The organism is Amphritea pacifica (assembly GCF_016924145.1).
In the GTDB taxonomy this organism is placed as follows: domain Bacteria; phylum Pseudomonadota; class Gammaproteobacteria; order Pseudomonadales; family Balneatricaceae; genus Amphritea; species Amphritea pacifica.
Window position 1 is genome coordinate 57672 of record NZ_JAFFZO010000015.1, and the last position, 56568, is coordinate 114239.

Sequence of the window (56568 nt, forward strand, 5' to 3'; positions counted from 1 at the left end):
ACGATGCTGGAACCCATGGCGAAGGTGCCGATTGAGACACAGCCACCGAACCAGGCCAGCAGATAGGATATGCGCCCCATAATCCGGGTTTTTTGAGGGGCAAGGGACTCTTCACCTGCGGCTTTGGTATCGACCGGGTCATCAATAAGTTCAGACGGAGACAATACTTGTTCATTTTGCATTTCAGGACCCTCCCGGGAGTATAGCTCCCGATTAACTTTTTATTCTTCTTTTAAAGAAAACTGATTTGCCATGACCGTTCACATTGCGTTTAGGTCAATCCCTATCAGTTCGTTCTGATATAGCGGTTGAATCTATTTGTATTTGGATCTGTATAACCGATGTGTGCATCAACAAAGAGCCTTCAATATGTTCTCTGTGACAAGTGTTCAAACTGGCCGGTAAACGCTTTCGGGCGCGGGTAGTCCAGATCGCCATGTTTACTGGTACCCAGTTGCAGACTCACCAAAGACTCCGCCAGTTTGACTGCGGCCGTAACGCCTTCAACGATCGGCAGACCAACCGCTTTCTGGATCTGCTGTCGCAGATCTGCCATGCCTCCACAGCCAAGTACAATGGCGCCGATATTATCTTCCGCTTTCGCGCGCAGGCACTCCTCAATAATCCGGTCCAGTGCCTGGTTTTTGCTCTCTTCAAGGTCGAGCACTGGAATTTCGGCAGCACGAATACGGCGACAGTGATGGGAAAAGCCATAACTTTGCAACAGATGTTCAGCAATGATGCCGGTGCGACCCAGTGTGGTAACGATGGAGAAACGGGTGCTAATCAGGGTGGCCATATGAAAGGCCGCTTCAGCTATACCGATGACCGGGGCGTGGGTTAGCTCACGTGCAGCCAGCAGACCGGGATCGCCAAAGCAGGCGATAATGTAGGCATCGGTATTTTCGCGTTCACCGGCAAGCACTTCCTCCGCAACGCCTACGGCACTAATAGCCTCGTCGAAGTGACTCTCGATAGAGACCGGTCCACTCCGGGGATTGGTTGCCACGATTGTGGTTCCGGGAGCGGCGATACGAGTAGCGGCTTCACCTATCTTTTCAGTCATGCTCACGGTGGTGTTTGGGTTAATCAGGTGAATCTGCATGGTTGTTATCCTGCATGTTCATGGTCATTTTTATTTTGATTTCTACGTTAATACTGAGTTTTGTTATCTGTTTTGTCTCATTTAGTTACTCACATGTCAATTATTTGTTAACAATTTATCTTCATATTGTTTTTCGCATTATGGTGTTATCTTTTGATGTTATCCCTGTCAGATTGACTCTTAATCGATAGATAACTCTGGTCTTATAGCTATTCATAGTCTTAATCTGAGTGGTCAAACGGCGGATTTTTCACTTTATGGAATATTTATTGGAACTTATTACTCATTGTTTTAAATAGATAATTAATGGATTTGTATGCGGTAGATTGTTTATCGATACAAAAATAATAGACATTGTTAACAATTAAAAGTAATTATATAAACAATTGTATTTTTCTGTGTTTCTTATTCTGCTTCTCACAGTCGGCGTCTAACTGCTGGTGTAATAACAATTAAAATTGAAGAGGATCATGTTATGAGCAATGTGTATGACAGAGACCTGGTGGGTTATGGCAAAGCAGCGCCTGACCCAAAGTGGCCACATAAGGCCCGGATTGCTGTTTCTTTTGTGTTGAACTATGAAGAGGGAGGAGAGCGCTGTGTGCTGCACGGTGATAGTGAATCAGAAGCTTTTCTATCGGAAATGATAGGCGCACAACCCCTGGCTGGGGTGCGTCATATGAGCATGGAATCTATCTATGAATATGGCAGTCGTGCAGGTGTCTGGCGTTTGTTAAAGCTGTTTAAAAAGCATGATATTCCGCTGACTATTTTTGCTGTGGCTATGGCCGCAGAACGCCATCCCGAGGTGATCAGGGCAATGGTGAAAGATGGACATGAGATATGCAGTCACGGTTACCGCTGGATCGACTATCAATATATGGATGAAGAGGAGGAACGGGAACATATTCAGAAGGCGATTGGGATTCTGACAGAGATAACCGGAGAACGTCCGCTGGGCTGGTATACCGGCCGGACAAGCCCTAATACCCGCCGGTTGGTGGCTGAAGAGGGGGGCTTCTTGTATGAGTCTGATACCTATGATGATGATTTGCCCTATTGGAATATGTTGTCAGGGCGCCCTCAACTGACGATCCCTTATACCCTGGACACCAACGATATGCGTTTCGCCAGTAATCAGGGATTCAACTGTGGCGATCAGTTTTTTACCTACCTGAAAGATGCCTTCGACACCCTCTATGAGGAAGGCGCGGATAGCCCCAAAATGCTTTCAATCGGTTTACATTGCCGCCTGGTGGGGCGTCCGGCCAGAATTGCCGCTCTGTCGCGTTTTCTTGAATATGTGCAACAGCATCGTGATGTATGGCTCTGTCGTCGTATTGATATTGCCCGACACTGGCACCAGCACCACCCATACCCGCAAGCGGAAAGCTGATTTTAGAGGTTGCGCTTAGTCTGCCTCAGATTACCCGAATAAATAGTACCAGGAGACAATATGAATACCGCTATTGAACAAAATAGTTTTGATCCCGTGAAATGGACTAACCTTGCTGATGCCCGTCTGGGAGCTAAAGCGATCGCAGTGACTGACGATTGGTTTGCCGACGTCAATCGAATGCTGCAACCCGAAGAACCCGTCTGGAAAGAGGGCGTGTTTGATGATAACGGTAAATGGATGGATGGCTGGGAGTCCCGTCGTAAGCGTTTTGAAGGCTATGATCATGCGATCATTCGCCTTGGCGTACCCGGAATTATTAAAGGTGTGGATATTGATACCCGTTATTTCACCGGCAACTACCCACCATCCGCTTCCATCGAAGCATGCTATTGCGTTGATGGAGACCCGACCGATGCCACGGTATGGGAGGAGATTCTGCCTTCGGTCTCACTGCAGGGAGATAGTCACCATTTGCATGCTATCGCGGATAATCGTCCCTGGTCCCATCTGCGTTTCAATATCTATCCCGATGGCGGTGTTGCCCGTTTACGCATATATGGTGTTCCTTACCGGGACTGGTCTTTGCATCCATCGCAGGAGTCAGTTGATCTGGCAGCGGCGGTCAACGGCGGGCGGGCGATAGCCTGTAGCGATGAGCATTTCGGTCGGATGGGAAACATCCTCAACCCCGGCCGCGGTATTAATATGGGGGATGGCTGGGAAACCGCCCGTCGTCGTACACCCGGAAATGACTGGGTTATTGTTGCCCTTGGCCATCCGGGCGTCATCCAGAAGGTGATTGTCGATACCCTGCATTTTAAAGGTAACTATCCCGATAGTTGTTCAATCCAGGGGGCGTATGTAAAGGGCGGAACGGATGAGCAGATAGAAACCCAGAGCCTGTTCTGGCAGGAACTCTTACCCTCACAAAAGCTTGAGATGCACAGTGAGCATGGGTTTGCAGCCGAACTAAACGATATCGGGATGATTACCCATGTTCGTATCAATATTTTCCCCGATGGCGGCATTAGCCGACTACGTCTGTTTGGCCTGATTGAACAGGCTGTCGGGACGAAGGTGTAACCGATGTTATCTGTTCTGAAGGTCGAACCCTTAACCAAGGCCGCGTTTAAACCGTTTGGCGATGTTATTGAAACCGAGGGAAGTCGGCACTTTCTGATCAATAATGGTTCGACAGAGCGCTTTCATCGCCTGGCTGATGTTGATGTATCAGCCGCACAGGGGGAGCCGATTATCAGTATCTTCAGGGCTCAGCCATTACCGATGCCGTTCACGGTGAAAATGATGGAGCGGCATCCTCTGGGGAGTCAGGCATTTATTTCCAGAGGGGAAGAGCCGTTTCTGGTTCTGGTGGCCCCGCCTGGGGATAGCGTGAACGGTGATCAACTGAGGTTATTTCTGACAAATGGCCGACAGGGCGTTAACTATAGTCGGGGAGTCTGGCATCATCCCGTGCTTGCGTTAAAGCCCGATCAGGAATTTATCATCATTGACCGGGCAGGCGAGGGCAATAACTGTGATGAAATCTATTTCGATAGCGGGCATCAGACGGTAGTGGAGATCTGAAAGCCGGAAAGAGCAGGGACGCTTGTCCGGGGGCTTTCCGTTCTGACTCATATTGTGCATGCTGCCTATCGTTGGCCATTGCTGATTCTTTGATAGACATTTACAGCGCTTCAAACAAAGCCCGGAAGTCTATCGGATAAGCATTCACAACGGCTGATATAAGACGTAGCCTCCTGTTCAAATAGCTAATGTCGACAGAAGTCGATTAAACTTATTGCGAAAGCCTGTATCTGACAGCAACTTGATAACCAGTTTCTGGTCAGAAGTCTCCAGGTGGCTTTTTAGAAAAAATATCCCGGGTTCATCTGCCGCTTCGAGATTGAATTCGGACAAGTCACGGAGGCCGCGATACGCTACACGGTCACCGATTCGTCCGGCAAGGTAAAGTAACACGGTATCTTTCAGTTCATCCTCTTTCAAAACCCGTGGTAACTGCGCGGGTGTCTTGACCAGCGGCAGCATGGAATTGGCAATGGCCCGTTCAATGTCTTCCGGTAATCCCCAGCTCCGGGCTAATGTGGAGCCAACGATAGCGGCGTTCAAACCGCTACCCTGTTGCTGCGCTTTAATTCTGTCAAGCACTGTCATGCCTTCTGCATACCAGGCGTGTGCGTTTTTCTCACCGAGGATAAAGCCCAGGTCACCGAGGTTGAAAAACAGGGCTTTGGTTGCCAGTACCGAAGGGCGGGGATGACCCGCATTTTGTCCCAATAAATTGGCAAACGCGCTCGCAACAGCGGTAGATAACCAGGCCCGCTGCAAAGCAGTTCTCTGTGCTTCAGAGCAGTCTTTGGTTTGATCAGCCGTTGCGGCCTGGGAGACCAGACCCTTAACAAAACTGACCCCCAGATAATTAACCGCGTGCTGAACGCTTGAAATCGGAGAGGTTAATGAGAATGCTGCAGAGTTCACTGTTCGCAGCACCTCTGCTGTCAGTCCGGGATCAGCGGCAAGGGTGGCAACCAGCTCCTGTGGTGTATCCAGGCCACCGGCTAACTTTGCCTGAACGGGATTTGGATCTGGCAGTCTTTCACACAGTTGTTGTGCCCGGGCCGCTTGTTGCTCATCGATATATGATGCGACAAACAGATTGAATTCGGTCAGCGACCTGTAGATCTCCTGCGATAATTCCGATGTAGCCTCAACAACCGGCTCATCCAAAAGCTGCCCGAAAGGCCTGGAGGGTTTGCTTGTCGATTCGCTGGACCGACTCGTTGCTTCAGGCCTCTTGTCAGCGGTTTTCTTTTTTCTACCAAATAGTCCAAATAGCACGACAGTTGACTCCAGCAGTTGAGGTATATCCTTTCATCAAACGCGGCTTAAGCGTTTGCGCATAATATTGTGATCAGAGCAGATCATATGGGCGGGCTTTTGAATCAACAGACAGGCTGGTTTCTATACAGTTTGGGGACTTATCCCCATTTAGCACTCTTTGCAGTCCCGCACATTACAGCATCTGCCTGACTCTGTAAGTCTCTGCCATCTGCAATAATATGTAAATCTTTTTGACAGGCCACAGTTACCATAGTGACAGATATACAAAGTCTGTTTCTCCAAAACGCAGGTGGGGTAACCCATGTTAAGTTTATTGAAGAATAGTTATATCTGCTTTTACCCGAATGTGGGAGAAGCTGGAAGTCTGTCTGGCGGGTTTACTGCGGCCGTTCCGGCCTTGCCCTGCGGGTCATCGTGAAGAGCGACGATGATGTGTCGCGCAAAGAGCGCGCTCGGTTCGAACCCGCTCGCGGCTTCTCAATACCCACCACACCGAAGCTGATACCACAAAAAAGGCCACCCCGGAGGGTAGCCTGTTTTGTGGTATTTGGTGGAGGTGGCGGGTTTCGAACCCGCGTCCGCCAATCCTCTGCCTCTAGATCTACATGTTTAGACACTTCTATTCAATTAACCCAGCACGGCCCGAAGGTCAGGGCGTTTAGGGCGAGCCTCTTTAGGTTTTAACCGTTCAGCTTGAGACAAAGCTTCCGGGCGATTCTATCTCGAATGACACTGCAAAATCCTTTAGTTATAGACACCTATAGGAGCAGCGCAAGCAGACTTATGCTGCTAGAGCGTAGTTATCGTCGTTTGCAACTATAACTGTGTAGTAATTGATTTACGTGATTCACTACACTCACGACATGCACCAAAGGGTTCGCAATCAGCGTCGAAGCCAAGTCACCCCCATAGTATTTCCGACTACATAACGCCCGAATAGTTCGTTTAACCAAACTGTCAGAGTATTATGTCAGACGGGCCGGCATTATAGCCGGTTTACAGCAAGAATATAGCTTTATCTTGAGAACAGTTCTACTTCGCTGCCAGAACACGCTGTTTCTGACGGTTCCAGTCGCGCTCTTTTTCTGCATCCCGTTTGTCATGCTGTTTCTTACCCTTGGCCAGGGCTATTTCGCATTTTACCCGGTCGTTCTTCCAGTAAAGGGCGAGGGCGACGCAGGTGAATCCTTTAGCCTGAACAGCACCGATCAGCCGATCGATTTCGCGTCGGTGCAACAGTAGCTTGCGCTGTCGGGTAGGGTCCGCAATAACATGGGTGGATGCGGTTTTCAGTGGTGTAAAATGGGCACCAACAAGCCACGCTTCGCCGTTATGCAGTACTACATAGGAGTCTACAAGCTGGCCGCGACCTTCGCGGAGGCTTTTTACTTCCCATCCGGTGAGAGACAGTCCGGCCTCGAACTTAGTATCAATCGAATACTCGTGTCGGGCTTTCTTGTTCTGGCAGATGGTATTGCCACTGGGTTTTGCTTTCTTCTTTGCCATGGGGCGGGATTATATAGAGCGTTACAGTGCAATGAAAGAGAATTGAGCGGTAAGGATGATCCGGCGATCGTCAGCAGCGAACTTTAGACTAAAACGGGTTTTTTGTCCGGTGTATGGCCGGTGTCATTGAATTGAGTGGCCAAAATATGGACAATGCCGGGCTATTTTATTATTTGAAATATCAGTCTACTTTAAGAGATTTGCATGAAAGATCGCCAAAATATCCATGGATCATGGGCCAGTCGCTGGGTCTTTATTATGGCCGCGACGGGGTCAGCTGTTGGCCTGGGTAATATCTGGAAGTTCCCCTATATCGCTGGTCAGAATGGCGGCGGTGCTTTTGTTCTGGTTTATCTGTTGTTTATTCTGGCGGTGGGTGTGCCGATTATGATGGCGGAAGTGCTGGTGGGACGGCGCGGACGCCAGAGTCCGATTAACTCAATGCGCGAGGTGGCGCTCGAGGCGGGCCATTCGCCTAACTGGTCGATGGTTGGCTGGGTTGGCGCGCTGGCTGGTTTTCTGATTTTCTCCTTTTATTCGGTCGTTGCCGGTTGGGTGCTGGCCTATGTTGCTGCGATGGGTAATGGTGAGTTTCTCGATATCGGCAGTGAGCAGGCGGGCAAGGCCTTCAGTCACTTACTGGCTGATCCGCAGGCGTTACTGATCTGGCATTCGGTGTTTGTGGTGCTGGTGATGGTGGTGTTGATGGGGGGCGTTAATAAAGGCCTGGAACGGGCCACTAAGATTATGATGCCGGCGCTGTTTGTCTTACTGCTGTTGTTGCTGGGGTATTCGATGACCTCCGGTTCGTTCGGCGAAGGCGTTGAATTCCTGTTCCATTTTGACCCTTCTGAACTGTCCTGGGATGCCGTGCTGGTGGCGTTGGGGCACTCATTCTTTACCCTGTCCCTGGGGATGGGGTCGATTATGGCCTATGGCTCCTATATGCCCAAGAGCGCTTCCATTGGTGGTACCGTGCTGACGATTGCTGCGTTGGATACCATTGTCGCGCTGGTGGCGGGTATGGCGATCTTTCCGATCGTCTTTGCCAACTCGCTGGATCCGGGGGCGGGTCCGGGTCTGATGTTTATTACCCTGCCGGTGGCATTTGGTCATATGCCGGGTGGACAGATTTTCGGCTTTTTGTTCTTTGTATTGGTGGCGCTGGCCGCCTGGACCTCGGCGATTTCGCTGATGGAGCCGGGGGTGGCCTGGATGGTGGAGAAGTTTGGTCTGAAACGGGGGCCGGTCTGCATCATTCTGGGGTTGCTGGTGTGGTTGCTGGGAATCGCGGCGTTGAGTTCGTTTAATTTTGGTAGTGATATCGCGCTGTTTGGTATGAATATCTTTGATTTTCTCGATTTCGTTACCGCGAATATCTTCCTGCCGCTGGGAGGGCTGTTTGTGGCGGTCTTTACTGGCTGGATTCTGCACCAGCGGATCACCCGGGATGAACTGGCGGTTGTGACTCCGGCTTACTATCTGGCCTGGTCGGTTACGATCCGTTATATTGCACCGATCGCGGTTACTGCGATCTTTATTTTCAATCTGATCGAAAAACTGGGCTGATGGCATGACACAGGTAGACCGGAGCGCGTTAGTGCTTCATACAGCAGAGCAGATGTTTGATCTGGTCAATGATGTGGAGAGTTACCCGCAGTTTCTGCCCTGGTGTTCCGGGACTACACTGATTGAGTCGACTGACGAAGTGATGCAGGCCAGTCTGAAGGTCGCCAAGGCGGGGCTGAGGTATAGTTTTACCACCCGTAATGAGTTGCAGCGGCCGGAGATAATCAGGATAGAGCTGGTTGAGGGGCCGTTCTCCAGTCTGTCCGGACTCTGGACCTTTAAACCGCTGAGTGAAGAGGCCTGTAAGGTGAGTCTGAGTCTGCAGTTTGATTTTTCTGGCAAACTCACCAGCATGGCAATGAGCAAGGTGTTTAATCAGATGGCAGCAACGATGGTTGACGCTTTTGTGAATCGCGCTGATCAGGTTTATGGTTAACGGTTTAAGGTTGAAAAATAATGGGCACGATGAAAGTTGAAGTGGCGTATGCCCTTGCGAATGAACAGAAGATTATCCCGCTGCAGGTGGCAGAGGATTGTTCTGCGTATGAGGCGGTGGTTCAGTCCCGCATTGCAGATTTTTTTCCGCAGATCGATATTGAGCATGACCCTATGGGGATTTTTGGTAAAGCGATTACTGATCCTAAACTGCATATCCTTAAGCCGGGTCAGCGTGTGGAGATCTACCGTCCGCTGATTGCTGATCCCAAAGAGATTCGTGCCCGCCGGGCGGCTAAGGCAAAAGCGGAGCGCGAAGCGCAGAGCTGACGATCAGAGATTCAGCCTGAGTGGTGGCGGTGTAACCGCTCAGGGAGTATGAAACACCGGAGAGCATCCGGTGTTTCACTGTGCTTGATCTGGATGGTAGTTATTGCTGATTGCCACCGGGACGGAAGTCACCCGCGAATCCTGAGAGATTGCCATTGGCATCGAACAGAACCGTGAGGCGTTGTTGCGTGATTGCGCCAGTTTCACCGGATTGGTTGCGGTAGATATAATCCCAGCGGTTATTGTTGAAGCTGTCGGTGATCAGGGGCGTGCCCAGAACATATCGGACCTGATTCTGTGTCATTCCAGGGCGGAGGGTATCGACCATCTCCTGGGTGACCACATTGCCCTGTGGTATGTCGATCTTGTAAACGCCGGGGAATTCGGAGCATCCGGCCAGTAAAATAGCGGCGATAACGCTAATAAGAATTTTTTGCATTAGTAAATGACTTCCACTTTCGCGTATAAAATCAGATAATTGAGATCGCAAGTCTAACATTCGTTGAGATAAACATCATAGAGAAAGATTATGGCACTTGAAAATCAAGAATTACGTAAAGCTGGCCTGAAGGTTACCCTGCCTCGGGTGAAAATTTATCAGATTCTTGAGAAAGCAGGCGAAGGTGATCATTTCAGTGCAGAAGATATCTACAAGCTTCTGCTGGAACACAATGAAGATGTTGGTCTGGCAACCGTTTATCGTGTACTGACTCAGTTTGAGGCAGCGGGGCTGGTTTCACGGCATCATTTTGAAGGTGGCCATTCGGTATTTGAGCTGACTCAGGATGAACAGCACGATCATATTGTCTGTGTGAAGTGCGGTAAAGTGCGTGAGTTCAGTGATCCTGCGCTGAAAAAACGTCAGGATCAGATCGCCAAGGAGCTGGGTTTTAAAATCACTGACCGGACGCTCTATCTCTACGGTGAGTGTGCCGATGGTTGCAAGAACACGAAATAGTTATATCAGGGGCATTATCGGAGTTAAAAAAAACCGGCGTAGCCGGTTTTTTACGTTTCTAACCTCTGCTGTGTTCGGGTGTCAGCTTTTAATGGCATCCAGTCCCAGCATCTCCCGGGCATGATCCAGGGAGGTTTCGGTGACATCGATACCGCCCAGCATGCGTGCTACTTCGCCAACACGCTGATTCATATTCAGGCGATCGATGCGGGTGAGGGTCTTATCTTTTACCGTCTGCTTGCTGACAAACAGGTGCTGATGTCCCTGGGATGCTACCTGAGGCTGGTGGGTGACCACCAGAATCTGATTGTTTTCACCGAGCTGGCGCAGTAACCGGCCAACTACCTCAGCGATAGCACCACCGATACCGACATCGACCTCATCGAAGATCAGGGTTGGGGTGCTGGAGGTCTGCGCGGTAATCACCTGAATCGCCAGAGATATCCGCGACAGTTCGCCGCCGGAGGCGACTTTGTTCAGTGGGCGGGGCGGCTGGCCGGCGTTGGTGGTGATCAGAAACTCAACCTCTTCCAGACCATGGGCATTCAGTTGGTCTTTGTTATAGGGAGTGATGGAAACGCTGAGTTCAGCGGCGGTCATCCCCAGACTGTGAAGTTGTTTGTTGACCTCGTTCCTGAGTGACAGGGCAGCTTTTTTGCGCGCCTTGCTGAGACTCTCTGCGCTGTCGATAAATGCCTGGCGGGCGTTCTCTGTTTCCTGATGCAGCTGTTCCAGTGCCTGATCCGACATGTTCAGACCCTCCAGCTCCTGCTGGATGCCGAGATAGAATTGTGGCAACTGCTCGGCGGGTATACGGTGTTTACGCGCCATATCAAAAATGCTGCTGAGTCGCTCTTCAACGTCAGCCTGGCGTTTCGGGTTCAGTTCAACCCGGTCCATATAGTGGCTCATCTCCTGACAAGCCTCTTCGATCTGAATCTGAGCGCTGTTAAGCATCTCGATGGTCTGGCTGACCGAGGGTGAAGTGCCCTTGATCTTGCCCAGCAGATGCTGGCACTGGTTGAGCAGGCTTAAACAGTTAACCTCTTCAGCCTCGCTGGTGAGCTGTAGGATCTGTTGTCCGGACTGCAGGATCTCACCGGCATTGGCCAGGGTGCTTTGCTCCTCGACCAGTTTTTCATATTCCCCTTCACTGATTCCCAGTTGTTCCAGCTCTTCCGCCTGATAGCTGAGTAGCTGCAGGCGGGCGGTCTGTTCTTCACTCTGAGCTGACAGCTGCCGCAAACGGTTGTTCAGGCTTTGCCAGTTGCGGAACAGCTGACGGGTTTTGCCTGCCAGCTCGCCCTTGCCGGAATAGGCATCCAGCAGGTAACGGTGATGATCTTTTTTCAATAACCGCTGATGTTCATGCTGACCATGAATCTCGATCAGGTATTCACCCAGTTCGCGGACTTTGTTGATCGGGCAGGGGCTGCCGTTGATATAGCTTCTTGAGCGCCCTTCGGTGGTGATCACCCGGCGCAGAATGCACTCATCGTCATCCAGGTCCTGGTGTCTCAGCCATTTCTGTGCGGTGGGGATATTGGAGATATCGAAGCTGGCAATAATTTCTGCCCGTTCAGCGCCCTTGCGAACGGAGCCCATATCGGCACGATCACCCAGTGTGAGCCCGAGAGCGTCGAGCATAATTGATTTGCCCGCCCCGGTTTCGCCACTGACAACGGTCATGCCGTTTTCCAGCTCCAGGTCCAGTTCTTCGACAATAGCGTAGTTGCGGATGTTCAGTTGAGTCAGCATAACCATTAGTCTGTGTATTTATACAGTGGTTAATGTATAAGCCAATAATGGCTTCTGTGCAATCAATAACTACTCAGTCTGGTTAAAAAAATCTAAAAATACCCACTTGAATCCTGTTGTCATAGCCCCATATAAAAGCTCAACAGAAAACTCACATATCAGATGGTTGGAGAAAGTGATGGCAGGCGAAGATAAGTCTCAGGTTGAAGAGCAGCAGCCGGAAGCAGTAACTGAAGCGGTTGAAGAGACTGTGGGTGCTGATGCAAACGTTGACCAGGTCGCTGAAAACGTTGCCGCTGAAGATGTCGATGTGGAAGCGTTGCAACAGGATCTGGCACAGGCCAGAGATCAGGTTGCGGCCCTGAAAGATCAGGAATTGCGAACCCGTGCAGAGATGCAGAATATTCGCCGTCGGGCGGAGATGGATGTAGAGAAAGCGCATAAGTTTGCGCTGGAGAAGTTTGCCAATGAGCTGCTGCCGGTCGTCGATAGCCTGGAGCGCGCGATTGAAGCGTCCAGCAGCGATGATGAAGCAGTGGTTGCATTGCGTGAAGGGGTTGAGATGACCCTGAATATGTTCGTTACAGGCCTGGGTAAGTTTAAGGTTGAGCAGCATAACCCTGAGGGAGAGCCGTTCAATCCGGAGCTGCACCAGGCGATGTCGATGGTACCTAATCCGGATGTTGCTGCGAACCACGTTATGGCAGTTATGCAGAAGGGTTATAGCCTCAATGGACGTCTGATTCGTCCGGCGATGGTCATTGTTTCTAAAGGTGCAGAATAAGTCAGGACTTGAAACTGATAAATCCGCACCAATATAGCTAGCAAGTTAAAAGAATTTCGCCCGTCAGAACGGGCACAGAATTACTGGAGTGATAAAAATGGGTAGAATTATTGGTATTGACCTGGGCACAACTAACTCATGTGTTGCTATTCTGGATGGCGACAAGCCCCGGGTTATTGAGAACGCTGAGGGTGATCGTACCACCCCCTCCATCATTGCTTACGCAGAAGATGGTGAGATTCTGGTAGGTCAGCCGGCGAAGCGTCAGGCCGTCACCAACCCGAACAATACCCTGTTTGCCATTAAGCGTCTGATCGGCCGTCGTTTTAAAGACGAGGTGGTTCAGAAAGATATCAAGATGGTGCCTTACAAAATTATCGAAGCTGATAACGGCGATGCCTGGGTTCAGGTTAACGATAAGAAGATGGCGGCCCCACAGGTTTCTGCAGAAATTCTGAAGAAGATGAAGAAAACTGCCGAGGACTATCTGGGTGAAGCGGTCACTGATGCGGTAATTACCGTGCCTGCTTACTTCAACGACTCCCAGCGTCAGGCAACCAAAGATGCCGGTAAAATTGCCGGTCTGAATGTTAAACGTATCATCAACGAGCCAACGGCTGCGGCACTGGCTTATGGTATGGATAAGTCCAAGGGCGATAAAACCATTGCTGTTTACGACCTGGGTGGTGGTACTTTCGATATCTCTATCATTGAAATTGCAGAAGTTGATGGCGAACATCAGTTTGAAGTACTGGCGACTAACGGTGATACCTTCCTGGGTGGTGAGGATTTTGACTCCCGTCTGATTGAGTATCTGGCCGCTGAGTTCAAGAAAGAGTCCGGTATTGATCTGCACAGTGATCCACTGGCGTTGCAGCGTCTGAAAGAGGGGGCTGAGAAGGCAAAAGTTGAGCTGTCTTCTGCTCAGTCTACCGATGTTAACCTGCCCTACATCACTGCTGATGCTAGCGGTCCTAAGCACCTGAATGTAAAAATCAGCCGTGCCAAGATGGAGTCACTGGTTGAAGCGCTGGTTGATCGTTCAATGGAGCCTTGCCGCATCGCACTGAAAGATGCTGATCTGTCCGCTTCTGATATCGACGAAGTCATCCTGGTGGGTGGTCAGACCCGTATGCCACTGGTGCAGCGTAAAGTCACCGAGTTCTTTGGCAAAGAAGCACGTAAAGACGTTAACCCGGATGAAGCGGTTGCGATCGGTGCATCTATCCAGGCTGCGGTACTGTCCGGTGATGTGAAAGACGTTCTGCTGCTGGATGTTACCCCGCTGAGCCTGGGTATCGAGACAATGGGTGGGGTTGCCACTCCGGTTATTGAGAAGAACACCACAATCCCGACTAAGAAGTCTCAGGTGTTCTCAACGGCCGATGACAACCAGACTGCAGTAACCATTCACGTCGTTCAGGGTGAGCGTAAACAAGCGTCTGGCAACAAATCACTGGGTCGTTTTGACCTGGCCGATATCCCGCCAGCACCGCGCGGTATGCCTCAGATCGAAGTCACCTTCGATATTGATGCCAACGGTATCCTGAACGTATCTGCAAAAGATAAGGCGACGGGTAAAGAGCAGTCTATTATCATCAAAGCCTCTTCTGGTCTGAGTGATGAAGAAGTTGAACAGATGATTCAGGACGCGGAAGCCAATGCTGAAGCGGATAAGAAGTTTGAAGAGATGAGTCAGGCCCGTAACCAGGGTGACGCAATGATTCACTCCGCTAAGAAAACTCTTGAAGATGCCGGTGATAAGGCGACTGAAGAGGAAAAAACAGCGATCAACAGCGCTATCGAAGAGCTGGAAGGCGTGCTGAAAGGTGATGACAAAGAAGTGATCGAAACCAAGACAGCTGCGCTGACCGAAGCAGTTTCTGCTGTGGCTCAGAAGATGTATGCTGAAGCGGCTCAGCAGGCTGAAGGTCAGGGCGGAGAGCAGGCCCAGGCTGAACCGGCTGACGATGCTGTTGATGCTGAGTTTGAAGAAGTTAAAGACGACGAGAAAAAGTAAGTCGCCTTAGTGAATCATGCTTGAAATGACAGCGCGGGCCGGTCCCGCGTTGTCCTGTTTTTATTCTCAGCTGATTTAAGTATTAGTTAACCGGATTGCGATACAGATTATGTCGAAGAAAGATTTTTACGATGTGTTAGGCGTTTCCAGAGACGCTTCTGACCGGGATATTAAAAAGGCGTTTCGTCGGATGGCGATGAAATACCACCCGGACCGTAATCCAGACGACAAAGCGGCCGAAGACGCCTTTAAAGAGGTGAATGAGGCTTACGAAGTTTTGTCGGATAGTCAAAAGAAAGCGGCGTATGACCAGTATGGACATGCGGGTGTCGATCAGAACGGCATGGGTGGCCATGGCGGATTTGGCGGCGGCGCTGGAGGCTTTGGTGATATCTTTGGTGACGTGTTTGGCGATATTTTTGGCCAGCAGGGGCACGGAGGCGGTCGTCGCAGCCATGTTCAACGCGGTGCTGATCTGCGTTACACCATGGATCTCAGTCTGGAAGAGGCGGTAAGAGGGTGCGAAAAAACCATCTCTGTACCGACACTGGTACCCTGTGAGGTGTGTGATGGTAGTGGCGCTAAACCAGGCACCAGCGCAAAAACCTGTGGTACCTGTGGTGGTATTGGTCAGGTGCGGATGCAGCAGGGATTCTTCTCGGTACAGCAAACCTGCCCAACCTGTCATGGTGAGGGGCAGGTTGTCTCCGACCCTTGTACCAGCTGTCATGGCCAGGGACGTAAGCAGCAAACCAAAAAACTGTCTGTCAAAATCCCTGCGGGGGTTGATACCGGTGACCGTATTCGTCTGTCGGGTGAAGGTGAAGCGGGCAGTCATGGTGGTCCATCCGGTGATCTGTTTGTTCAGGTTAATGTCCGGGATCATGCGATCTTTGAACGGGATGGCAAACATCTCTATTGTGAAGTTCCGATCAGCTTTATCGATGCGGCACTGGGGGGCGAGCTTGAAGTCCCGACACTGGAGTCCCGTGTTAAACTGAAGATTCCCGCTGAAACTCAGACCGGCAAACTGTTCCGTCTGCGAGGCAAAGGGATTAAACCGGTCCGTGGCGGAGCCGTGGGCGATCTGCTGGTACGGGTAATCGTTGAAACACCAGTGAATCTGAGCGGTAAGCAGAAAGAGCTGTTGCGTGAATTTGAAGCTGCGATGGATGACCGGCAGAAACATCACGGGCCGAAGAAACATGGTTTCTTTGACAGCGTGAAGAAATTTTTCGAGGATATGACCTGATATTCTCAGGGGGCTGCCCGGCAGCCCCTGCGACTTTTTGGAGTCTTACATGAGTGATTTTCCCACTCAACCGAAAGAACTGTGGCAACTGATTCAACAGGAAGCCCGGGAGGAGATGGCCAGAGAGCCGTTTCTGGCAAGTTTCTTTCACAGCACCATTATTCGTCACCACAGCCTGTGCGAAGCGGTGAGTTATCTGTTGGCTAATAAACTCTCAGATGAAGTCATGGCCGCTATCACGATGCGCGAGCTGATCGAAGAGGCGCTCGGGGGAGACCCTGCTATTCTGGAATGTATCTGTCAGGACATCAGCGCAGTACGCACGCGCGATCCGGCGGTTGCCAGTTTCACCACTGTCCTTCTCTACCTGAAGGGCTTTCATGCCCTGCAGGCATACCGTATTGCACACTGGATGTGGCAGCAGGGGCGTCATTCGATGGCGCTGTACCTGCAGAGCCGTGTCAGTGAAGTGTTTCAGGTGGATATCCATCCTGCGGCACAGATCGGTTGTGGTGTGATGTTTGATCACGCGACCGGTATTGTGGTTGGCGAAACCTGCGTGATTGAAAATGACGTCTCTATTCTCCAGTCCGTGACGCTCGGTGGTACAGGAAAGCAGACCGGTGATCGCCATCCTAAGATTCGTGAAGGGGTGATGATTGCCGCCGGCGCGAAGATCTTCGGTAATATCGAAGTGGGTGCCGGGGCGAAAGTCGGTGGTGGTTCAGTGGTGCTGGAAGATGTTCCGCCCCATACGACCGTGGTTGGTGTGCCGGCAAAGATTGTGGGTCGCCCTGAGTGCGAAAAGCCCGCGTTTGATATGGATCAGAGCGTTAGTCAGCAGAAAGAGTAATGAATTAAATGACCGGCTGACGTAGATCAGCCAGTCGTCTGACCAGGTATTCAGAATGATAAGAGTTGCAGTAACCGGCGCCGCCGGGCGTATGGGAAAAACGAATATTGAAGCGATTCAGGCTGCTGAGGATGTTACCCTCGGTGCCGCCATTGTCGAACCAACCAGCAGTCTTATCGGTGCTGATGCCGGTGAGGTTGCCGGCGTTGGCAAACTGGGAGTAAAGCTTGTCGGCGCACTTGATGAGGTCATCGATGACTTCGATGTGCTGATTGATTTTACCGCCCCTCAGGCAACCCTGGCCAATCTTGCGCTGTGTGCGGTCAAAGGCAAAGCGATGGTGATCGGCACCACAGGACTGAGTGAAGCGGAACGCGCTGAGCTGAAGAGCTTTGGTGAGGTGATGCCTCTGGTGTTCGCTTCTAATATGAGTGTGGGTGTCAACCTCTGCTTTAAGCTCCTGGCTGAGGCCGCGAAAGCGCTGGGAGATGATTATGATGTTGAGATTATTGAAGCGCATCATCATCATAAGGTCGACTCCCCATCAGGTACTGCGCTGAGTATGGGAGAGGTGGTTGCCGATGCATTAGGCCGGGATCTGCGTCAGTGTGCGGTGTATGGTCGTGAAGGCCAGGTGGGTGCCCGTACTAAGGATGAGATCGGTTTTGTCACCATTCGTGCCGGTGATGTGGTTGGCGATCACACCGTGCTGTTTGCGACCGAAGGTGAGCGGATTGAGATCACCCACAAGGCGAGTTCCCGGATGACCTTTGCCAAAGGCGCTGTGCGGGCTGCTGGCTGGCTGGCGGGTAAAGCGAACGGTTTATACGATATGCAGGATGTGCTCAGCCTGCGTGACTGATACCGGTTTGCGGCCGGAAAATACCGTCAGATGAATCAGCTGTGGCAGCCGGTTCAGATGGCGGTTTTTTTATTTTTAATGAATGATTAACTAAATATCCCATAATGGGGCAGACCCTGCCCCACAGAGTAGTATTTTTAATCTATATTTGATGGGATGACAGCGAACGGCTTATGGAGTGACCAGATGTCTGCCAAAAAATTTGCGACCCTGAAAGAGATGGGATTTGAAGATCCCCATGAAATTGAGAAATATACCACCCGTACAGAGAATGATATCGATGTACTGAAGGTCTATCTGCATCGTCATCATGGCGAATGGATGACCAAGAGTAAGAAGTTTAAGTTTAAGCGGCGCCATACCAATGTTTCGGTCGAGGGGGGGCTGGTGCCCTATCGTGCCAGTACCGAGCCTTCGCCCTATTATCTGAAAGCGGTTGCTGAGCTTGAGCAACTGGTGGTGGAAGAGAAATCGGTAAAAGATAAGAAGCAGCATCTGCTGGAGGAACTGGAACACCTGGAGAAGGTGGTGACCCGGAAAGTGGAAGATCTGCGCCGGCAGATTGAAGAGCTGTAAACGGCAATTGATATAACGATAAACGGCTGGTGAGCAATCACTGGCCGTTTTTTTTATCCGTGGGAGTGATGGAGAGATGTATAAACTGGCGTTCTTTGTACCGCAAGACAACCTGGAAGAGGTTAAGCAGGCACTGTTTGCGGTGGGGGCAGGCAGGATCGGCGACTATGACTGTTGCTGTTGGCAGGTAAAGGGGCTCGGTCAGTTCCGCCCGCTGGCGGGAAGTAACCCGCATATCGGCCGTCAGAATTTGCTGCAGCAGGTGGAGGAGTGGAAGGTTGAGCTGGTGTGTGAAGATCAGCTTATCCAGGCCGCAGTGAGTGCCCTGAAGCAGGCCCATCCCTATGAGGAAGTCGCTTACGATGTCTGGCAACTGAGTGATTTATAATTTTGTTTATAACTCTGAGTGTTATAAACATAATCTGTTGATAAGGGTGTTAATTAAGTATGGGTAACCGCTTAGCTTTATAAGTAACATATTGTTATTTATGATATAAATTGTTTTGTGTTAATTCTGAGCAGGTTATTAACTGAGCAGCAGAGAGCAGGAAAAATAAGTCACAAAAACTGTGGATATCATTGTGGATTAAGTATGGGTATCACTGGGGTAAGCGACGCAGACCCCGTGGCTGTGGGGATCTGCGCTATTGGTGTAATAACGCTCAGTGACTGATGCGGTTCATAAAGCCGGTAATGCCCGTCAGAACAATCTCTGATGCCATGGCTGCGAGAATCAGGCCGGTAATCTTGCTGAGAATATTCAGCCCTGTTTTGCCCAGCAAGCGCTCCACCCGGGTTGCGGCATGCAATAATATCAACAGACAGATCAGCGCCATAAACATGCCACTGAGTCCCAGGATAACCTCTATACCGTGCAGCTCTGAACCATATACCAGAATCGCACCGATGGTGGCGGGACCTATAATGGTGGGGATCGCCAGCGGTACAACCGAGGCATCCTCTCTGGGACCTCCAGGCACCTGAGCGTTGGTGCGTATGCCATCCTTAACCAGACTGATGGCGGACAGAAACAGCAGTATCCCGGCACCAATGCGGAAAGAGTCGATCGTGATGCCCAACAGCTCAAACAGTGGTGAACCGAAGAAAAACAGAATCAGTGACGCCAGGGCCGCCGCCAGGACCGCTTTATTGGCAGTGCTGCGTCGCTCTGCCGGGGTGTCACTACGGGTCAGAGAGAGGAACATAGACACCACAAAGAAGGGTGCGAAAAGGACGAAAAATTTAATCCAGGTGGTGATTAATAAAGTCATAGGTGGTTCTCATGATCCGCGCAGGATAAGCGCAGTTAAATAAAAAACGGCCTTATGGGCCGTTATTCATAGCTGTTGCCGTGGGGTGAAAACACGGCAGGACAGGGAAGTGGTTATTTTAACACCAGCCAGAGGGCATGCAGAATACCTGGAAGGTAAAAAAACAGACAGAGCACAATATTGATAACCAGTTGCAGGCCTGCTCCGGTTTTCATAAATACTGCGATGGGGGGCAGTAATATAGCAAGAATAATAAGAATCAGTTTGTTATCCATCCTAAGCTCCTTTGTCTTAATGATTAAGACTTATCGACATATTGTCCGGGCGGTGTTTTCAGATCGACGTGATGCAGGGGAAACTCCCCTGTTCTGCGGTCTTCAAAATAAAATCGCAAAGCGTTTCTGATGGTCTGAAATGCCAGCTCATCCCAGGGCACGTTGTCTTCAGTAAACAGCTTTACATCGGTCGTCTCATCTCCAGCAGAGAAATTCAGGTCGTCCAGTTGCGCCAGATAGATCAGTTGTACCTGGCTGACCGGTACGATAGAGGTCAGGGTGTAGAGTTGTAAATCGCTGACCCGGGCGTTGGCTTCTTCAAGGGTTTCTCTGGCGGCAGCCTGGCGGGTTGATTCTCCGTTCTCCATAAAACCGGCGGGTAGTGTCCAGTAACCGACCCGGGGCTCTATGGCACGTTTACACAACAGCACCTTATCCTCATATACCGGCAGACACCCAGCGATGATTTTGGGGTTCAGATAGTGAATTTCGCCACACTCATTGCAGATATGCCGGGGACGATTATCGCCTGCGGGTATTTCGAATCGAACGGTCGATCCGCACAGATTGCAGTAGTTCATAGCGTGTCCTTCGGTACTCTTACTGGTCCGTAAATCGATTAAGTGGAGTGGGCTTAACTGGTTAGCACTTACTTTAATCTAATAGTTGCCGTTGGCTCAAATATTCAATTCATTATCGGTTAATTATTTTCTGCAATTGTCTGACGGTGAGTAAGGGCCCCTGCTGAATTTGTCTATGCGTCGAATTGTCTCATGCGTCATTAGGTCACATCCCCGGCGGCCAAACTCTGGTTAAGATCAGGGGGTTAATATCAGCGGGTTTATTTCACCGGGAAAAGCAGGATGCGAGCACTCATCGTTTTTGTGTTATGGATGCCAGCCTTTATGGTTCAGGCAGATCTCTATTGGCAGCCCGTGCCAGGCAAGGGCGGCGCTCATGGCGGCGCAGCAAAGATGTTTAAACTGGCTGAGCAGACCCCGGATGCGAAACGCACGGTAGCGCTGCTGCACTCCGACCTGCAACGCAATCCGCTGGAGGTTGAGAAGGGCATTTATCGGGTAAAGGGTAGCGGCAAAAACAACTACCATGCATTGGTAGCCCGGGAAGAGGGAAGCGACTATCGGCATCTGGCGGTGCGTTATCTTTACTTCAACGGAAAGCCTGTGGACGGTTCCCCCTCGGATCTGCTGGCCGAATCACTGGGGGAGCTGGAGATTGTTCCAGATCCTCTGCCCCGTGAACACTGGCGATATACCAGTGATAAACCCTACCGTTTTATGGTGCAGTTTAAGGGACAGCCTCTGCCTGAACAGCCGGTACTGGTGATGACTGAAACAGGCAGTACAGAGATTCTGCACAGCGACAGCGATGGCGTGCTGAAGCTTGTTATCCCTGATGATTTTGCCACGGTTGTTCCGGGCGCCCGGAAAAATCCGCCAGGCGAGCTGCGAATATTCAGTGAGGTTGACCGCGAAGGGATCAACTATCAGAGCTCTCTGAGTATGAGTTATTACGTTAACCCTACCCATTGGAAAAGTGCCAGCCTGGGAGCGATGGCCGCCCTTGGCGGGTTGCTGTTCGGACTATGGCTGAACCGTCGTTTGCCGATTCATAGCCGGAGGAAGAAAAGATGATTGCAAATCTGACCCTGGTGCGCCGGTCTGTTCAGTTACTGATGTTTGTGTTTCTGGTGTATGGCTCGGTGGTGATCGGTTTCTATGCCGCCGATAAAATTTCCGGGGCGCTGCCCGCCCTGAGTTGTGCTTACGATTCGATGAATGCCGACTACTGTGCGCTGATTCCATTACAGCATCAACTGCACCACCGCCTGGGAGCCGCGGCAGATGCAGGGAACTGGTTTATGTTTCTGATGCCTTTCCTGACCACCGTAGGTACTTTCCTGCTGTTGTTTGTTTTCCTCAATAAAGCCTTTTGTGGCTGGGTTTGTCCGCTGGGCTTTTTTCAGGAAGTGATGCAGCTGATCGGTCAGAAGCTTGGGGTGCGTCGGGTAGATAGCCTGACTCATGGAGCCGTGGATAAGATCCGGCCGGTGAAATGGCTGATGCTGGGAGGCTTGGTATTGGTTCTGCCGGCACTGACCAGTCTGGGATTTCTCAGTGATGAGTGGGGCGATCCGTTTTGTCAGATCTGCCCCAGCCGGATTATGACCACCCTGCTGACCGGCTCAAATGAGCAGCTGTTTGTCGATACCTCCAGTCCCAGCTATATGGCCCTTTCCATCACCGGCGATTTTCTCTTTGGTTTGATGGTGGCGCTGGCGTTGACGATGCGACAACCGTTCTGCCGTATCTGTCCAATGCTGGCGCTGCACGCCGTCTTCAGAAAAGTGGGGTTAGCCCGTCTGGTGAAGCAGGGCAGCTCCCGTTGCGAAAAATGTGGTCTGTGCGCTGAGGCATGCCCGATGGATATCCGCGAACTGCAGAGTGAATTTAATGCGGTTGCCAGGCCAAAGGATATTACTCTGGCTGATTGTACCCTGTGTGGCCGCTGCGTTGAGTTTTGTCCCGATAAGGATGTATTGCAGTTACGCTATCTTAATGTGCCAGTGTTCAGTTCCAGCCCGGCGTATTTTAAACGGCGCAAGAAAGCTCAGACACAGTGGGACAGCGTTAAGCTGATCGGCTTTAGCAACGTGGAAAAAGAGAAAGTATGAGTGTTGAACTACTGGGATTGGAACTGACTGCAGCGGTATTGACCGCCTTTCTGATCGGTCTCAGTTTTGGTAGCGGCCCCTGTAATATCAGCTGTCTGCCCTATCTGGGGCCGGTACTGCTGGGCCCGGCGGCGCAACAACCGTTTCATGCAGTTTTGCTGCCGTTTATGAGCGGCAGGCTCGCCGGGTATCTGCTGTTGGGAACTCTCGCAGCGGCTAGTGGCAGTGTGCTGCAACACTATCTGAAACATCCGTTACTGCCCTGGGTCATCGCCGGGGTGACTTTCTGGCTGGCATTGCGGATGTTGTTTCAGAGTCGTAAACCCGTCTGTTCGGTTGCTGTGCCGCAGAGTGACGGGCGACAAACGAGTGATCAGCGCTCCTCCGCTGTCAGGCTGATCGCCACGGATGCTGTGGCGACGGAAAAGAATCGTTTGCAGCTGGCCTTACTGGGGTTCTCGCTGGCGTTGAACCCCTGTGTGCCGCTGTTGGGGTTGCTGGCTGCTGCAGCACAGAGTGCAGACCCTTTGTGGGGGGCTTCGGTGGCGCTGAGTTTTGGTTTGGGGGCTATCGTTATTCCCACTCTGCTGGTGCGCTACGGTTTTGCTTTGCTGGGGCAGGAGTTGCAGCGGCAACTGGCAACGTGGCAGCAGGCCCTGACCCGCACCGGCGCTGTTATGTTGATATTAGTCGCGGTGAATACCGCTTTAAGGGGCGTTTAACTATGCTGTGGATTGAAAAGGGTGGTCCGGTTATCTGGATTCTGATCGCGTATTCTGTGCTTGGGTTGACGATTATTGCCAGTCGCTATCTGCAACTTCTGTGTACCCGTCGAAGTGATCTGACTGTTTCGCCGCAAAGATGGCATGTGGGTGCAGAGAAAAGAATTGTTGATCAGTTACGCTCTGTGTTGCGGTTACAGGGTCATAGCCCTGAGTTGCGTGCCACCGCGGCCCATCTGATTCAGGCCGAGATGAAGCCTTTTGAGTCGGGGCTGAAAACCGTTGCGGTCTTGGCCAATACGGCCCCTCTGCTGGGGCTGCTGGGGACGATAACCGGGATGATCAAGGCGTTCCAGGTGATTGAGGATGCCGGTGGTAAAGTGGATGCGATGGCGCTGGCAGGGGGGATCTGGGAAGCGATGCTCACCACCGGTGTGGGGTTGTCCGTGGCGATACCGCTGTTGATTTTGCTGCACTTTCTGGAGTCTGCTTTAGGCCGTTATCACTGGCATCTGCATCAGGCGGCGGTGCTGGTGCTGAATCGCTCTGAGAGCGTTGATATTGCAGGCGATGAGGAGCTGGAAGAGTGGGAGAGCGTTGCGGATGTCCTATAAATCCCCTGCCCATAGTCTGATTACGCTCAACCTGACACCACTGATCGATATTGTATTTTTGCTGCTGGTGTTCTTTATGCTGACCGCTCATTTTGTGGATGAAAAACAGATAGAACTGACGCTCCCGGAAGCGTCCAGTGCTGAGGAGGTTAAAGACGCGGAGCCGGTGGTGGTGATGATCGATGCAGCGGGCACTTTCTATATCAATTCAGAAGTGGTTCATGGGCAACTGCTGGAGCAGCGTCTGCAACGGCTGTTCAGTGATAACCCTGACCGTCTGCTGCGGGTTAAAGCGGATAGTCAGGTCTCTTTTAACCGGGTGGTGAAGCTGCTGGATGCCGCCCGGTTGCTACACATTAATAACCTTGAAATCGCTACCCGGGAAGAATGAGTCTGAAACCTGAGCCTCCTCGCCGTGCTGGCGGTTTTCTGTTAGCGGGTTTGATACTGTCCGGTGGGGTGCACGGTGTTATCTGGCAGCAATTACAACAGCCGGAGTTGAGTGTTGCTGCGGCCCTGCCCATCAGTTATCAGCCGGTAACGTTAGCCGCTGCGGTGCCCCAGCCAGCAGCCTCTGAACCTCAGCCTCAGGAAACAGTCCCGCCTGTAGAGCCCAGGCCAGAACCTAAGCCCAAGCCCAAGCCCAAGCCGAAGCCGAAGCCGAAGCCAGAACCGAAGCCAGAACCGAAGCCAGAACCAAAGCCAGAACCGAAGCCAGAACCGAAGCCAGAACCGAAGCCAGAACCTGCCCCCCGGTCTGAGCCACATAAAGAGCAGCCCGCGGTGCCCATAAATAACCCGGTTAGCAGCATGCAACCGGTCTCTCCGGTGATCAGTGCTGAGCAGCAACATCAGCGTTTTCTGGCCTTGCTGGTACAGCGTATCGACCAGCATAAGCGTTACCCCAGGCGGGCACAGTCCCGGGGTATTGAGGGGCGGGTGAGTTTCAAACTATCACTGGATAGCCATGGGGCACTGGAGAATTTTGAATGGCTGGAGGGTAACCGGCTGTTTTATAAGGCAACACTGGATGCGATTAAACGATCACTGCCGCTGCCCCTGTCGGAGGGGCAGGGGGCATTCAGTTATCGATTGGCACTGGACTATAAGCTGCTGTAGTTGGGGTGTAGTTGAGGATAACCGAAGAAAGGGGCAGGTTAGCCGGACTCCTGATTGCTCTCATTGATCTTTTTCATACGGTAAGCCAGTCGCGAGCGGGTTAGCCCCAAGAGTCGTGCGGCCGCTGACAAATTGCCGTCTGCCTGAGCGACCGCCTCGCTGACTAACCGGGCTTCCAGTTTATCGAGTGACGGGCCGACAGCGTTAGCCGGGGCGAAACGGCGAAACTGTTCCAGCGCCGACTCTTGGCTTTCCGGACTTAATTCGCCCTCGCTACTGATAGTGAAGAGCAACGCCCGGGTGGTTTCCTCATCCCGGAACAGGTGGGACAGGTCGATGAGTGAATGATCCTCGGCGGCGATCACCCCTCGTTCAACCAGGTTCTGCAGCTCACGAATATTGCCGGGAAAGCGGTAGTTAAGCAGTGCCCGCATCGCTTTCAGGGTAAAGCCACGTATGCTCCGCCCATGTAGCAGGTTGTAGTGTTCAAGAAAGTGGGACAGCAACAGCGGAATATCGTCACGTCGTTCCCGCAAGGGGGGGAGCAGTATAGGGAAGACATTCAGGCGGAAAAACAGATCCTCGCGGAACTCCCCTTTGGTGACCGCATCCCTCAGTTCGACGTTGGTGGCGGCGACCACCCGGACATCGACGCTGATCAGACTGGTGCCACCGACCCGTTCCAACACTCCCTCCTGTAGCACCCGAAGCAGTTTGCCCTGGGAGCTGGGGCTGAGTGTGCCGATCTCATCGAGAAACAGGGTGCCGCCGTGGGCGCGCTCGAAACGCCCTGGGCGGGATGTTGTCGCTCCGGTAAAAGCCCCCCGGTCGACACCGAACAGTTCTGACTCGATCAGGGTGTCGGGAATAGCCGCGCAGTTTATAGCGATAAAAGGTTCATCTTTACGGCTGCCGATCTCATGCAGCATACGGGCAAACAGCTCTTTACCCACCCCCGATTCACCGGTAAACAATACCGTGGCCCGGGTGCTGGCGACCCGTTTGAGCATATGACAGGCGGCGATAAAGGCGGATGAAATGCCGATTAACTGTCGATCACCCAGAGCCGGCAGGTCAGTACCTGGCACCGGCAGCGGTGCCGCCGCCGGAAGATTACCTGCGCTTAAACCGGCATTATTCTGACTGACAAAATCTTCAGCACTCAGATAACGCAGATCCTCTTCGACATCGCCCCACAGCTCTACAGTCCTGCCGATCACCCGGCAGGTGGCATGGCCCATTGAGCGGCACTCGACCTCGCGGAATACGGTCAGTCGTCCCAGCAGGGTGGTGACGTAACCCATGGCATAACCCAGTTGCATCCAGCACGCCGGTTCGGTACCGATACCATAGGCGGCGATATGTTCATCATCCTCACTGGAGTGGTGCCAGAGAAACTCGCCATCATAGGTTCCCTGGTGGGGATCGAACTCAAAATGGATGGTTTCCACCTGCACCACCCCCTCCAGAGAGTGCAGTTGCGTGCCAGCAAAGAAGATCGCTTCCGGATCGGCATCGGGCCAGCGTTCGCGCACCAGTTGCGCATCCCGGACACCGGAGCTGTAGCCTGAACGGGTCAGCAGTCCCCGTGCCCGCTCAATCCCCAGTCGTTCAATCAGTTCACGGCGCAGACTGCCCAGCGATGAGTTGTGCATCAGCACCATCCGCTGGCCATCCAGCCAGATACGTCCGTCTTTGGGGGAGAAGTGCAGATATTCAGACAGCTGGCCAAAATTCAGGCCTGAATCTTCAGTGAGATTATCGCTGTCACCTGCGGGCAGCTCGTGAGTTTGTGGCAAACCGTTCGGATCAGGGATGGGCATCGGCTTTACTCATGCTTATTGTAATTTTTAACAAAAATATTAAGTCGTTTTTCTGTGGTTAACAATCTTATCAATTGTTGAGTGGGCAAATAATTTTTGTGCGCTGCAATTAGCTAAAAAAAATTGTTCTGTGAAAACCTTCTCTTTTTAACTGTTCAGTCGATGTTGCGCTGCAATAAACAGTGTTGTGGTGACATCTGGCACAGCGGTTGCTCTATCAGATTAACAATAAAAAAAGTCCATCCCATCTGTATTGGGGCGGACAACACGCTGGAGGTTCTATTGTGTCAATTGTAGAAGGTGATGCAGGTCTGTTGGATTCATCCCTCTGGGAGGGGCGGATATTCGATGGTAGCTGGAAGGTCGCACAGGGAGGCAGTATCGTCGTCACTGAACCGGCCACCGGGGAAGCACTGACCCGTACCGGTCTGGGCGATGCTTCAGATATCGCCATTGCGGCGCGAAATGCTGCTGAAGCTCAGGCTGAGTGGGTGAAAATGTCCTGTCGTGAACGGGCAGATATCTTTTTTCGTGCGGCTGAGGCTCTGCAACAGGATTTCAGTGCCGCAAAAGACTGGATTGCCCGGGAAACCGGCGGCATCTTTGCCAAGGGCGAGCATGAGGTGCGCGAGGCGGTGGTGATTCTGCGCCGTTCTGCAGCGATGCTGCTTGATCCGGATCATGGCCTGGTGCTGCCTTCGGCGTCGGGCACCCTATCTTATGCCAAGCGCCAACCCTTAGGGGTTATCGGTGTAATCTCTCCGTTTAATTTCCCGCTGATACTGTCTATTCGGGCCGTCGCCCCGGCGTTGGCAGCGGGAAATGCTGTGGTGCTCAAGCCTGACCCGCGTACGCCGGTCAGTGGCGGTTTTATCATTGCCCGGGCGCTTGAACAGGGAGGGCTGCCAAAAGGCCTTCTGCACGTGATTCCTGGGGGGGCGGATGCCGGTGAAGCGCTGTGTACCGATCCCCATGTGCGCATGATCGCCTTTACCGGATCCACTCAGGTCGGCCGCAGAATCGGTGAGCTGGCCGGTCGCCATCTGAAAAAAGTGATGCTGGAGCTGGGGGGGAAAAGCCCGCTGATCATCACCGAGGATGTCGATCTTGATCTGGCAGCCAGCAATGCAGCCTGGGGCGCCTGGTTCCATCAGGGGCAGATCTGCATGGCATCGGGACGCATCATTGTTCATGAAGCGATTGCAGCGCAACTGACAGAACGGCTGGTGGCTAAAGCCGCTCACCTGCCTTTTGGCAATCCAACCGATGGTAACGTGGCCATGGGACCGATTATCAACCGTGCTCAGCTGGAGCGGGTTGACGCCATCGTCAAAGAGAGCGTGGCTGCCGGAGCGATCCTGGAAGCGGGTGGCGAGTCCGAAGGCCCCTATTATCAGCCGACCGTTCTGTCGGGCGTTAAACCGGGGATGCGCGCCTATAGCGAGGAGTTCTTCGGGCCGGTTGCCAGCATCATTACCTATCGCGACGATGAGGAAGCGATCCGTATCGCCAATGATACTGAGTATGGTCTGGCCGCCGCGGTGATCTGTCGCTCAGTCGGTCGGGCGACAGCGATCGGCGAGCGTCTGCACGCCGGCATGGTGCATATCAATGATCAGACCGTGAATGATGAGTGCATCAATCCCTTTGGTGGTCGCGGCGCTTCCGGCAATGGTGGCAGCATCGGCGGACCGGCTGACTGGGATGAGTTCTGCCAGTGGCAATGGGTCACCGTGAAAGATACCCCGCCGGCCTATCCGTTCTGAGGTGTTCTGATCGATTAACCAGTATTTTTTGCAGCGCTGCCGACGATCAGTCTGCTCAGCCGCATAACAACGTTTAATTCAAAGCGAAGGAATAAAATATGAATAACAACTCCCGCTTAAAATCCTTGTCCCTGACAAAAACGTCATTAAAGCCCCTGACGGTTGCCGTATCACTGGCAACGGTTCTATGCGTTCCAGAGGCGCTGGCGTATAAAATTGATACCGGTAATCCCGATATCAGACTGCGCTGGGATAACACCTTTAAGTACAGTGCGGCATTCAGGGTGGAAGACAAGTCAGACACCCTGCTGGCCGATGTTAACTACGATGATGGTGACCGCAACTTCGATAAAGGGCTGATATCCAACAGACTCGACTGGCTGACTGAACTGGATGCCCGTTATAAAGACTATGGCGTAAGGGTGAGTGGTGCCGCCTGGTATGACTCGGTGTATAACCAGAGCAACGATAACGACTCGCCGTTTACCAATAATTCCACCAGCGCCAAAAACAACAAATTCACCGACGAAACCCGCGATGTGCATGGACGTAAGGCGGAGCTCCTGGATGCGTTTGTCTACGGTAACTTTGACCTGGGTGATATGCGCAGCAGCCTGCGTCTGGGACGCCACTCACTGGTATACGGTGAAACGCTGTTCTTTGGTGCCAACGGAATCGCCGATGCTCAGGGACCGACCGATCTGATCAAACTGTTAAGCGTACCGAGCACTCAGTTTAAAGAGGTGTTGCGGCCGGTTAACCAGCTGTCGGGCACCTTACAGATCAGCCCGGAATTGTCGCTGGGCGGTTATTACCAGTTTGCCTGGGAGGAGACCCGGTTGCCGGGTGTTGGCAGCTATCTGTCCAATATCGACTGGGCCGGTCCCGGCACTGAGTCGCTGATCGCTGGCCCCGGGGTTGTCTGGAATCATATCTCCGACGTAGAACCGGATGATTCCGGTCAGGGGGGGCTGAAACTGCGTATCGCCCCGGAAGAGAGTGATTTTGAGTATGGTCTTTACTATGCCCGCTATCACGCCAAGACGCCGTCGGGCTTCTATTTTGACCCGGTCGGCGGGACTATCCGCACTGTCTATGGTCAGGATATCGATACCTTTGGCGCCAGTGCGACTACCTCTATCGGGCAGCTGAATATCGCGGCGGAAGCATCGATGCGCTATAACGCCCCGCTCAACAGTGATCCGCAGATCTCCGTCGGCCAGACCGCCGATAACGATAACAACATTCTTTATGCGGTGGGTAAGACCGCCCATGCCAACCTTTCCGGTATCTATGTATTGCAGCCAAGTTCCCTGTGGGATGGCGGTGCATTGCTGGGTGAGCTGGCGTGGAACCGGGTGGTGTCGGTCGATAAGAATCCGAATGCGCTGGACCCTAACAGTACTCGCGATGCCTGGGCGATGCGGATGATCTTTTCGCCAGCCTACTTTCAGGTTTTGCCGGGTCTTGATGTCGAAGTGCCTGTCGGTCTTGGTTACAACTTTGCAGGCCGCTCCGGCGCGGTTGCCAATATGAATGGTGGTGCCTCCTATGGCGGTGATTTCTCTCTGGGGGTTAACGGAACCTACCAGAACACCTGGAAGCTGGGGGCCAGTTATGTGCGTTTTCTCGGCGACGAGTTCAGCTTTGTGACGCCGCAGAACTCTGCAGGACCGGCACTTTCATTTAAACAGACCCGTGCCGACCGGGATTTTGTGTCGCTGTATATCCAGCGTAGTTTCTAACCGAATTCAGTGGAGATAAAAATAATGAAAAATACACTTAAAGTACTGGTGACCGGGGTTGCCCTGGCACTGACCTCACAACTCTCGCTGGGGGCTGTCGATGCTCAGACAGCGGCGCAACTTAATACCACGCTGACGCCACTGGGGGCGGAAAAGTCAGGGAATGCTGCGGGCACCATTCCCGAGTGGAAGGGTGGCTATACCACCGTGGCGGCTGGTTATAAAAGTGGCGATATCCGTCCCGATCCATTTGCCAGTGATAAACCGCTGTTTACCATTACGGCTGCCAATCTGGCGCAATACAGTGATCAGTTGAGTGACGGCGTCAAAGCCCTGTTTGCCAAAAATCCTGATTTTCGCATGAATATCTATCCCACCCATCGTTCGGCTGCGGCACCCGGATGGGTTTATAGCAATACCGAAAAGAATGCCACCCGCGCAGAACTGGCAGCGGATGAAACCTCCGTCAGTGGTGCCTATGGTGGCATCCCGTTCCCGATTCCAAAAACCGGTGCCGAGGTGATGTGGAATCATCGCTTAGGCTGGTCAGGAGAATCGGTCGAGTATGCGATGAAAACCTATATTGTGACTGCCGATGGGCATCGCTCGCTGGCCAGTGAAGGTGATGAGCTGATGCAGTTTCCTTACTATTACAAGGAGGGGGACGCTGCCGACTATAGCGGTGTAAACCAGTTAGGGCGTTTTATTGTCACCGGCCCGGCCTCCAAAGCGGGCGAAGCGATTCTGGTGCATGACCCGTCAGTCGCCGGAAAAAAACGGGCTATCTGGCAGTATCTTGTGGGTCAGCGCCGGGTGCGTAAAGCGCCATCGGTTGCCTACGATACACCCGATTTCGTTACCTCAGGGGTCGGCTTGTTTGATGAGGCCTTTATGATGTTTGGCCCTATCGACCGGCATAACTACAAACTGCAGGGTAAAAAAGAGCTCTTTATCCCCTACAACAACAACCATGCTGCTCAGGTGAGTATTGATGAGTTGATGGGTGAGCATTTTCTGAACCCCGAGAATGTTCGCTGGGAACTGCATCGGGTCTGGGTGGTGGATGCTGAACTGAAAGACGGCATGCGTCATACCGTACCGAAACGTACCTATTACATCGATGAAGACAGCTGGAAAATTGTCCTGTTTGATGGCTGGGATGCTAAAGGCGATCTGTGGCGGATGAACTACTCGCTGACCTACCTGGTGCCTGAACTGCCAGCACTGGTGACTAATGTGATGTGGGGTGGCTATGACTTGCAAACTGGCGCGTACTATCTGAACGCTGCCATGAATGGTGGTACCCCACATTACCGGGTGCGTGAACCGATATCTGAAGGCACCTGGAGTCCGGTAGAACTGGCCAACCAGGGGGCTCGCTAATATCTCGCAATCCGTATTTGATCGTTGTCTGACGGCTGCTGTAACCCACAGCAGCCGGTCTCAGATGATGATCAGGAGTTTTCTGATGGTCGTATTTTCCAATTCAATATTAAGAAACCGGCTGGCGGGAGGCTGTCTTCTGCTGCTGATGGCCGGGCAGAGCTGGACCGCTGTGGCTGGTGCTGAAACCGGATTTACTGCGCTGGACAAGCCGGCACAGATCACTGCTCAGTCAGTGCATAAAACCATATTGTCGGTTGCACGGGCGGGTCAGCGGCTGGTAGCTGTGGGTGAAGAGGGCATTATTCTGTTATCGGACGATAACGGTCAGCACTGGAATCAGATTGTGTCGCCAGTGTCTGCAGCGCTAACTGAGGTGCAGTTTGTCGACCCCCGTCATGGCTGGATTGTAGGCCACTATGGCGTGGTGCTGGCGACCACGGATGGCGGTGAAAGCTGGCAAAAACAGCTGGATGGCATTCAGGCGGCACAGTTATTGTTGGCGGATGTTCAGCTGCGCGGTGGCGATGAGCGTGAGCTTCGCGAAGCACGCCGTTTAATAGACGATGGCCCTGATAAACCCTTTCTCAATCTGCATTTCACTGATGCCCTCAACGGCTTTGTATTCGGTGCCTACAACCTCATCTATCGCACCCAGGATGGCGGTCAGAGCTGGCAGCCGTGGCTGAGTCGGGTCGATAACCCGATGGGGCTGCATCTGTATGGTATGGCCGAGGCGGATGGGGTGCTGATGATGGCCGGTGAGCAGGGAACGCTGTTGCGTTCAACCGATGCCGGAGAGCATTTTGAAGCGATCGACTCGCCTTATGATGGGAGCTTTTTCGGCATCATCGCTGAGCCGGATGGGGCGTTTGTCGTCTATGGACTGCGGGGGCACCTGTTCCGTTCAGTCGACAACGGCGACAGCTGGACTCAGCTTGATATCCGGGAAGAGGTTGCGCTCAGTGCGGCGTCGATGCTGGCGGATGGGCGTCTGCTGGTGGTGAGTCAGAGTGGCACACTGCTGGTTAACCGGAATGACACCGGTTTTGTGCCGGTAGCGGATCTGCCAGCGCTGCCATTAGCGGATGTTGTTCAGTCGGCTGACGGGGCGGCCATTGTTGCCAGTCTGGCCGGTGTTCACCGGTTTGATCTGCCCGGACGTATCGCCAGGGATAGTGCGTCCGGCAGTGTGAAGGAATAACGTTGTGAATAGTGCGAATAATATAGATACCGGTGCAGCGAAGCCGCCACCGGAAGCGTTTGATCCGCATTCCGGATCGTTTATTGAACGACTGGTGTTTAATCAGCGCCGGCTGGTGCTGGCATTTTGCCTGCTCATCAGTCTTGGACTCGGGTGGCAGGCAACTCAGCTGGGACTCAATGCCAGCTTTGAGAAGATGATTCCCACCGGACATCCGTTTATCACCAATTTTCTTGCCAACCGTTCCAGTCTGGCCGGTTTAGGGAACTCCCTGCGGGTTGCCGTCGGTGTTAAACAGGGGTCAATCTATGATCAGCAGTATCTGCAAACACTGCAGCAGATCAATGATGAACTCTACTTGTTGCCGGGGGTTGATCGTCCCTATCTGAAGTCTCTGTGGACGCCAAGTACCCGCTGGATCGCCGTCACCGAAGAGGGTATGGATGGTGGTACGGTGATTCCCGGTGATTTTGATGGTTCTGCCGCGAGTCTGGAACAGGTCCGGCTGAACGTGCAGCGCTCCGGAGAGATCGGACAGCTGGTGTCGGCTAATTTCCGCTCCAGTATTGTCTATGTGCCGTTGTTGGACAGAGATCCGCGCACTGATGAACCACTGGATTACGGTCAGCTGTCCCGTCAACTGGAACAGATCAGAACTAAATACCAGAGTGATAATATTGAGATTCATATCACCGGTTTTGCCAAGATTGTCGGCGATCTGATTGAAGGGATGCAGCAGGTGCTGGTGTTTTTTGTACTGGCGGTGGCGATTGCCACAGCGGTACTGTTTGCCTATACCCGCTGCCTGCGCAGCTCGCTGCTGGTGATGGGGTGCTCCCTGATCGGTGTGCTATGGCAACTGGGAATGCTGCAGCTGTTTGGCTTCGATCTGAACCCCTATTCGATCCTTGTTCCCTTTCTGGTCTTTGCCATCGGTATCAGTCATGGTGCACAGAAAATGAACGGCGTGATGCGCGATATTGGTAGTGGTATGGCGCCCTATGTTGCCACCCGCAACACCTTCCGCCGTCTGTTCCGAACCGGTATCGCCGCGCTGATTACCGATGCCTTTGGCTTTGCGGTATTGCTGGTGATCGATATCGGTGTGATCCGGGAGCTGGCGATTGCGGCCAGTCTGGGGGTGGCGGTGCTGATTATCAGTAACCTGGTGCTGCTGCCAGTACTGCTCTCCTATATCGGTGTGACACCGAAGGCGGCTGCGCGCTCGGTTCAGCATGACAGCGTTGGTGCTGGTGATGACGGCAGTGATCGTGAAATTCATCAGGTCCTGCCGGGACGGTTGTGGAAATTCTTTGCCCTGTTTACTGAGCGTAAATGGGCGCTTACCGCTTTAACGGTGGCGGCCGGGCTGGCGGTGTTTGGTTCGGTGGTCGGCAGCCGCTTACAGATCGGTGATCTTGAACCCGGTGCGCCTGAGTTGCGGGCAGATTCCCGTTATAACCTGGATACCGCCTTTATGGCAGATAACTATGCCGCCAGTTCCGATATCTTCGTGGTGATGGTGAAAACTGCAGTGGATAGCTGTACCCATTACTCAGTCTTGTCGAAGGTCCGTGAGCTGACCGGGCAACTGGAACGGCTACCCGGCGTTGAATCGACCAATTCAATGGCGCGGCTGTCCCGCTATGCGATGGTGGGCTATAACGAGGGTAACTTTAAATGGCTGGAGTTGATTCCCAACAATGCAGCGCTGGGAGCGGTGCAGGCACGGGCGCCTCGGGAGCTGTTTAATGCGGACTGCAGCTTATTATCGGTGTATGTCTATCTCAAGGATCATAAGGCCGCGACGCTTAACAGTGTGGTTGAAGTCGCGCAGAAATTTGCCGCTGATAACAGTGATGATGAGGCTCGCTTTATGCTGGCTGCGGGCAACTCCGGTATTGAAGCCGCGACCAATATCGTGGTGAAAAAAGCGATGAATCAGATGATGTATCTGGTTTACGGTGCGGTGATTATTCTCTGCTGGATCACCTTCCGCAGCTGGCGTGGCGTTGTGGCGGCGGTGTTGCCACTGATGCTGACCTCGGTGATGTGTCAGGCACTGATGGTCAAGCTGGGGATCGGCGTTAAGGTGGCTATTCTGCCGGTGATTGCCCTGGGTGTGGGGATCGGTGTGGATTATGCCCTGTATGTTCTGTCAGTGTTGCTGATGGGGCTGCGTTTTGGCATGACGGTCACTCAGGCGTATCAGTTGGCGTTGCGTCAGACCGGCCGGATCGTGATGCTGACCGGGGCAACCCTGGCGGTGGGTGTGGCCACCTGGGTGTTCTCCCCCATCCGTTTTCAGGCGGATATGGGGATCCTGCTGGCCTTTATGTTCCTGTTTAACATGCTGGGAGCGTTGATTCTGTTGCCAGCGCTGGCCCATTTCCTGTTTGGTTCTACGGTGCTTGCTCCGCCTATTAGCAGCAGTGCGCCAGTGCAGGAACACAATAATAATGATTCGGATGGTCTCAAAAGCCAGTTTTTAACGGAGGAAAACAGTCATGCTTGATCTGCAGATAAAAGGCATCCTGGAGCAGGCGGCGGCTGCGGGAGCGCCGGACTTTGCTGACCTGCCACCCGCGGCTGGCCGTGAGGTTTACAGCCAGATACTGGCGGCCACCGATGTTGCCGTAGCTGACGGGGTGAATATTTCTGATCTGAGCATACCCGGCCCCGGCGGTGAACTGGCGTTGCGGTGTTACCGCCCGGAGGGGGCGGATGAACTGGCTGGCGCGGTGCTCTATCTGCACGGTGGCGGTTTTGTGGTGGGCTGCCCCCGGGATTATGACGGTGTTGTCAGTCAGCTAAGCCGGTTGTCCGGCTGTCTGATTGTGCAGGTTGATTACCGTCTGGCACCAGAGCACCCCTATCCGGCTGCCGTCGAAGACTGTTATGCAGCCCTGTGCTGGCTGGCAGACGCAGCGACGGAGCTGGGGGTTACACCAGGACAGATTGCCCTGGCCGGTGACAGTGCAGGTGCTAATCTGGCTGCTGTCTGTGCATTGCTGGCACGAGATAACGCAGGCCCCTCAGTGCGCCAGCAAACCCTTATTTATCCCACAGCATCGGGCCCCGATACCCTGTATGACTCTTATGATAAATATGGCGAGGGCTATACCCTGACAAATCGCAGTATGGTCTATTTTATGGAGCATTATCTGAGTGGCAGTGCTGAACCTGTCGATTTTCGGCTTGCACCGCTGGACGCTGAAAACCTGTCAGATCTGCCCCCAGCATTGATTCAGGTGGCTGGCTTTGATCCGCTACGGGATGAAGGTATAGCGTACGCTGAGGCGCTGCAGCAAGCGGGCTGCTCCGTCAGCCTGATCGAGTATCCGCAGCTGGTGCACGGTTATATCAGCATGTCCGGTGCAGTTGCTGCAGCGGGGCGCGCGGTTGATGAAGTGGCAGCAGCCTGGCGACAGGTTTTTAGTTCTGTTGCGTAAATCAGGATAATAATAACAGGAGAGATTTATGAAGATTCAAGCGGCTGTAGCCCGAACTGTACACGGACCTCTGACTCTGGAAAGTCTGGAGCTTGAGGAACCACGGGCAGATGAAATTCTGGTGCGTGTTGTGGCTACCGGTGTCTGTCATACCGATATTGTGGTGCGCGATGGCATGTTGCCAACACCGATGCCGGTGGTACTGGGGCATGAGGGCTCTGGTGTGGTTGAAAAGGTGGGGACCAGTGTAACCAAGGTGGCTCCGGGTGACCATGTGGTGATGACCTATAACTCCTGTGGTGGTTGCCCCAGCTGTGAAGATCATGCTCCCAGTTACTGCCATGAGTTTTTCCCCCGCAACTTTTTTGCTACCCGGGAGGATGGCACGACGGCGCTGTCAAAAGAGGGTGAGGTGATCCAGAGTAACTTCTTCGGTCAGTCCTCGTTTGCCACCCATGCGCTGTGCCATGAGCGCAACATCGTCAAAGTAACCGATGCGGTATCGCTGGATCTGCTCGGACCGCTGGCCTGTGGTGTACAAACCGGTGCTGGTGCGGTTATCAATGCGCTGCAGGTGAAGGCGGGCAGGTCGATTGCGATCTTTGGTACCGGCTCGGTGGGGCTGTCAGCGGTGATGGCTGCCCATGCAATGGGGGCAACGACTATTATTGCCGTTGATATGAATGCTGAGCGACTGGCCTTTGCCGAAGAAGTGGGGGCGACACACAGTCTGAATCCCGCTAACGGTGATGTTACCGCTGCAATCATGGAGATCACCGGTTACGGTGTCGACTATGCACTGGATACCACCGGACTGACTCCGGTGATTAAGGGCGCGGTATTGAGCCTGGCTCCACGGGGTTGCTGTGGTGTGCTGGGCGCATCGGCCCCCGGTAGTGAGATTGTGCTCGATGAGGTGCATTTCATGAGTGGCGGTCGGCGTCTGATCGGTATCGTTGAGGGGGAGTCGAATCCGGACAGTTTTATTCCGCAACTGATCAATCTCTATCAGCAGGGTAAATTTCCCTTCGACAAAATGGTCCGGTTCTATCCATTTGAGCAGATAAATGAGGCGATTGCGGACTCGGAGTCCGGTGTCACCATCAAGCCTGTGGTCAGAATGTAGGATGCCTTAGCGAAAGTTAATTAGCCCATACTTTCGTAGGTAATTGGAAAACAACTCTTGTTTTCATGCCCACCACCTGCCGCTTTAGCAGGTGGTGTTTTTTGCATTTTCAGCCGCGCTTTTTATCAGCGCTTTCTATCAGCGCTTTCTATCAGCGCTTGCTATCCCTCAGAACTGATAGCTATAACTCAGCATCACGCTGCGGGGCGCGCCCGGCGAGTACGATTTATCCCCACTGGTGTCTTTTTTAACCTCTACCGCATAGCGTTTATCAAACAGATTCTGAACATTCAGACTGAGCGTGTGAGGCCCGGTCTCATAGCCAAGATTGGCATTGGTGACAAAATCATAACCACCATAGGTTTCAGTGTTAGCGTTATCCAGGAAATACTCTCCCCAGCTATCGGCCTGAAGCCTTAGTTTAACCCCGCTCGGATGTTTGTAGTCCAGGCTGAAACTGTAATAGTGCTCGGGAATAAAGGGTAGCTGATTGCCGGAGCGGTCGAAGTTTGTCGGTACGCCCATGACGTATACAACTTCCGAAAAATCATCGTATTTGTAATCACTGTAAGCGTAGTTGAATCCCAGTTGCAGTTCGCCGGGCACGCTATCTTGCAGTACATTGACACTGCTGCTGAATTCGATCCCTTTTTTATCAGTACGGCCCGCGTTCTGGTAGATCGTTTCGCCATCGGTACGCACCTGAATAATCTCGTCATCGACTGTGCTGGCATAGGCGCTCAGATCAAACTGCCAGTCATGGGTGCGTCCTTTCAGGCCAAATTCAACACTGGTATTGGTTGCGCTGCGCAGATCTTCATTGCTGCCCAGTTCGCTGGAGTAGGGTACCTGTTCCCCCTGAGAGATATTGCCAAACAGAGTGAAGGTATCGTTCAGTTTATAGCTGCTGCCGATACGGGGGGCAAACAGGGTAAAGGTACGGGTGAGTGAGCTATCGCCGCCGCTGCCGGGAATGGTCAGGTAGCCGCCCATGCCATAGTTGTAGGAGGTATCGCTGTTCCAGGTGTCCTGGTCTATTTTGATCTGATCCAGGCGGAAACCTGCATCGATTAACAGACGGTCTGTCGGGCGCAGGTTTTCCTGCAAAAATACACCGTACACGGTGTTGACTGAATCCTCTATCTCCAGCAGTGCCCCTTTGCGGTCTGAAAGCGTTCTGATAATTCGTGGGCCAGCGGTGACGATATCGGCATAGGCATATTTGCGTGCGTTATCGGTACGGTCCTGACGGAAGGTCACGCCACTGACCAGATTGTCCTCGCCGATAAGATTATGACGATAGTCCAGTTCAAGGTCAGTACCGAAGATAGCAACACCGGAGGTATCGTTGATAACACCGGTGACCGGGTGAAAGTGACTCCACTGGTTGTAATACACCCGGGGTCTGAAGGTCAGGTCGCCCAGATCGACGGTCAGGCGGCTGTTAAAAAAGACGATCTCTGAGTTGCGGGCGGTGTTTTTAAAGGCTGAATCATTGTCAGTCTGTTTGCCGGTTTTTTCGAACTCAGCGAACTGGGCCTCATCCATACTGCCCGGCAGGTTGAGATCGGAGTGGGTCATACTCAGTTCCATCTCCAGTTCAGAGTTATCGCTGGGCAGAATTCCTCCTTTAATACTTAGCTGATTGGATTCATATTCGTTGTTGCGCCGCCAGTCATTATCCTGAGCCCGGTGTGAAGCGGTAATGGCCAGAGCGTTGCCCTCATCTGTCATCCAGGATTTTCGCAGATGCAGATTACGGGAACCCTCTTCGCCAAGCCCCAGTCTGAGCTGATCCCGGCGATCATCAAACACCGATTTGGAGATGATATGGATGGCGCCACCGGTGGAACCCGTAGCATAAATATTCGCCGGTCCTTTACTGACCTCGATCTGCTCGATGTCCTGGGTATCGATAAAGTCCATACGGGTAAAGCTATCAGGATCGGTGACCGGCACCCCGTCCCGCAGTACCATGATCTCGCGGATACCATATTGTGCTTTCAGGCCCGCGCCCCGGACAATCAGTCGTGAACTGCTGCCACCGCTGGTGGACTGAATCAGAACGCCGGGCGTGCCTTTCAGGGCATCGGCGATATTGAACATCTTCTCCTGTTCAAGCCGTTTCTGATCAATAATAGAGATGCTTTCCGGTACTTCAGCTGAGGATCTCTCAGTACGGGTGGCGGTGACCGTGATAACGTCTGCAGCACTTTTCTCGGTATCACTCTCTTCCGCCTGCACGCAGGTGCCGGTAAGTGCGGCGGTCACCATGATTGTCAGATGATAGCGGGAAAAGTCCGGTAGGTAGTTATTCATAGAGGAGTCCGTTCAGAAATTTAGTCTGCGCGGAAAATAAGCAATTACACCGATAGTGACAATGTGACATGTTGTCGCGTGGCAAACTGCCGCACTCATCTCTAACGAGATGAATCGCGGTTAATCGATGTATCAGAACTAAACTTTCGTTTAAACCAGCGGTATGATGTTCTGATACCATCCACTTCAGGTTATAAGTAGTTCGCAGTAATACCCATGATAAGTCAGCTGAAACAACGATTAGTCGGATATGCCCCGAGGACGCTTGATAATGGAGGCCCGCAAGCCAGTGTGCTGATTGCGCTGACCGATAATCCAGCGGGGCCGGAAGTGATTCTGACCCGTCGCTGTGATCACCTGAGCACCCACAGCGGTGAGATCGCTTTTCCCGGTGGCAAGCGTGACGATACCGATCCTGACCTGCTTTTTACCGCGTTGCGTGAAGCGCAGGAAGAGGTGGGGCTTGATCCGGACAGGGTAGAAATTATTGGCTCATTGGGGGATCTGCTGTCGAAGCATATGTTGCAGGTGAGGCCCTATGTTGGCGTAATACCCAGCGATATTGAGTTGATACCGAATCTGGATGAGCTGGACCGGATTCACCGGGTGCCGCTGAGTTTTTTTCTCGATGATCATCGGCATCACACCGATAAAATCAGGTTCCGGGGGATGACTCACTATGTACCCGCATATGAGTATGAGGGTGATATAATCTGGGGACTGACCGCTTATATGCTGGTGGAGTTGCTCAACGTCGGGTTTGATGCCCGGATTCCGATGAAAACCAGGCCTGAGCACAGTCTCCGGTAAGCGTTATCAGATAGGTCCCGTTTTTAACCTGACAGAATTGAGCTATGAATAATGAGTTTGCACCAGCCCGTCCGATCCGCTCTCCCTGTATTGGCGTATGTGCCCTCGATGAGAAGGATCTGTGTGTCGCCTGCCGTCGAAGCGGTATGGAGATCGCCGAATGGGGCGTCTTGACCGAGGAGCAGAAAAAAGCCGTGTGGGCGCTGATCCGACAGCGGGAAGCGGAAGACCGGAAGGGTTGAGCCGGAGAATAGTATGAAAGTGATGATCGATCTTTGTGTTGTGCCCGTGGGTGTCGGTACATCGGTATCAGCCTATGTAACTGCCTGTCAGAGGGTGATCCAGGATGCCGGTCTTTCTCACCAGATGCATGCATATGGCACCAATATCGAGGGTGAATGGGATGAGGTGTTTGCCGCTGTGAAACGCTGTCATGAGGTGGTTCACGGAATGGGGGCCGTACGGATTACCAGTAGTATGCGTATCGGCACCCGCACTGACCGGGATCAAACCATGGATGATAAGATCAACAGCGTTAAAGCACAGCTGAAGGAGAGGTGATTAGTCCTCTTCCTCCTCTTCAAAATCCCGGTATTGCTCGATCGCGCGGATGGTTTTGATCTGGTTGTCGCTAACCTGCAGGGTTTCAATCCGGTAGTTGCCGATCAGCATGCAGATATTGGCATCCGGAATCGCTTCCAGTATCTCCATCACCAGTCCGTTAATGGTTTTGGGGCCGTCGGTGGGCAGGTTCCAGTTGAGCGATTTGTTAACATCGCGGATATTGGCGGTGCCATCGATAAAGTAGCTGCCATCAGCCTGAGGATAAATATCCTGATTGTCGTCTTTGCCGTTGAGTGACATTTCGCCAACGATCTCTTCGAGAATATCTTCCAGGGTAACCACCCCCTGAATATCGCCATACTCATCCACCACCAGTGCAATACGGCGGCTTTCCTGCTGGAAATTCAGCAGCTGAGTTTGCAGCGGAGTGCTTTCCGGCACAAAGTAGGGTTCGTGTATCACCTGAAGAATGGCCGCTTTAGTGACCGACTCCTGCCTGAATACCTGCGCCAGATTGCGCATATGCAGAATACCAACCACTTTATTCAACTCTCCGCGGTAGACCGGTAACCGGGTGTGGGCGGTATTGCTTAACTGATCAATAATAACTTCCAGATCGTTGTCCATATCGATACCGATCACCTCGTTGCGGGGGATCATAATATCGTTAACGGTGACTTCATCCAGTTCCAGCACCCCCAGTAGCATTGACTGATTACGCTGCTGCAGTACTGCACCGGATTCATTTACCAGGGTGCGCAGCTCTTCAGTGCTGAGGTGGTGATGCTCGCCCGCAGTGACTTTGATGCCGAGCAGTTTGAGCAGATTGTTGGTGATCAGATTGACGATCCAGACGAGAGGGTAGAGCAGTTTCAGCAGTGGCTGAAGCACAAAAGCGGCCGGGAAGGCGATCTTTTCCGGATGGAGTGCTGCAACGGTCTTGGGTGTGACTTCAGCGAAGATAAGAATAACCATGGTCAGGGCGGCGGTGGCGATGAAGATGCCGCCCTCTCCCCAAAGCTTAACCGCAATGATGGTGGCGATCGATGAAGCCAGGATATTGACAAAATTGTTGCCGATGAGGATCACGCCGATCAGACGATCCGGTCGCTTCAGTAATTTATTCGCCTTAACCGCACCCCGGTGACGATTTTTCACCAGGTGCCTCAACCGATAGCGGTTCAGAGACATCATGCCGGTCTCAGAACTTGAGAAAAAAGCTGAGCAGAGAATCAGAAATAGAAGCAGTCCCAACAGGGACTCGATCGATGCGCCTTCCAAGACGGTAAACCTATGGTTGCTAGTTGGAGAGTCATTGTCGGGTTTAACCCCCGATAGTGTCAAGCATACTAAGGATTCAGTGAAACCGTTTTTACTCTCAGGAACGGGTTATAACAGCAACTCGACAACAAACTTACTGCCGAAGAACGAGAGCATGAGCACAATAAAGCCACCCACGGTCCAGCGGATCGCCCGGTGGCTGCGCCAGCCCAACAGGTGACGGCCAACCAGCAGCGTTGCGTAGAGCAGCCAGGCAAGGATGGAAAGAACGGTTTTATGCACCAGGTGCTGAGCAAACAGATCATCAAACACAATAGCGCCGCTGATCAGTGACAGGGTCAGCAGAATCAGGCCGGTCCAGATCATCTCAAACAGCAGGGTTTCCATGGTTTGCAGGGGGGGCAGGGAGCGCAGCAAACCTTTGGTTATATGATGTTTGAGCTGATACTCCTGTTTTGCCAGCAACACCGCCTGAAACGCAGCCAGGGTGAAGATGCTGTAAGCCAGAATCGAGATCAGGATATGGATAACCAGGCCGGTGTCGTAATGCTTGCCCTGTGGAGAGTCGAGCCCAAACAGCGTAAAAAACAGTGCGAAAGCCGCCAGCGGAAAGATGCCGATATACAGGTTATCAATTTTTTGTCGCAGAGAGCTTAACAGCACCAGCGCTGCAACCAGCCAGCCGATCAGCGAGCCGGCGCTGAAAAATTCCAGATGAATACCGGTTGGGCGGTGAAGGTCAAGATAGGCGGAATAGCCGTGGCTGATAACAGCAAGTAAGCCGGTCAGACGGATAATCGTGCTGTTTACGTTACGCCCGCTGACAACCTGCCACTGTAATGCAGCAGCAATCAGATAACATATGATGGCGAAAATAGCAGGCAGAATGTGCATTAGCGGTTAACTCATCAGTTCCATAGAGTGTGCAGGCGCTAAGTGTGTCATAAATATCTGTGTGATGAAATATTGATACCCGCTCAATTAGGCCGGATTGGCCAGACTGAGGCTGGTGAATACTCAGAGTGCCATGATTATCATGGTTCCTAAAGCGCGCTGCTGCTGTATAATGCAGGACTTTATTTTACTGTACACAGAACCGATGAACCGATGGGGTCTGATAAAAACAGTAGCGGATTTAACACCTCAAGGCGTAACTATGTTTGAGAATCTGACGGATCGTCTGGCCAAAACGCTTAAAGCGGTCACGGGTCAGGCAAAGCTGACCGAAGACAATATTCAAGGCACATTGCGTGAAGTGCGCATGGCGCTACTGGAAGCCGATGTAGCGCTGCCCGTTGTTAAAGAGTTTATCAACAACGTTAAAGAGCGGGCAGTAGGCACCGAAGTCAGTAAGAGTCTGAGTCCGGGCCAGGTATTCGTTAAGATCGTTCAGCAGGAGCTGGAAAAGGTGATGGGAGAGGCTAATGAAGGCCTTAACCTCGCAACTCAGCCCCCGGCCGTAGTCATGATGGCGGGCCTGCAGGGTGCTGGTAAGACCACATCGGTCGCCAAGCTGTCCCGTTTTCTGCGTGAGCGGGAGAAAAAGAAAGTTCTGGTCGTGTCTGCTGACGTCTACCGTCCCGCAGCGATCAAACAGCTGGAAACCCTGGCCGCGGAAGTGTCGGTGGAGTTCTTCCCCTCCTCTGTCGATCAGAAACCGATCGATATTGTTAATGCCGCGATTCATCATGCCCGGATCAAACATTTTGATGTTCTGATCGTCGATACCGCCGGCCGTCTGCATGTCGACAGCGGTATGATGGATGAGATCAAGGCGCTGCACGCCGCGATTAAACCGGTAGAGACGTTATTCGTGGTCGATGCGATGACCGGTCAGGATGCCGCGAATACCGCCAAAGCGTTTAATGATGTGTTGCCGCTGACCGGTGTGGTACTGACAAAAACCGATGGTGATGCCCGCGGTGGTGCGGCACTTTCGGTCCGTCATATCACTGGTAAGCCGATCAAGTTTCTCGGTGTGGGTGAGAAAGTTGATGCCCTTGAACCCTTCCATCCCGATCGTATCGCCTCCCGCATTCTGGGAATGGGGGATGTTCTCTCTCTGATTGAAGAGGTAGAGCAGAAGGTAGATAAAGAGAAAGCGGAACGCCTTGCGAAGAAGGTTCAGAAAGGTAAAGGCTTCGATCTGGAAGATTTCCGTGACCAGCTGCAGCAGATGAACAATATGGGCGGTATGGCATCTTTGATGGACAAACTGCCGGGGATGGGGCAGATGGGAGCAGCTATGCAGGGGGCAAACCTGTCCAATGCGGAGAAAGGCTTTAAGCAGTTTGAGTCGATCATCAACTCGATGACACCCCATGAGCGTAAACGGCCTGAGGTTATCAGCGGTTCCCGTAAAAAACGTATCGCGATGGGTTCTGGTACCCAGATTCAGGATGTTAACCGTTTGCTCAAGCAGCATAAGCAGATGGCTAAAATGATGAAGAAGTTTTCTAGTAAAGCCGGTATGGCAAAGATGATGCGCGGTATGAAAGGGATGATGCCGGGTGGTATGGGTGGCCCGGGTGGTTTCCCGCGGATGTAACTTTCTGCAGTGTGATTATTAAATAATCAAAAAGCTTCACAGGGGCGGCAAATTCACGTAATATGCCGCCCTGTTTTTTAAATGGGTGCAGTCTGCGTCGGTGTTTCTGATGAACCCGGAATGGGGCTGTTATCTGTAAACTGTGAGCGATTTCAAAACTCACTTAATAAAGGGACCTAACGCATGGTAACTATTCGTCTAGCTCGTAGCGGCGCCAAAAAGCGTCCATTTTATCACCTGACTGTGGCTGATTCTCGTAATCCGCGTGATGGTCGTTTTATTGAGCGTGTTGGCTTCTTCAACCCACTGGCTAAAGGCCAGGAAGAGAAGCTGCGCATTAACCTGGAACGCATCGAGTACTGGGTAGCTAAAGGCGCGCAAATGTCTGACCGTGTTGCTAAGCTGGTTAAAGAAGCTAAGTAAACATATTTAAGCAATCAGTCGGGTTTGAGTGATGAGTGGCTATACGTCTGAAGATCTAACAACCATCGGGCGAATCACCACACTTTATGGTGTTAAGGGCTGGGTTAAAGTGTATTCCCATACCGAACCGATGGAGAGCATCCTCGAATATTCACCGTGGCTACTGAACATTAATGGTCAGTGGAAACCGTTCAAAATTGCGGACGGTAAACGGCACGGTAAAGGGCTGGTCGCAAAGCTGGCTGGAGTCGATAATCGGGATCTTGCGCGACAGTATTGTGGCGTTGATATTGCGATTGAGAAGCATCAGCTTCCTGAACTGGAAGAGGGTGAATTCTACTGGAGCCAGCTGGAAAAGCTTGAAGTATTAACCGAGTCCGGCGACAAGCTGGGTAAGGTGAGTCATCTGATCGCTACCGGTTCAAATGATGTGCTGGTGGTCAAAGGTAACACTGAGAGTATTGATCGCCGCGAGCGATTGATCCCTTACCTGCCGGATCAGGTGATTAAAGAGATAAACCTTGAAGAAGGTACGATTCGGGTCGATTGGGACCCGGAGTTTTAACCGGTGTGGATCGGTGTTGTAACCCTTTTTCCGGAGATGTTTGAGGCGATAACCCGCCACGGCGTCACCGGAAAAGCAGTGCGCAACGGCTTGCTGGATGTGCAGTGCTGGAACCCTCGTGAGTTCACCAGGGATAAACACCGAACCGTGGACGACCGCCCTTATGGCGGAGGTCCCGGTATGTTGATGAAGGTGCAGCCGCTGCGGGACGCGATCCAGGCAGCGAAACAGTCTGCTGGTGAACAGGTCAGAGTGATCTACCTGTCACCGCAGGGGCGCCGACTTGATCATGCCGGGGTGAAGGAACTGGCCGCTGCAGAGCGGTTGATTCTGGTAGCCGGGCGCTACGAAGGTATTGATGAGCGCCTGGTGGAGACCGAGATCGATGAAGAGTGGTCACTGGGGGATTTTGTCCTGAGTGGCGGCGAGTTACCAGCAATGGTGCTGATCGATGCGGTGTCCCGACTGGTTCCCGGTGTGCTTGGCCACCAGGATTCAGCGGCAGAAGATTCCTTTAGTGATGGGTTACTGGACTGCCCACACTACACCCGACCGGAAAAACTCGACGATATGTCCGTACCGGATGTGTTGCTTAGCGGTAACCACGAGGCGATCAGACGCTGGCGTCTGAAACAGCAGCTTGGACGAACCTGGAAACGGCGTCCCGAACTGCTGGAAGACCTTGAACTGACCAAAGAGCAGCTGACATTGTTAACCGAATTTATCCGTGAGACAGAAGCGTCTCAGGGTTAGTATTTAGGAGCGTGCTATGAGCAGCAAAAACTCTATCATTCAGCAGATCGAAGCTGAACAGATGAACAAGCAAGTACCAGAATTCGCACCGGGTGACACCGTTGTTGTTCAGGTTAAAGTAGTTGAAGGTACCCGTCAGCGTCTGCAGGCGTTTGAAGGCGTTGTGATTGGTAAGCGTAACCGTGGCGTTAACTCTGCGTTCACTGTGCGCAAAATCTCTCACGGTGTGGGTGTTGAACGTACTTTCCAGACTTTCTCCTCTACTGTAGACAGCATTGAGGTCAAACGTCGTGGTGACGTGCGTCAGGCTAAACTGTACTACCTGCGTGAGCGTAGTGGTAAGTCTGCACGTATTAAAGAGAAGCTGGCTAAGTAATCGCTTACCAGTTTGAGTATGAAAAGGCAGCTTCGGCTGCCTTTTTTGCTGTCTGGCGTTGGCGACATTGTTGAACTCGCATTAATATACAGGCAGGATGTAATTTCTGCTTCTGGTTTTTCACGGGCTGCAGAGTTTCAATACTTACCATCGCTTAGGTTCATGCAGTGAAGAGACTATCGATCGGGCTGGGCTCAGTTGTACTGTTGTCGGTTATCGCAGCATATGCGGGTAACGATAGCGGGGAGACAGCCACAACAGCGGCAGAGGCCGATACAGCGGTTAATAATGAAACATCACGTCGTGAGGCAACGCGTGAGGCTATTCGTCGCGCTGTTCGTGGGGATGGTTTGCCGCAGGAAAAGATGGAGAAGCGCTATCAACCGGTCAGTCATGAAGAGATTGACCGCTATGTGGGTAGCTGGGTAAAACTGGAAACCTATTTCGGCCGTAAGGTTGAGGGTACACTCAGAAGCGTCAATGGCAATACACTATACATTGATGAACATCTGGGGCAGGGTAGCGCAAGTTATCCAATTGATAAAACCAAGCTTTCCGGGTTAAAAGTGTTGCGATGATGCTTGCCCGATAACGGATCTCTCCTGTGTGACTACTCAATTATCTGATACCGATTTTGTTGGCGATAACCCCGTAACAGATGCCCGCATAACGGCAGAGCATCCCTCTCCGCGCGACGCAGAGCTGATTGAGCACTATATTGATGCCTTATGGATGGAAAAGGGGCTGAGTAAAAATACCCTCAGCTCCTACCGTCGCGATCTGTCTATCTATGCCTGCTGGCTGAATAGCCGCCAGCTGTTTCTGTTGGAATCTTCCCGAACCGATCTTCAGAGTTACCTTAACTGGCGCGTTCGCCAGCGGATGAAAGCCAGTTCTACATCCCGCCTGCTGTCCTGTTTGCGGGGCTTTTTTCGTTATCAGCTGCGTGAAGGGGGATTGAGCGTTGATCCGACACTGCAGGTTGAAAGTCCCAAACGGGGCAGGCCGCTGCCTAAAAGTCTGACTGAGGCCGAGGTTGAAGCGCTGTTGCAGGCGCCGGATCTGGGCGATGCACTGGGCTTTCGCGACCGGGCGATGCTGGAGATGCTCTACGCTTCCGGTTTGCGGGTCAGTGAACTGGTAGGGTTGCAATTGTCCCAGATAAATCTGCGTCAGGGAGTGATCCGGGTCGTCGGTAAGGGGGATAAAGAGCGTCTGGTGCCGTTAGGCGATGAAGCGGCCGACTGGCTGCTGCGTTACCTTAAAGAGGCACGTCCGCTGCTGATCAGGGATTCAGGCAATGAAGTGGTTTTTCCCAGTCGCAGGGGGCAGCAGATGACCCGCCAGACCTTCTGGTACAGGATTAAGCGTCACGGCCTGGCGGCAGGAGTGGCGCAGCTGCCATCGCCCCATGTGTTGCGTCACGCTTTTGCTACTCATCTGTTAAATCATGGCGCTGACTTGCGGGTGGTGCAGCTGTTGCTGGGACACAGTGATCTGTCAACCACGCAGATCTATACGCATATTGCCCGTCATCGGTTACAATCTCTGCATCAGCAGCATCATCCCCGGGGATGACTTTAAAGATAGCATTCAGGTTATTTTCAGTTTTCGCGGTTAGTCTGGAAACTAAGCGGCCTTTTTGACGTCTTAACAGCAGATGCTTTTTCAGAAAAGGTTTTAGGGTTCAGATTTTAAGGTATGCTTTAGTGAACTAAAGCGGCCGAAACGGGGTGCAAACAGACAACGCCCGGATAGTTGAGGACATTATGCGAAAAATATTTTTTACCCTGGTAGCGATGACACTGCTGAGTTTCAATGCCTCAGCAGATGAAAGTAAAGAGGCGGCTATCCGTGCCGCACTGAGTTCGCTGAACAGCCAGGTTCCCATTGTAGCTGTGGCCGATGCTCAGTTCCCCGGTCTCTATGAGGTGACCCTGGCCAGTGGCGAAAAGTTGTATGTCAACGAAAGCGGTAGTCACTTTATTGTGGGTGAGGTGTATAAGGTTCAGGCGGATGGTCGTCTGGTTAATCTGACCGAAGAGGGTAAAAAAGCGGGTCGTATAGAGCAGCTGGCAGCTATTGCTCCAGAAGATATGATCATCTTTCCGGCCAAGGGGGAAACCAGGGCGCACATGACGGTTTTCACCGATACCGACTGCTTCTATTGCCGTAAGCTGCATAAAGAGATGGCACAGATTAATGCTCAGGGTATCGAGGTGCGTTATCTGGCGTTCCCCCGTGCCGGTGCAGGTTCTAAAACGCAAAAGGTGATGGATTCAATCTGGTGTGCTGATAAAGCGGATCAGGCTGAACTGTTTACCCAGGCAAAGTCCGGCCGGACGATTCCCGCGCTGAGCTGTGATAACAGCCCGGTGATGAGTCAGTATGAGCTGGGCCAGAAGATGGGGGTCACCGGAACGCCCGCCCTGGTGCTGCAGGATGGTACACTGGTGCCCGGATATATGCCTGCCGCTCAGCTGGCAAAAATGCTGGGTGTGGCGAACTGATACCGCTGGGATTTATTGATAAACAGGGAGCCTCAGGCTCCCTTTTTTGTGGCAAAACTTTTCGCAGTTTTTTTTAATCTCTGCCGGGGCGCTGCATAGAGCTTGTGCCCGGTTTTCGTTATAATGCCTGCCTGTTTTTTAACCGCAGAAAAGTCTGCCACTCGAATGGCAAAGTAAAAGCGCGAGGTAATGGTTTGAAACCTGTAAAAGTTGGTATCTGTGGTCTTGGCACCGTTGGTGGCGGTACGTTCAATGTACTGAAACGCAACGCGGAAGAGATCTCCCGTCGTGCGGGTCGTAACATCGTTGTAGAATCGATTGGCGCCCGTCGTGTAAATCCCGATTGCGACACCTGGGGTACCCATATTACAGGGGATATTTTTGAGATTGCCACCAACCCTGAAATCGACATCGTTGTTGAGCTGATCGGTGGCTATGACACCGCGCTGAAACTGGTGATGACCGCTATCGAAAACGGTAAGCATGTTGTCACTGCCAACAAAGCACTGATCGCTGTGCATGGTAATGAGATCTTTGAAGCGGCGCAGAAAAAGAATGTGATGGTGGCGTTTGAAGCCTCCGTTGCTGGTGGTATTCCGGTGATAAAGGCGATTCGTGAAGGGCTTTCCGGGAATAAAATCAACTGGCTGGCGGGGATCATCAACGGCACCGGTAACTTTATCCTCACCGAGATGCGTGACAAAGGCCGTGACTTCGCCGATGTGCTGGCCGAAGCGCAGGCGCTTGGTTATGCTGAAGCCGACCCAACCTTCGACGTTGAGGGGATTGATGCAGCCCATAAACTGACTATTCTGGCGTCTATCGCCTTTGGTATTCCGCTGCAGTTCGATAAAGCTTATACCGAAGGTATCAGCAATATCACCGCCGAAGATGTGCAGTATGCCGAGGAGCTGGGTTATCGTATTAAACATCTGGGTATCAGTCGTCGCACTGAGGCGGGTATTGAACTGCGGGTTCACCCCACCATGATTCCGGAGAAAGCGCTGCTGGCGAATGTGCATGGCGTCATGAACGCGGTGCTGGTGGATGGCGATGCGGTTGGTCAGACTATGTATTACGGTGCTGGTGCTGGAGCAGAGCCTACCGCCTCAGCGGTGGTGGCGGATATTGTTGATGTGGTTCGTACCCTGACCGCAGACCGGGATAACCGTGTGCCGCATCTGGCGTTTCAGCCAGGCAGCCTGTCGGAACTGCCGATCTTGCCGGTGGATGCGATTGTCAGTGGCTATTACCTGCGTCTGACCGTTAACGAGAAGCCCGGTGTGCTGGCTAAGGTCGCGTCAATTCTGAGCGAGGCTGAGATCAGCATTGATGCAATCGTGCAGAAAGAGACCCATCAGCAGCAGGTACCGATCATCATTCTGACTCAGGATGTTGAAGAGAAACGGATGAATGCTGCGATTGCTCAGATTGAAGCGCTGGCTGACGTGAATGAACCGGTTACCCGTATCCGTGTTGAACATCTGTAAGGCAACCGCAAGAGCAGGAATTTAGACAGTGAAATATATCTCTACCCGGGGCCAGGCCCCCGCACTGAATTTTGAAGAAGTACTGCTGGCCGGTCTGGCCAGCGATGGTGGCCTCTATGTGCCGGAAGTTCTGCCAACATTCAGTCAAGAGGAGGTCGCCTCCTGGGCGGGTCTGCCTTACAACGAGCTGGCATACAACATTATCAAGCCGTTTGTTGCTGGCTGTGTGGAAGACAACGATCTGAAGCAGATGATCGATGATACCTATGCTGGCTTTAACCACATCGCCATTGCGCCGCTGAAAGAGCTGGGTACCAATGAGTGGGTGCTGGAGCTGTTTCACGGCCCGACGCTGGCATTCAAAGATTTCGCCCTGCAACTTCTTGGGCGGCTGATGGATTATGCCCTGAGCAAACGTCAGGAACGTCTGGTGATTATGGGGGCGACCTCTGGTGATACCGGTTCTGCCGCGATTGAGGGCTGTCGCCACAGTGACCATCTGGATATCTTTATCCTGCACCCTTACAACCGTGTATCTGAAGTCCAGCGTAAGCAGATGACCACGATTCTTGAAGATAATGTCTTCAATATCGCTCTGGAAGGTAACTTCGATGATTGTCAGGAGATGGTTAAAGACAGTTTTGCCAACCAGGATTTTCTCCGCGGGCGTAAGCTGGGGGCAGTGAACTCGATCAACTGGGCGCGTATTATGTCCCAGATCGTTTACTACTTCTCCGCCTCCCTGGCGGTGGGTGGACCACACCGTGAAGTGGCATTCTCTGTGCCGACCGGTAACTTTGGCGATATTTTTGCCGGCTATCTGGCGAAGCAGATGGGCCTGCCGATCAGTCAACTGGTGGTGGCTACGAATAAGAACGATATCCTGCACCGGGTGATCTCTGGCAACGATATGAGTAAGGGGGAGCTGGTGCATACCCTGTCTCCGTCAATGGATATCATGGTGTCGTCTAACTTTGAACGTCTGCTGTTCGATGTTTACGGCCGTGATGGTGCAGCGATCAGTGAACTGATGGCTAAGTTTAAAACGCAGCCGGTGCAGCTGGATCAGGCGCGCTGGGAAGCGGTGCGTGAACTGTTCGATAGCTATGCCTGCGATGACGAGGCGACCTGTGAAGTGATCGCTAAAGTGGCCGCTGAGACCGGTTACCTGCTGGATCCGCATACCGCCATCGGAGTTGCTGCCGGTCGTGAATGTAATCGCGATGCCAGTGTGCCGATGATTGTGCTGTCCACTGCGCATCCGGTTAAATTCCCGGAAGCCGTGCTGAAAGCAGGCCTCGAATCACCTCAGCTGCCGACCCATATGGCGGATCTGTTTGAGCGTGAAGAGCGGTTTACCGTGTTGCCCAATCAACTGGCAACAGTGCAACAGTTTGTTGCAGATAACGTCCACGAAAAGTAATTACTTGCTGCTTTGATAATAGCCCGTTAGAGTCTCAGGCTTTAACGGGCTTTTTATTGGGGGATAATAAGCATGGACCTGTTTTTTCTGTTGTCGAAAGGTTTCTGGGTGTTAGCCAATCCAGGCAATCTGCTGATTCTGATACTGGTGATTGCGTTGTTTAAGGGCTGGCGGGCACTCTCTTCGGCGGTGGCATTCTGTCTGTTGCTGATTACCTTCTATCCGGTCGGCGATCTGCTGCTGCAGCCGCTGGAAAAGCGCTTCGCTCCACCGCAGGTGTTGCCGGATGAGATTGCCGGCATTATCGTCTTGGGGGGCGCAGAGGAAGCTGAGTTAAGTTCAATCTGGAAACAGCCCCAGTTTAATATGGCGGCGGAACGGGATATGCTGATGTTGCCGCTGATGCAGCGTTATACCGATGTTCCGGTTATTCTTACCGGTGGTTCAGGCTCGGTACGCAAGCCTGAGTTTCGCGGTGCCGATGTGCAGCAAACCTGGTTGCAGCAACAGCAGTTAGATAAACAGGTTATCTTTGAACGGGATTCCCGCAACACCTTCGAAAATGCTATCTATAGCCAGGGCGTTTTGCCGCCGGGAGCCGATTATGCTGATCCGCGGGGCTGGTTGCTGGTGACCTCTGCATTTCATATGCCGCGTTCAGTGGGCATCTTTCGTGGCCAGGGCTGGCATGTAATCCCCTATCCTGTTGATTATTACTCAAAACCTGCCGGGCTGAACAGCTGGCGGGCTGACCTTGGCCGTAACCTGTATGAGCTGTCTATCGGGGTGCGAGAATGGATCGGTCTGGGCGCTTACTATGTGACCGATAAAACCGATGAGCTGTTCCCTTCCGCGAATCTGGATATCAGTCTGAATGAGTGAACTCATTATCCGTCGCCGCGAGGCCGACCCGAACAGTAAAGTTTTCAGTCAGGTGCACCCGTTGCTGGCGCGTATTTACGCCAGTCGCGGTCTGGATAATGCTGAGGCTCTGGGACGAAGCCTGCAGCAGCTGCAAACCGGCCGGGATATGCTCGGGTTGGCACAGGCGGTCAAACGACTGGTTATGGCGTTGCAGCAGGATCAGCATATTCTGATTATCGGTGACTTTGACTGCGATGGTGCCACCAGTACTGCAGTAGCTGTGCTGGGACTGGGGATGATGGGCGCCAACCGGGTCAGTTATCTGGTACCCAACCGGTTTGAGTTTGGCTATGGCTTAAGCCCGGAAATTGTAAACGTGGCGGCGCAGCAACAGCCCGATCTGATTATTACGGTAGATAACGGCATCTCCAGTGTCAGCGGGGTTGCTGAAGCGAATGCGCTGGGTATCGATGTATTGATTACCGACCACCATCTGCCTGGCGACCAGCTGCCGGATGCCTGCGCCATCGTTAATCCAAATCAACCGGGTTGTAACTTCAGTGAGAAATCCACCTGTGGCGTGGGCGTAATCTTCTATGTGATGACCGCGTTGCGCCGCGCTTTAGAAGAGCAGAACTGGTTTGAAGTCCGGGGCCTGGCTAAACCTAATCTCGGTAGTTTGCTGGATCTGGTGGCACTGGGGACGGTGGCCGATGTCGTGCCACTGGAACAGAACAACCGCACCCTGGTCTATCAGGGGCTGCAACGGATCCGCTCGGGTAAAGCCCGGCCGGGCATTATGGCGCTGATTGAGATTAGCGGGCGTCAGCGAAGTCGTCTGACGGCGACGGATCTCGGCTTTGCTCTGGCCCCCCGGTTGAATGCTGCGGGTCGTCTGGACGATATGTCGATCGGTATTGAGTGCCTTCTGACCAATGACCCGGAATGTGCGCAAAAGCTGGCGCTGCAACTGGATACCCTGAATCAGGAACGCCGCGGAATCGAGCAGGAGATGCAGCAGCAGGCGGTAGCGCTGCTGGATGAGTTGCAGCTGGATGCTGAAGGGGAGTTGCCCTTCGGTCTCTGCCTCTATGATCCGGACTGGCACCAGGGGGTGATCGGTATCCTGGCGTCGAGAATTAAGGATAAACTCAATCGCCCGGTGGTCGCTTTTGCCATCGGCGATGAGGGGGAACTTAAGGGGTCTGCCCGCTCAGTGACCGGCTTTCATATCCGTGATGGCCTGGACGTGGTGGCGGCAAAACATCCTGAGCTGCTGAAAAAGTTTGGTGGCCATGCGATGGCCGCCGGTATGACCATTGCAGCCGACAATCTGGGGCTGTTTCAACAGGCGTTTGATGCTGAAGTTCGGCGTCAGCTAACCGCCGAACAGCTGCAACATGCGGTATTGACGGATGGCACCCTCACGGGTGCTGAACTATCGATGGAGATTGCGGAACTGTTACGGGAGTCGGGCCCCTGGGGGCATCAGTTTCCGGAACCGTTGTTTGATGGCGAGTTCTCCCTGCTACAGCAGCGAATCGTCGGTCAGCGGCACCTGAAACTGGTATTAATGGAGCCGCAAAGTGGTATCGCCATTGATGCGATCCACTTTAATGCCGATACTGATATCTGGCCGAATGACGCCATTCAGCGGGTTCGCGCTGTGTACCGGCTGGATATAAACGAGTTTCGCGGCCAGCGCAGTCTGCAACTGATGATTGACCACCTGCTGCCCCTCTGACGGGCAGCCATTTTTGATGAAGAACTATTATTTAAGAGAATTACACCATGAATGATTTTACCCTGGACGAACTGAATACCCTGGTCGCTGTATTTGAGAAGGCCGGTATTAGCGATGATGGCAGTGCTGAAGCGCTGATGTTCAGCCGTATTAAAACCGCACAGGCAGAGCGTGCTGAACTGGAAAGTATGGATTTTGATGATTGTCTGGGTGGTGCCTGCAAGCTGTGAGTCGCGCTTTTTTGAATTATTTTGTCGGCGCCCATGTCAGTGCTAGTGGCGGGGTGGAAAATGCCCCGCTCAACGCTGCTAAACTCGGTGCCAATGCATTTGCCCTGTTTACTAAAAACCAGCGTCGCTGGGAGGCCAAACCGCTGACTAAGGGCAACATCAGTACGTTTCGTGATAGTTGTGAGCGGTTAGGCTTTACGCCTGAACAGATCCTCCCCCATGACAGCTATCTGATCAATCTGGGCCATCCGGAACCTGAGGCGTTAGAAAAATCCCGTGCCGCATTTATCGACGAACTGCAGCGCTGTGAGCAGCTGGGTCTGTGCTATCTCAACTTTCACCCGGGCAGTCATCTGCGTAAGGTGGATGAAGAAACCTGCCTTAACACCATCGCCGAATCGATCAATATCGCCCTGGATAAAACCGCCGGGGTGACCGCCGTAATTGAAAATACCGCCGGTCAGGGCAGTAATCTGGGCTGTCGTTTCGAGCATCTGGCTCATATTATCGACCGTGTTGAAGATAAAAGCCGGGTCGGTGTCTGTCTCGATACCTGCCACACCTTCGCGTCCGGTTATGACCTGCGTGACCGGGCTGACTGTGAACAGACCTTCGCCGAGTTTGAACGGATTGTCGGTTTTGACTATCTCAAAGGGATGCACCTGAACGACTCCAAAACGGCGTTCGACAGCCGTAAAGACCGTCATCACAGTCTCGGGATGGGCGAGATCGGTCTGGAAGTGTTCCGCTTTATTATGTCCGATGACCGTTTTCGTGGTATTCCGCTGGTGCTGGAAACCATCGATGAGACGATCTGGGCGGAAGAGATTCAGATGTTGCGAGGATTTACTGATCTGAATTGGTAAATAGCCTGTACGGCATGCAACTTGCTGTATAAAATAACACCTATACAGTTTTCTGACAGGGGCCTGGAAGCCCCTCTCCGTTAAAAGGATTTAACGATGTTTCTTAACGCAAACGAAGAACGCTTTTTCTTTCAGCTACAGAATACAGACGATTCAGAACAGTTCAGTCTGGTCAGGCTTAACGGTGCCGAAGAGATCTCGGCGCTGTTTGCGTTTGCCATCGAAGTGGTCTCAGACGATGGCGATATCGACTTCGCTACGCTGATCGGCCAGCCAGCGTTTGTTACCCTGCTGGATCAGACCGATGGCAGCGATGAGCTTACCCGTTATATCCACGG

57 protein-coding genes, 1 other RNA gene and 1 pseudogene (1 of these 59 cut by a window edge) are annotated in these 56568 nt (G+C 52.5%); 45 read left to right on the forward strand and 14 right to left on the reverse strand.

The window, feature by feature from the left end:
- Both JW499_RS10245 and JW499_RS10250 read right to left on the reverse strand, forming a co-directional pair.
- On the reverse strand, window positions 1-182 hold the 5' end (the start) of the coding sequence (locus JW499_RS10245) for an NCS1 family transporter (protein WP_205210506.1). Its footprint begins 1180 nt before the window's first position; only the first 182 of its 1362 coding nucleotides appear in the window; its start codon is at window positions 180-182; its stop codon lies off the left edge, out of view.
- A 182-nt stretch (window positions 183-364) separates the two neighbouring features.
- Window positions 365-1105 carry an aspartate/glutamate racemase family protein gene (locus JW499_RS10250; protein WP_232846333.1) on the reverse strand — a complete coding sequence of 247 codons (741 nt, stop codon included), beginning with the start codon at window positions 1103-1105 and terminating at the stop codon, window positions 365-367.
- Between the two features lie 475 nt (window positions 1106-1580).
- Here JW499_RS10250 and puuE point away from each other — a divergent pair, with 475 nt between their 5' ends.
- Genes puuE through JW499_RS10265 form a run of 3 tightly spaced genes read left to right on the forward strand, consistent with a single transcriptional unit; the run spans window position 1581 to window position 4091 of the window.
- Window positions 1581-2501 (forward strand): allantoinase PuuE, encoded by a 921-nt coding sequence (gene puuE, locus JW499_RS10255; RefSeq protein WP_205210507.1) that lies wholly within the window; start codon window positions 1581-1583, stop codon window positions 2499-2501.
- Between the two features lie 60 nt (window positions 2502-2561).
- Window positions 2562-3587, forward strand: coding sequence for an allantoicase (alc, locus tag JW499_RS10260; protein WP_205210508.1), 1026 nt, complete (start codon window positions 2562-2564; stop codon window positions 3585-3587).
- 3 nt (window positions 3588-3590) lie between these two features.
- Complete coding sequence (locus JW499_RS10265; protein WP_205210509.1) at window positions 3591-4091, forward strand: ureidoglycolate lyase; 501 nt, start codon at window positions 3591-3593, stop codon at window positions 4089-4091.
- A 177-nt stretch (window positions 4092-4268) separates the two neighbouring features.
- On the opposite strand, the gene JW499_RS10270 is transcribed toward JW499_RS10265, so the two are convergent.
- The 3 genes from JW499_RS10270 to smpB form a co-directional block, all read right to left on the reverse strand.
- On the reverse strand, window positions 4269-5252 hold the full coding sequence (locus JW499_RS10270; RefSeq protein WP_205210510.1) for an HDOD domain-containing protein: 984 nt from the start codon (window positions 5250-5252) through the stop codon (window positions 4269-4271).
- Window positions 5253-5914: 662 nt separating this feature from the next.
- Window positions 5915-6274, reverse strand: a transfer-messenger RNA (tmRNA) gene (gene ssrA / locus JW499_RS10275).
- Window positions 6275-6398: 124 nt separating this feature from the next.
- Entirely contained in the window at window positions 6399-6872 is a 474-nt protein-coding gene (smpB, locus tag JW499_RS10280) for an SsrA-binding protein SmpB (protein ID WP_091355097.1), read from the reverse strand.
- Between the two features lie 204 nt (window positions 6873-7076).
- On the opposite strand from smpB, the gene JW499_RS10285 reads away from it, so the two are divergent.
- Genes JW499_RS10285 through JW499_RS10295 form a run of 3 tightly spaced genes read left to right on the forward strand, consistent with a single transcriptional unit; the run spans window position 7077 to window position 9206 of the window.
- Window positions 7077-8441, forward strand: coding sequence for a sodium-dependent transporter (locus tag JW499_RS10285; protein ID WP_205210511.1), 1365 nt, complete (start codon window positions 7077-7079; stop codon window positions 8439-8441).
- Window positions 8442-8445: 4 nt separating this feature from the next.
- A complete protein-coding gene (locus JW499_RS10290) occupies window positions 8446-8877 on the forward strand; it encodes a type II toxin-antitoxin system RatA family toxin (RefSeq protein WP_205210512.1) in 432 nt (143 codons plus the stop codon).
- 29 nt (window positions 8878-8906) lie between these two features.
- On the forward strand, window positions 8907-9206 hold the full coding sequence (locus tag JW499_RS10295) for an RnfH family protein (protein ID WP_416135406.1): 300 nt from the start codon (window positions 8907-8909) through the stop codon (window positions 9204-9206).
- Between the two features lie 100 nt (window positions 9207-9306).
- Here JW499_RS10295 and JW499_RS10300 read toward each other — a convergent pair whose 3' ends face one another.
- Window positions 9307-9645 (reverse strand): outer membrane protein assembly factor BamE, encoded by a 339-nt coding sequence (locus tag JW499_RS10300; protein ID WP_205210514.1) that lies wholly within the window; start codon window positions 9643-9645, stop codon window positions 9307-9309.
- Between the two features lie 90 nt (window positions 9646-9735).
- Here JW499_RS10300 and fur point away from each other — a divergent pair, with 90 nt between their 5' ends.
- Window positions 9736-10164 (forward strand): ferric iron uptake transcriptional regulator, encoded by a 429-nt coding sequence (fur, locus tag JW499_RS10305; RefSeq protein ID WP_205210515.1) that lies wholly within the window; start codon window positions 9736-9738, stop codon window positions 10162-10164.
- 81 nt (window positions 10165-10245) lie between these two features.
- Here the strand turns inward: fur and recN are convergent, their stop codons facing one another.
- Window positions 10246-11922, reverse strand: coding sequence for a DNA repair protein RecN (gene recN / locus JW499_RS10310; RefSeq protein ID WP_205210516.1), 1677 nt, complete (start codon window positions 11920-11922; stop codon window positions 10246-10248).
- 178 nt (window positions 11923-12100) lie between these two features.
- Between recN and grpE the strand changes: the two genes are divergently transcribed.
- The 7 genes from grpE to JW499_RS10345 all read left to right on the forward strand — a co-directional run bounded on the left by grpE (window position 12101) and on the right by JW499_RS10345 (window position 18657).
- Window positions 12101-12706 (forward strand): nucleotide exchange factor GrpE, encoded by a 606-nt coding sequence (gene grpE / locus JW499_RS10315; RefSeq protein WP_205210517.1) that lies wholly within the window; start codon window positions 12101-12103, stop codon window positions 12704-12706.
- Between the two features lie 97 nt (window positions 12707-12803).
- Complete coding sequence (gene dnaK / locus JW499_RS10320) at window positions 12804-14726, forward strand: molecular chaperone DnaK (protein ID WP_205210518.1); 1923 nt, start codon at window positions 12804-12806, stop codon at window positions 14724-14726.
- A gap of 109 nt (window positions 14727-14835) precedes the next feature.
- Window positions 14836-15978 (forward strand): molecular chaperone DnaJ, encoded by a 1143-nt coding sequence (gene dnaJ / locus JW499_RS10325; RefSeq protein ID WP_205210519.1) that lies wholly within the window; start codon window positions 14836-14838, stop codon window positions 15976-15978.
- 49 nt (window positions 15979-16027) lie between these two features.
- On the forward strand, window positions 16028-16831 hold the full coding sequence (cysE, locus tag JW499_RS10330) for a serine O-acetyltransferase (RefSeq protein WP_091355120.1): 804 nt from the start codon (window positions 16028-16030) through the stop codon (window positions 16829-16831).
- A gap of 55 nt (window positions 16832-16886) precedes the next feature.
- A complete protein-coding gene (gene dapB, locus JW499_RS10335; protein ID WP_205210520.1) occupies window positions 16887-17693 on the forward strand; it encodes a 4-hydroxy-tetrahydrodipicolinate reductase in 807 nt (268 codons plus the stop codon).
- Between the two features lie 186 nt (window positions 17694-17879).
- The gene (locus JW499_RS10340; RefSeq protein ID WP_091355123.1) at window positions 17880-18269 is read left to right on the forward strand and encodes a DUF3461 family protein; all 390 of its coding nucleotides are present in this window, start codon (window positions 17880-17882) and stop codon (window positions 18267-18269) included.
- Window positions 18270-18345: 76 nt separating this feature from the next.
- Entirely contained in the window at window positions 18346-18657 is a 312-nt protein-coding gene (locus JW499_RS10345) for a YqfO family protein (protein WP_205210521.1), read from the forward strand.
- Between the two features lie 274 nt (window positions 18658-18931).
- Here the strand turns inward: JW499_RS10345 and JW499_RS10350 are convergent, their stop codons facing one another.
- The 3 genes from JW499_RS10350 to JW499_RS10360 all read right to left on the reverse strand — a co-directional run bounded on the left by JW499_RS10350 (window position 18932) and on the right by JW499_RS10360 (window position 20396).
- Window positions 18932-19540, reverse strand: coding sequence for a MarC family protein (locus JW499_RS10350; RefSeq protein ID WP_091355126.1), 609 nt, complete (start codon window positions 19538-19540; stop codon window positions 18932-18934).
- Window positions 19541-19653: 113 nt separating this feature from the next.
- On the reverse strand, window positions 19654-19815 hold the full coding sequence (locus tag JW499_RS10355) for a YqaE/Pmp3 family membrane protein (protein ID WP_091355128.1): 162 nt from the start codon (window positions 19813-19815) through the stop codon (window positions 19654-19656).
- A 23-nt stretch (window positions 19816-19838) separates the two neighbouring features.
- Complete coding sequence (locus tag JW499_RS10360) at window positions 19839-20396, reverse strand: NUDIX hydrolase (RefSeq protein ID WP_205210522.1); 558 nt, start codon at window positions 20394-20396, stop codon at window positions 19839-19841.
- A 282-nt stretch (window positions 20397-20678) separates the two neighbouring features.
- Between JW499_RS10360 and JW499_RS10365 the strand changes: the two genes are divergently transcribed.
- From JW499_RS10365 to JW499_RS10390, 6 genes are read left to right on the forward strand one after another with little or no spacing between them, the layout of a single operon-like run.
- Window positions 20679-21470 (forward strand): hypothetical protein, encoded by a 792-nt coding sequence (locus JW499_RS10365; RefSeq protein WP_205210523.1) that lies wholly within the window; start codon window positions 20679-20681, stop codon window positions 21468-21470.
- Window positions 21467-22510 carry a 4Fe-4S binding protein gene (locus JW499_RS10370; protein ID WP_205210524.1) on the forward strand — a complete coding sequence of 348 codons (1044 nt, stop codon included), beginning with the start codon at window positions 21467-21469 and terminating at the stop codon, window positions 22508-22510. Before JW499_RS10365 ends, JW499_RS10370 begins: the two co-directional genes overlap by 4 nt.
- A complete protein-coding gene (locus JW499_RS10375; protein ID WP_205210525.1) occupies window positions 22507-23232 on the forward strand; it encodes a sulfite exporter TauE/SafE family protein in 726 nt (241 codons plus the stop codon). The genes JW499_RS10370 and JW499_RS10375 overlap by 4 nt, the downstream gene beginning before the upstream one ends.
- Before the next feature lie 2 nt (window positions 23233-23234).
- Window positions 23235-23846 (forward strand): MotA/TolQ/ExbB proton channel family protein, encoded by a 612-nt coding sequence (locus JW499_RS10380; protein ID WP_205210526.1) that lies wholly within the window; start codon window positions 23235-23237, stop codon window positions 23844-23846.
- Window positions 23836-24237, forward strand: a complete 402-nt coding sequence (locus tag JW499_RS10385; RefSeq protein ID WP_205210527.1) for an ExbD/TolR family protein — start codon at window positions 23836-23838, stop codon at window positions 24235-24237. Before JW499_RS10380 ends, JW499_RS10385 begins: the two co-directional genes overlap by 11 nt.
- Window positions 24234-24965, forward strand: a complete 732-nt coding sequence (locus JW499_RS10390; RefSeq protein WP_205210528.1) for an energy transducer TonB — start codon at window positions 24234-24236, stop codon at window positions 24963-24965. The genes JW499_RS10385 and JW499_RS10390 overlap by 4 nt, the downstream gene beginning before the upstream one ends.
- A gap of 38 nt (window positions 24966-25003) precedes the next feature.
- On the opposite strand, the gene JW499_RS10395 is transcribed toward JW499_RS10390, so the two are convergent.
- Window positions 25004-26788: a sigma 54-interacting transcriptional regulator gene (locus JW499_RS10395; RefSeq protein WP_205210529.1), complete on the reverse strand. Its 1785-nt coding sequence runs from the start codon at window positions 26786-26788 to the stop codon at window positions 25004-25006.
- Window positions 26789-27072: 284 nt separating this feature from the next.
- Between JW499_RS10395 and JW499_RS10400 the strand changes: the two genes are divergently transcribed.
- The 7 genes from JW499_RS10400 to JW499_RS10430 all read left to right on the forward strand — a co-directional run bounded on the left by JW499_RS10400 (window position 27073) and on the right by JW499_RS10430 (window position 37464).
- Window positions 27073-28554, forward strand: coding sequence for a benzaldehyde dehydrogenase (locus tag JW499_RS10400; RefSeq protein ID WP_332874425.1), 1482 nt, complete (start codon window positions 27073-27075; stop codon window positions 28552-28554).
- A 98-nt stretch (window positions 28555-28652) separates the two neighbouring features.
- On the forward strand, window positions 28653-30299 hold the full coding sequence (locus JW499_RS10405; RefSeq protein WP_205210530.1) for a DUF1302 domain-containing protein: 1647 nt from the start codon (window positions 28653-28655) through the stop codon (window positions 30297-30299).
- A gap of 24 nt (window positions 30300-30323) precedes the next feature.
- Window positions 30324-31682, forward strand: a complete 1359-nt coding sequence (locus JW499_RS10410) for a DUF1329 domain-containing protein (RefSeq protein WP_205210531.1) — start codon at window positions 30324-30326, stop codon at window positions 31680-31682.
- 85 nt (window positions 31683-31767) lie between these two features.
- Window positions 31768-32886: a WD40/YVTN/BNR-like repeat-containing protein gene (locus tag JW499_RS10415; protein WP_205210532.1), complete on the forward strand. Its 1119-nt coding sequence runs from the start codon at window positions 31768-31770 to the stop codon at window positions 32884-32886.
- Between the two features lie 4 nt (window positions 32887-32890).
- Window positions 32891-35401, forward strand: coding sequence for an efflux RND transporter permease subunit (locus JW499_RS10420; protein ID WP_332874426.1), 2511 nt, complete (start codon window positions 32891-32893; stop codon window positions 35399-35401).
- Window positions 35394-36338 (forward strand): alpha/beta hydrolase, encoded by a 945-nt coding sequence (locus JW499_RS10425; RefSeq protein WP_205210533.1) that lies wholly within the window; start codon window positions 35394-35396, stop codon window positions 36336-36338. The genes JW499_RS10420 and JW499_RS10425 overlap by 8 nt, the downstream gene beginning before the upstream one ends.
- 28 nt (window positions 36339-36366) lie before the next feature.
- A complete protein-coding gene (locus JW499_RS10430) occupies window positions 36367-37464 on the forward strand; it encodes an NAD(P)-dependent alcohol dehydrogenase (protein ID WP_205210534.1) in 1098 nt (365 codons plus the stop codon).
- Window positions 37465-37632: 168 nt separating this feature from the next.
- Here the strand turns inward: JW499_RS10430 and JW499_RS10435 are convergent, their stop codons facing one another.
- On the reverse strand, window positions 37633-39783 hold the full coding sequence (locus JW499_RS10435) for a TonB-dependent receptor (RefSeq protein WP_232846334.1): 2151 nt from the start codon (window positions 39781-39783) through the stop codon (window positions 37633-37635).
- Window positions 39784-39999: 216 nt separating this feature from the next.
- On the opposite strand from JW499_RS10435, the gene JW499_RS10440 reads away from it, so the two are divergent.
- The 3 genes from JW499_RS10440 to JW499_RS10450 are packed head-to-tail and all read left to right on the forward strand — an operon-like array spanning window position 40000 to window position 41154.
- On the forward strand, window positions 40000-40593 hold the full coding sequence (locus tag JW499_RS10440) for a CoA pyrophosphatase (protein ID WP_205210535.1): 594 nt from the start codon (window positions 40000-40002) through the stop codon (window positions 40591-40593).
- 44 nt (window positions 40594-40637) lie between these two features.
- Window positions 40638-40835 (forward strand): DUF1289 domain-containing protein, encoded by a 198-nt coding sequence (locus JW499_RS10445; protein WP_091355164.1) that lies wholly within the window; start codon window positions 40638-40640, stop codon window positions 40833-40835.
- A 13-nt stretch (window positions 40836-40848) separates the two neighbouring features.
- Window positions 40849-41154, forward strand: coding sequence for an MTH1187 family thiamine-binding protein (locus JW499_RS10450; protein ID WP_205210536.1), 306 nt, complete (start codon window positions 40849-40851; stop codon window positions 41152-41154).
- Here JW499_RS10450 and JW499_RS10455 read toward each other — a convergent pair whose 3' ends face one another.
- Together JW499_RS10455 and JW499_RS10460 are read right to left on the reverse strand one after the other, a co-directional pair.
- Window positions 41155-42438, reverse strand: a complete 1284-nt coding sequence (locus JW499_RS10455; protein ID WP_091355169.1) for an HlyC/CorC family transporter — start codon at window positions 42436-42438, stop codon at window positions 41155-41157.
- Between the two features lie 108 nt (window positions 42439-42546).
- Window positions 42547-43332 (reverse strand): cytochrome C assembly family protein, encoded by a 786-nt coding sequence (locus JW499_RS10460; protein WP_205210537.1) that lies wholly within the window; start codon window positions 43330-43332, stop codon window positions 42547-42549.
- A gap of 262 nt (window positions 43333-43594) precedes the next feature.
- Between JW499_RS10460 and ffh the strand changes: the two genes are divergently transcribed.
- The 15 genes and pseudogenes from ffh to JW499_RS10535 all read left to right on the forward strand — a co-directional run.
- Window positions 43595-44986 (forward strand): signal recognition particle protein, encoded by a 1392-nt coding sequence (gene ffh, locus JW499_RS10465; RefSeq protein ID WP_205210538.1) that lies wholly within the window; start codon window positions 43595-43597, stop codon window positions 44984-44986.
- 183 nt (window positions 44987-45169) lie between these two features.
- A complete protein-coding gene (gene rpsP, locus JW499_RS10470; RefSeq protein WP_091355177.1) occupies window positions 45170-45409 on the forward strand; it encodes a 30S ribosomal protein S16 in 240 nt (79 codons plus the stop codon).
- Between the two features lie 31 nt (window positions 45410-45440).
- Window positions 45441-45974: a ribosome maturation factor RimM gene (gene rimM, locus JW499_RS10475; protein ID WP_205210539.1), complete on the forward strand. Its 534-nt coding sequence runs from the start codon at window positions 45441-45443 to the stop codon at window positions 45972-45974.
- 3 nt (window positions 45975-45977) lie between these two features.
- A complete protein-coding gene (gene trmD, locus JW499_RS10480; protein WP_205210540.1) occupies window positions 45978-46727 on the forward strand; it encodes a tRNA (guanosine(37)-N1)-methyltransferase TrmD in 750 nt (249 codons plus the stop codon).
- A gap of 16 nt (window positions 46728-46743) precedes the next feature.
- Window positions 46744-47103: a 50S ribosomal protein L19 gene (gene rplS / locus JW499_RS10485; protein ID WP_091355186.1), complete on the forward strand. Its 360-nt coding sequence runs from the start codon at window positions 46744-46746 to the stop codon at window positions 47101-47103.
- Window positions 47104-47270: 167 nt separating this feature from the next.
- Complete coding sequence (locus JW499_RS10490) at window positions 47271-47681, forward strand: LSm family protein (RefSeq protein ID WP_205210541.1); 411 nt, start codon at window positions 47271-47273, stop codon at window positions 47679-47681.
- Window positions 47682-47709: 28 nt separating this feature from the next.
- The gene (xerD, locus tag JW499_RS10495) at window positions 47710-48681 is read left to right on the forward strand and encodes a site-specific tyrosine recombinase XerD (RefSeq protein WP_205210542.1); all 972 of its coding nucleotides are present in this window, start codon (window positions 47710-47712) and stop codon (window positions 48679-48681) included.
- Between the two features lie 191 nt (window positions 48682-48872).
- Window positions 48873-49613, forward strand: a complete 741-nt coding sequence (locus JW499_RS10500; protein ID WP_205210543.1) for a thioredoxin fold domain-containing protein — start codon at window positions 48873-48875, stop codon at window positions 49611-49613.
- 194 nt (window positions 49614-49807) lie between these two features.
- The gene (locus tag JW499_RS10505) at window positions 49808-51103 is read left to right on the forward strand and encodes a homoserine dehydrogenase (RefSeq protein ID WP_205210544.1); all 1296 of its coding nucleotides are present in this window, start codon (window positions 49808-49810) and stop codon (window positions 51101-51103) included.
- Window positions 51104-51131: 28 nt separating this feature from the next.
- Complete coding sequence (gene thrC / locus JW499_RS10510; protein ID WP_205210545.1) at window positions 51132-52526, forward strand: threonine synthase; 1395 nt, start codon at window positions 51132-51134, stop codon at window positions 52524-52526.
- 72 nt (window positions 52527-52598) lie between these two features.
- A complete protein-coding gene (locus JW499_RS10515) occupies window positions 52599-53408 on the forward strand; it encodes a YdcF family protein (protein WP_205210546.1) in 810 nt (269 codons plus the stop codon).
- Window positions 53401-55134, forward strand: a complete 1734-nt coding sequence (gene recJ / locus JW499_RS10520; protein WP_205210547.1) for a single-stranded-DNA-specific exonuclease RecJ — start codon at window positions 53401-53403, stop codon at window positions 55132-55134. The genes JW499_RS10515 and recJ overlap by 8 nt, the downstream gene beginning before the upstream one ends.
- A gap of 47 nt (window positions 55135-55181) precedes the next feature.
- Complete coding sequence (locus JW499_RS10525) at window positions 55182-55364, forward strand: hypothetical protein (protein ID WP_205210548.1); 183 nt, start codon at window positions 55182-55184, stop codon at window positions 55362-55364.
- A complete protein-coding gene (gene nfo / locus JW499_RS10530; RefSeq protein WP_332874427.1) occupies window positions 55361-56230 on the forward strand; it encodes a deoxyribonuclease IV in 870 nt (289 codons plus the stop codon). The genes JW499_RS10525 and nfo overlap by 4 nt, the downstream gene beginning before the upstream one ends.
- Window positions 56231-56326: 96 nt before the next feature.
- Window positions 56327-56568 (forward strand): annotated as a pseudogene (locus tag JW499_RS10535) (phage late control D family protein); the annotation flags it as partial.

What these genes read in the sequence shown, in the direction of transcription:
- JW499_RS10250 (WP_232846333.1), bottom strand. Translation starts at nt 1,105, where the DNA reads ATGCAGATTCACCTGATTAACCCAAACACCACCGTGAGCATGACTGAA.
- puuE (WP_205210507.1), top strand. Translation starts at nt 1,581, where the DNA reads ATGAGCAATGTGTATGACAGAGACCTGGTGGGTTATGGCAAAGCAGCG.
- alc (WP_205210508.1), top strand. Translation starts at nt 2,562, where the DNA reads ATGAATACCGCTATTGAACAAAATAGTTTTGATCCCGTGAAATGGACT.
- JW499_RS10265 (WP_205210509.1), top strand. Translation starts at nt 3,591, where the DNA reads ATGTTATCTGTTCTGAAGGTCGAACCCTTAACCAAGGCCGCGTTTAAA.
- smpB (WP_091355097.1), bottom strand. Translation starts at nt 6,872, where the DNA reads ATGGCAAAGAAGAAAGCAAAACCCAGTGGCAATACCATCTGCCAGAAC.
- JW499_RS10285 (WP_205210511.1), top strand. Translation starts at nt 7,077, where the DNA reads ATGAAAGATCGCCAAAATATCCATGGATCATGGGCCAGTCGCTGGGTC.
- JW499_RS10290 (WP_205210512.1), top strand. Translation starts at nt 8,446, where the DNA reads ATGACACAGGTAGACCGGAGCGCGTTAGTGCTTCATACAGCAGAGCAG.
- JW499_RS10295 (WP_416135406.1), top strand. Translation starts at nt 8,907, where the DNA reads ATGAAAGTTGAAGTGGCGTATGCCCTTGCGAATGAACAGAAGATTATC.
- JW499_RS10300 (WP_205210514.1), bottom strand. Translation starts at nt 9,645, where the DNA reads ATGCAAAAAATTCTTATTAGCGTTATCGCCGCTATTTTACTGGCCGGA.
- fur (WP_205210515.1), top strand. Translation starts at nt 9,736, where the DNA reads ATGGCACTTGAAAATCAAGAATTACGTAAAGCTGGCCTGAAGGTTACC.
- recN (WP_205210516.1), bottom strand. Translation starts at nt 11,922, where the DNA reads ATGCTGACTCAACTGAACATCCGCAACTACGCTATTGTCGAAGAACTG.
- grpE (WP_205210517.1), top strand. Translation starts at nt 12,101, where the DNA reads ATGGCAGGCGAAGATAAGTCTCAGGTTGAAGAGCAGCAGCCGGAAGCA.
- dnaK (WP_205210518.1), top strand. Translation starts at nt 12,804, where the DNA reads ATGGGTAGAATTATTGGTATTGACCTGGGCACAACTAACTCATGTGTT.
- dnaJ (WP_205210519.1), top strand. Translation starts at nt 14,836, where the DNA reads ATGTCGAAGAAAGATTTTTACGATGTGTTAGGCGTTTCCAGAGACGCT.
- cysE (WP_091355120.1), top strand. Translation starts at nt 16,028, where the DNA reads ATGAGTGATTTTCCCACTCAACCGAAAGAACTGTGGCAACTGATTCAA.
- dapB (WP_205210520.1), top strand. Translation starts at nt 16,887, where the DNA reads ATGATAAGAGTTGCAGTAACCGGCGCCGCCGGGCGTATGGGAAAAACG.
- JW499_RS10340 (WP_091355123.1), top strand. Translation starts at nt 17,880, where the DNA reads ATGTCTGCCAAAAAATTTGCGACCCTGAAAGAGATGGGATTTGAAGAT.
- JW499_RS10345 (WP_205210521.1), top strand. Translation starts at nt 18,346, where the DNA reads ATGTATAAACTGGCGTTCTTTGTACCGCAAGACAACCTGGAAGAGGTT.
- JW499_RS10350 (WP_091355126.1), bottom strand. Translation starts at nt 19,540, where the DNA reads ATGACTTTATTAATCACCACCTGGATTAAATTTTTCGTCCTTTTCGCA.
- JW499_RS10355 (WP_091355128.1), bottom strand. Translation starts at nt 19,815, where the DNA reads ATGGATAACAAACTGATTCTTATTATTCTTGCTATATTACTGCCCCCC.
- JW499_RS10360 (WP_205210522.1), bottom strand. Translation starts at nt 20,396, where the DNA reads ATGAACTACTGCAATCTGTGCGGATCGACCGTTCGATTCGAAATACCC.
- JW499_RS10365 (WP_205210523.1), top strand. Translation starts at nt 20,679, where the DNA reads ATGCGAGCACTCATCGTTTTTGTGTTATGGATGCCAGCCTTTATGGTT.
- JW499_RS10370 (WP_205210524.1), top strand. Translation starts at nt 21,467, where the DNA reads ATGATTGCAAATCTGACCCTGGTGCGCCGGTCTGTTCAGTTACTGATG.
- JW499_RS10375 (WP_205210525.1), top strand. Translation starts at nt 22,507, where the DNA reads ATGAGTGTTGAACTACTGGGATTGGAACTGACTGCAGCGGTATTGACC.
- JW499_RS10380 (WP_205210526.1), top strand. Translation starts at nt 23,235, where the DNA reads ATGCTGTGGATTGAAAAGGGTGGTCCGGTTATCTGGATTCTGATCGCG.
- JW499_RS10385 (WP_205210527.1), top strand. Translation starts at nt 23,836, where the DNA reads ATGTCCTATAAATCCCCTGCCCATAGTCTGATTACGCTCAACCTGACA.
- JW499_RS10390 (WP_205210528.1), top strand. Translation starts at nt 24,234, where the DNA reads ATGAGTCTGAAACCTGAGCCTCCTCGCCGTGCTGGCGGTTTTCTGTTA.
- JW499_RS10395 (WP_205210529.1), bottom strand. Translation starts at nt 26,788, where the DNA reads ATGCCCATCCCTGATCCGAACGGTTTGCCACAAACTCACGAGCTGCCC.
- JW499_RS10405 (WP_205210530.1), top strand. Translation starts at nt 28,653, where the DNA reads ATGAATAACAACTCCCGCTTAAAATCCTTGTCCCTGACAAAAACGTCA.
- JW499_RS10410 (WP_205210531.1), top strand. Translation starts at nt 30,324, where the DNA reads ATGAAAAATACACTTAAAGTACTGGTGACCGGGGTTGCCCTGGCACTG.
- JW499_RS10415 (WP_205210532.1), top strand. Translation starts at nt 31,768, where the DNA reads ATGGTCGTATTTTCCAATTCAATATTAAGAAACCGGCTGGCGGGAGGC.
- JW499_RS10425 (WP_205210533.1), top strand. Translation starts at nt 35,394, where the DNA reads ATGCTTGATCTGCAGATAAAAGGCATCCTGGAGCAGGCGGCGGCTGCG.
- JW499_RS10430 (WP_205210534.1), top strand. Translation starts at nt 36,367, where the DNA reads ATGAAGATTCAAGCGGCTGTAGCCCGAACTGTACACGGACCTCTGACT.
- JW499_RS10435 (WP_232846334.1), bottom strand. Translation starts at nt 39,783, where the DNA reads ATGAATAACTACCTACCGGACTTTTCCCGCTATCATCTGACAATCATG.
- JW499_RS10440 (WP_205210535.1), top strand. Translation starts at nt 40,000, where the DNA reads ATGATAAGTCAGCTGAAACAACGATTAGTCGGATATGCCCCGAGGACG.
- JW499_RS10445 (WP_091355164.1), top strand. Translation starts at nt 40,638, where the DNA reads ATGAATAATGAGTTTGCACCAGCCCGTCCGATCCGCTCTCCCTGTATT.
- JW499_RS10450 (WP_205210536.1), top strand. Translation starts at nt 40,849, where the DNA reads ATGAAAGTGATGATCGATCTTTGTGTTGTGCCCGTGGGTGTCGGTACA.
- JW499_RS10460 (WP_205210537.1), bottom strand. Translation starts at nt 43,332, where the DNA reads ATGCACATTCTGCCTGCTATTTTCGCCATCATATGTTATCTGATTGCT.
- ffh (WP_205210538.1), top strand. Translation starts at nt 43,595, where the DNA reads ATGTTTGAGAATCTGACGGATCGTCTGGCCAAAACGCTTAAAGCGGTC.
- rpsP (WP_091355177.1), top strand. Translation starts at nt 45,170, where the DNA reads ATGGTAACTATTCGTCTAGCTCGTAGCGGCGCCAAAAAGCGTCCATTT.
- rimM (WP_205210539.1), top strand. Translation starts at nt 45,441, where the DNA reads ATGAGTGGCTATACGTCTGAAGATCTAACAACCATCGGGCGAATCACC.
- rplS (WP_091355186.1), top strand. Translation starts at nt 46,744, where the DNA reads ATGAGCAGCAAAAACTCTATCATTCAGCAGATCGAAGCTGAACAGATG.
- JW499_RS10500 (WP_205210543.1), top strand. Translation starts at nt 48,873, where the DNA reads ATGCGAAAAATATTTTTTACCCTGGTAGCGATGACACTGCTGAGTTTC.
- JW499_RS10515 (WP_205210546.1), top strand. Translation starts at nt 52,599, where the DNA reads ATGGACCTGTTTTTTCTGTTGTCGAAAGGTTTCTGGGTGTTAGCCAAT.
- recJ (WP_205210547.1), top strand. Translation starts at nt 53,401, where the DNA reads ATGAGTGAACTCATTATCCGTCGCCGCGAGGCCGACCCGAACAGTAAA.
- JW499_RS10525 (WP_205210548.1), top strand. Translation starts at nt 55,182, where the DNA reads ATGAATGATTTTACCCTGGACGAACTGAATACCCTGGTCGCTGTATTT.